The following is a 56,181-nucleotide window of genomic DNA, read 5'->3' as shown; positions in this document are numbered from 1 at the left end:
GGCGGTCGAACATCACCAGGTGCCCGGCCGGGGCCGTCGTACGGAAGTCGGCGCCGAGCAGCGCCGCGAGCTCCCGCTGCTCGGCCAGCCAGGTCTCGGTGCGGCGGGTCCGGCAGCCGTCGTCGGCGGCCAGCACGGTGACCGGCAGTTCCTCGGGCAGCGGCCTGGTGCGCCGCAGCTCGTCCAGCTCGGCCGCCACGTCGAGGTAGCGGGCGTTCTCCCGCAGCAGCGCGCGCAGGGCCCGGCCGGTGCGGTAGCAGTGCCAGACCAGCGGCGCCGGGGCGAGGTCCTCGCGGCGGACGGTAGACAGCCGGGCCGCCGTCCGCCGGGCGGCCGGGCCCAGCAGGTACGGCACCGCGAGGGCGGTGGCGGCGCCGGCCGCCGCCCGGACCGCCAGGTCGCGCGCGCCGGGCGCCGGGTACGGGCGGGCCGCCGGTTCCACGCTGCTGTCGACCAGGACCAGCCCGGCGGTCCGCTCGGGGTGCAGCCGGGCGAAGGCCTCGACGTGGAAGCCGGCCAGCGAGTGGCCGACGACGGTGCAGGGCTCGCGCAGCCCGAGGCCGTCCAGCACCGCCCGGATCCGCCCGGCCTCGCCGATCGCCGTCGGGGCGGGCCGCCCGGTGGCGGGCTCGGCGGCGCTCAGCCCGTAACCGGGCCGGTCGAAGCGGACCACGGTGCGGTAGGGGGCGAGGAAGGGGACGACGAGGTCCCAGTCGAACCAGCTGCTGCCGAGACCTCCGCTGAGCAGGCAGACCGGGCCGCTGCCCTCGGTGCGCACGTGCAACGGGACGCCGTCGATGCGCAGGAACTGCGCCCGGGTGCCGGGGTCGTCGGGGACGCGGGGGTCGTCGGGGGTACCGGGGGTGGTCATGCCCGCCTCCGCCCGGGGAGCGGCCCGGTCGGTGCCGGGTCCTCCGCCGCCGTCGACCCGTCCGGCCGGGCGGGCCTCGCGGACCGGGCGGACCGGGCGGACCGGGCGGACCGGGCGACGCTCACGGCCAGGACGGCCAGCCAGAGCGCGACCAGCAGCACCTGCAGCCGCTGTCCGGCCCCGAGCGCCCAGGTGCCGCGCCCGGCCTGGAAGGCGGCGATCGCGGCGAGGCTCCAGCCGGTGGCGAGCAGTTCGGCGCCCAGCTGCCAGGGCCCGAACCCGCGCACCGGCGGCCACCAGCCGTAACGGCGGGCGGCGACGGTGAGCGTGACCAGCGCGGTGAGCGCGCCGACCATCGCGAGGCTGCTGGTGACGGCGTGCGCGGCGTGGGTCGCGGGAACGAGCCCGGCGGTCTCCCGGGCGGCGCACATCTCGTCGCTGGTGGGGGTGCAGCTGAGCGGGAGCCGGGAGTCGGCGACGGTGGCGGCACCGAACAGGGACAGGGCGGACCAGCCGACGACCACCCGGCGGCAGCAGCGGGAGCCCCCTGCCCCGCCATCGGCCCGCCCGGCGGCGAGGCCGGTCGCGAGGGCGGTGCCCGCGGCGGCGAGCAGGCAGATCCCGGCGACCAGGTCGGTGGCCCGGAGGAGGCCCCCCAGCGGCTGGTCCTCGGCGGCGAGCTCGCTGATGTAGGCCTGCACCGGGTCGAGACCGGTGCTCAGCACGACCTCCAGCACCCAGGCGGTGTACGCCACGGCGCTGAGCAGCAGCAGGACGGCGACCGCCGTCCGCACGGTGCGGTGTCCTGGCTGGGGGCTGGGCACGGTTCCACCCTAACCAGCGGCGAACTCCGGCCCAACCGGAAGGAAAGAGGACGGATCGGGCGGGTATGCGGCCGGGATGGGACCGGGGCGGACCGGGGCGGTTCGAGGCACCCCTCGGGACCGTGTATTGTTTTCCAGGTCAGCAGGCGCCGCTAGCTCAGTTGGTTAGAGCAGCTGACTCTTAATCAGCGGGTCCGGGGTTCGAGTCCCTGGCGGCGCACAGACACTGGGGAGCCTCTCGCAGCAGCGAGGGGCTCCCCGATTTTTTGGCCCTCGAAGTCCGATTTGCGTGTGATGTCGGTCTCGATTGGCGATCCGGCGGAGCCATCAGGCCCGTCCCGCTCGTCCAGGGCAGTAGAACCGGAACCGGGACAAAGGTCCCCAACCCACCGATATTCCCGTCTGTGCAGGCTGCCCGGTGCGCCCGCAGGAAAGGCCGCGCTTTGTCCAGAAACGCCCAGAGCGGCCGTCGCACGCCGTCGATCAGCCTCCGGCCGGTCAAGCGGTTCAAGCGCTCCGCCGACGCGACCGGTCCGGCCGGTCTGTCCGTCGGGTCCGGTCTGTCCGTCGGGTCCGGCGGGTCCCGTGGCGGGAAGCCGCGCCGGCCGAAGCGCACCGGCTGGCGCCGGCTGATACCCACCTGGCGGATGACCCTGCTCGGCTTCACCTCGGCGCTGCTGCTCGGGGTCGGCCTGTTCGCGCTGGGGATCGCACTGGTGAAGGTCCCGGACGCGCACGCCGCCGCCACCGCGCAGAGCAACACCTGGCTCTACTCGGACGGTTCGGTGATCACCCGCACCGGCCAGACCAACCGGCAGAACGTCACCCTGGACAAGGTCTCCCCCGCCGCCCAGCACGCCGCGCTGGCCGCCGAGGACCGCAACTTCTACAACGAGGGCGCGGTCAACGTCCAGGGCCTGCTCCGGGCGGCCGTCAACACCGCCAAGGGCGAGGGCACCCAGGGCGGCTCCACGATCACCCAGCAGTACGTGAAGAACACGTACCTGAACCAGAAGCAGTCGATCACCCGCAAGGTGAAGGAACTCTTCATCGCCATCAAGGTGGACGCCACCGAGAGCAAGGACGACGTCCTCTCCGGCTACCTCAACACCTCCTACTACGGCCGCGGCGCCTACGGCATCCAGGCCGCCGCCCAGGCGTACTTCGGCGTCGACGCCTCGGCGCTCGACCCCGCGCAGGGCGCCTACCTGGCCACCCTGCTGAACGCGCCGAGCGCCTACGACGTGGCCACCGCGACCGCGGCGGGCAAGCAGAACGCCGTCAACCGCTGGAACTACGTGCTCGACGGCATGGTCAAGGAGGGCTGGCTCTCCGCCGAGGAGCGGGCCAGGACCACCTTCCCGGACGTCCGGGACCCGCAGCCCAACCCGGGCCTGTCCGGCCAGGCGGGCTACCTGGTGGACGCCGCCACCCAGTACCTGACCTCGACCGGGGTGATCGGCGAGACGGAGCTGGCCAAGGGCGGCTACACGATCAAGCTGAGCATCGACCCGGGCCGCCAGCAGGCCCTGCAGGACTCCGTCCAGGCGCAGCTGCGCGACACCCTGAACCCGGACAAGCGGAAGAAGGACGCGGCCGCCCAGGCCGGCGCCGTCTCGGTGGACCCGAAGACCGGTGCGATCGTCGCCCTGTACGGCGGCGTCGACTACGTGAAGCACTACGTGGACAACGCGACCCGGCGCGACTACCAGGCCGGTTCGACCTTCAAGGCGATCGCCCTGGCGGCCGCGCTCGAGAACGACGCCAAGACCCAGGACGGCCGCACCGTCACCCCGCGGACGATCTACGACGGCACCAGCGGCCGGAAGGTCCGCGGCGGCAAGGGCACCCCGTACGCGCCGCCGAACGAGGGTGACAAGAGCTACGGCCAGATCACCCTGCAGCAGGCCACCGACTGGTCGGTCAACTCGGCGTTCGCACAGCTGGCGCAGGACACCGGACTGCAGAAGGTCAAGGACACCGGCATCGCCCTCGGCCTGCCCGGCAACACCCCGGGCCTCGACCCGGTGCCCTCCATCCCGCTGGGCGCGGCCACCCCGAGCGTGCTCGACATGGCCGGCGTGTACGCCACGCTGGACAACGGCGGCAAGCAGATCACCCCGTGGCTGGTGCAGTCGGTGGACCGCGAGGGCGAGGCCGTGTCGCTGCCCGCGCACAAGACCACCCAGGCGATCAGCGCGGACACCGCCGACCGGGTCACCTCGATGCTCCAGGGCGTGGTGAGCGACCCGGGCGGCACCGGCTGGCGAGCGAAGGCGCTCGGCCGCCCGGTGGCGGGCAAGACCGGCACCACCGACGACCAGAAGTCGGTCTGGTTCGTCGGCTACACCCCCGAGCTGGTCACCTCCGTCGCCCTGTTCGGCCAGGACCCGGGCACCGGCGCCCAGGTCAGCCTGAGCGGCGTCGGCGGGATCGACGGCGCTGCGGGCGGCCAGTACCCGGCGCAGATCTGGACCGCCTACATGAAGGCCGCGCTCAAGGGCCAGCCGGTCAGCGACTTCCCGACCTCGGCCGACGGCGACTCCTCGGGCGCCGCCGACCTGCCGACCAGCCCGAGCACGCCGACCGGCACCCCCTCGACGGGCGCCCCCACCGGCGGTCCGACCGGCGGCGCCACCACGGCGCCGACCGACGGGTGGGGAGCCGGCCCGAACACCCCGTCGGGCAGCACCGGCGGCGCCACCACGGCGCCGACGGCACCTCCGACCGGACCGCCGACCGACCAGCCCACGACCAAGCCGACCGTGCGGCCCACCCCGAAGCCGACGCCGACCGCCCAGCCGACGACGGACCCGACCACGCAGCCGACCACCCAGCCCACGGGCGGGACGGACTCGCTGACGGGTGCGGGCGCCCGGGCGCAGTCCGGAGGCTGAGGCCGGGCTGATCGAGGGTGCGGTCCCGGGGGGGGTCATTGCGCCGCTGCGCACAGTTGCGTGCAGTACCAAATGACGAAATGGCGCCTTACATCGGCATCGGTATGACTGTCACAATGCGTCGGTGCACAGATCAACGGTCTCGCCCACCCTCCCTTCGGGCAGAACCCTCGGCCTCAGCCTCGCGCTGGTCTCCGCAATCGCCTTCGGTGGCTCCGGTACTGCGGCCAAGCCGCTGATCGAGGCCGGACTCTCCCCGCTGCACGTGGTGTGGCTGCGGGTCACCGGCGCCGCCGTCGCCCTCCTCCCGATCGCCTACCGGCACCGGGACGCCGTACTGCGCCGCCCCGGGCTGCTGCTCGGCTTCGGCCTGATCGCCGTGGCGGGCGTCCAGGCCTGCTACTTCGCGGCGATATCCCGCATCCCGGTCGGCGTCGCCCTGCTCATCGAGTACCTCGGGCCGCCGCTGCTGATCGGCTACGTCAGGTTCGTCCAGCGCAAGCCGGTCAGCCGGGGCGCGGCCATCGGCGCCGGCGTCGCGGTGGCCGGGCTGGCCTGCGTGGTCGAGGTCTGGAACGGCCTGAGCTTCGACGCCCTGGGCGTGCTGTTCGCCCTCGGCGCGGCCTGTTGCCAGGTCGGCTACTTCCTGCTCGCCGACGCCGCCCGCCGGGGCGAGCGCCCGGTCGACCCGCTGGCCGTCAGCGCGTACGGGCTGCTCATCGGCGCCGTCCTGCTCACCGCCTTCACCCGGCCCTGGCAGGCCGACTGGAGCCTGCTCGGCGGCGACGTGGTCATGAACGGGCACAGCCTGCCCGCGATCGTCCCGGCCGCGTGGATGGTCCTGATCGCGACCGTGCTCGCCTACCTGACCGGCGTGGTCGCCGTCGGGTACCTCTCGCCGCCGGTCGCCGGGGTGGTCGCCAACCTGGAGGCGGTCGTCGCCACCGTGCTGGCCTGGGTGCTGCTCGGCGAGCACCTGGGGCTGCCGCAGATCGCGGGCGGCCTGCTGGTGCTGACCGGTGCCTTCGCCGCGCAGGCGAGCAAGTCGGACCCGGGGGCCGGTGGGCCGGGCTCGGAGGTTCCCGCGGACGCGGCGGGGGTTCCCGCGGACGCGGCGGGGGCTCCCGCGGACGCGGCGGGGGTTCCTGCGGCGCCGTCGGATGCTCCCGCGGACGCGTCGGAGGCGCGCACGGGCGCGTCGGGGGTGCCCGCGGCGGCGTCGTAGGTGCCTGCGGCGGTGTACGTGCCCGCGGCGGTGTACGTGCCCGCAGCGGCATCGTAGGTGCCTGCGGCGGCCGTCGGCCCGGATCCGGTGGACCGGAGCGGCTTCCGGGAGCTGGTGGCGGCCGCCGAGCCCGGGGTCAGCGGCCGGTCCAGCCGAACCAGTCGAGGTGATTGAGCGGCCACACGACGGCCGACACCGGGCCGACCACGTTGCCCACCGGCACGGCGCCGCCCCCGGGGCCGCGCTGGTGGTAGCGGGAGTCCGCCGAGTCGCTGCGGTGGTCGCCCTCGACCCAGACGTAGCCCGCGGGCACCTTCACCGGACCGAAGTCCAGGCCCGCGCAGGAGTCGTCGCCCGGGTGCAGGTACGGCTCGTCCACCTTGCGCCCGTCGACGCTCAGGGTGCTGCCCTCGCACTGCACGGTCTGGCCGCCGGTCGCGATGACCCGCTTGACCAGGTAGTTGTCGTCCTTCGGCGGCACCAGCCCGACGAAGCCGAGCACCGAGCTCGCGGCGTTGGTGAACGGGTTCGAGTCGGTGGGCTGCGGCGGCAGCCAGCCCCCCGGGTCCTTGAACACCACCGGCTGCCCCGGCTCCGGCTCCCAGCCGGTCAGCGGCGCCAGCTTGTTCACGCCGACCCGGTCGCCGATCCGCAGGGTGTTCTCCATCGAGCCGGACGGGATGGAGAACACCTGGAACAGGCACGTCTTGATCAGCAGCGCGACCACCAGGCCGACCACGACCATCACCGGCAGCTCGATCCACCACGGCCGGGGCCGACGGCCCGAACGGGCCTTGCCGCCCGGGCGGGCGGGTCGGCGTCCGCGCGTGCCGCGGGCCCGTCGGCGGGCCTCGGCGCGACCGCCGGGCGCCGGGTGGGCGTGCGGGCCGTCCTGGACGGCGGAATCGCCGGGAGCTCCGCTCGGCGTTTCGGGCAGGTTCACCGCCATCGTCGCTGCTCCACCTCTCCGGCTGGGGAAACCTGCACGCTACGCCAACCGTGGAGCCTGACGAAATCGGGCATTTAGCCGCCGCCGACATCACCGGGGGTCTCCGCCGCGCCCCGCCGCGCTCCCCCCGTCGGTCGCGGCGGCGCCCCCTCCAGGCACTTTCGGGCCCTTCTGGCCCCTTCAGGTCCTTCAGGCGCGGGCGATGGCCTCGTGGTGGCGGATGACCTCGGCGATGATGAAGTTCAGGAACTTCTCAGCGAAGACGGGGTCCAGCTTCGCCCCGGCGGCCAGCTCCCGGAGCCGCTTGATCTGGTCCCGCTCGCGCGCCGGGTCGGCCGGCGGCAGCTTGTGCTCGGCCTTGAGGCGGCCGACCCGCTGGGTCGCCTTGAAGCGCTCGGCCAGCATGTGGACCACCGCGGCGTCGATGTTGTCGATGCTCTCGCGCAGGCTGGTCAGCTCGGCCCGTACGGTGGCGTCGATCCCCTCGGGCAGACCGGCGTCGGGGGTCGTGGAGTGGTCCGTCATCGGGGCGGCTCCCGGTGTCTGGGTGGGCGCCCGACCGTACGCCGGCCGGGCTCGGGCCCGGGCAAATCTAACAGGGCACCCGCTGCGGTCCCGCACTCGTGGACGGATCCGTCCACGATCCGGACAGTCATCCGGACGCCCGGCCCGCCCCCGGCACGCCCGCGCCACCGGGCCCGTCCGACGCAGCGTGACACGCCGGGCCGCAGGCGGGGCTGCCCGTACTCTGGTGCGTGCATGACCGGAAGTGACCGCTCAGCCGTCCCCCAGTAATGGAGGTACCGATCGTGGCAACCACCCGCACCGCCCGTACGGCCTGGGAGGGCGACCTCCTCCACGGGCAGGGCCAGACGACCCTCGTCTCGTCCGGAATCGGGACCTACCCGGTCTCCTGGCCGGCCCGTGCCGAGCAGGCCAACGGCAAGACCAGCCCGGAGGAGCTCATCGCGGCCGCCCATTCGGCCTGCTTCTCGATGGCCCTCTCGCACGGCCTGGCCGGCGCCGGCACCCCGCCCACCACGCTGGACACCCAGGCCGACGTCACCTTCCAGCCGGGCGAGGGCATCACCGGCATCCACCTGACCGTCACCGGCGACGTGCCCGGTCTGGACGAGGCGGGCTTCGTCAAGGCCGCCGAGGAGGCCAAGGCCAACTGCCCGGTCAGCCAGGCCCTGACCGGCACCACCATCACCCTCACGGCGAAGCTGGCCTGACGCCCTCCGGCCGCCTCTGCCGCGGCGCGTCTTCCTCCGCTCCCGCCCCGCCTCCGATCCCGCCCCGCCCCGGCGCGCAACCGGCGCCCAGGGGCGCGGCTTCGGCGCACGCGCCCCTGGCGCACATCATGTGATGTGCACCAGGGGCGTCCGCACGTACCGCCACCCATGATCACAAAGTGGGCGAATCACCCTCGCGGCGGTCACCGCGCGTTGTCGTCCCGGCCTATGATCGGCCGAAGCGCCCTGTTCTTCACGCGGGTCCCCGCGCGACAGCGCCCCACGGCGGGCGTCCCGCAGCGGACCGACTCCGAGGACCGCGACAGAGTGCGGAGCCGACCACCGGGTGCCGACTGGCCGGCCGGACCATCGCCAAGCGTCAGCAGCGGACGGGAGCATGCCGTGCCGGGCCAGAACGAGGGGGCCGACGCACACCACCCGGGCGTGCGGCACGAGGAGACACCACACCACCGCCACCTCACTGCGCCGGTCCTCGGCCCGGCCGCCGGTTCTGACGCCGCCTCCGGTCCTACCGCCGCCGGCGCCTGCGGGACGTTGGAGGAGCCCGAGGTGCTGCTCTGCCCCACCTGCTCGGCCCCGCTCACCGACGGCTCCCACCGGAGCGCCGCCGACGGGGCCGACCGGGCGGACGGCGGGGCCGACCGGCTGCTGGCCGCACTGCGGGCCAGCGAGTCCCGGTTCCGGGCGGCCTTCTGCGACGCGGTCATCGGCATGGCCCTGATCGACCCCGAGGACCGGATCATCGAGGTCAACCCGGCCTTCGCCAGCCTGATCGGACGGGGCGTCGGCGAACTCGTCCGCACCCACCTGCACGAGATCATCGACCCGGAGGGCATGCCGGACCGGCTGTTCTCCGAGCTCGTCCACGGGGAACGGGAACGGTTCCGCGTGGAGAAGCAGCTCAAGCACCGCGAGGGCCACGAGGTCTGGAGCAAGGTCACCGTTTCGCTGATCAGGGACGGCGCCGGACAGCCGCTCTACACCCTCGCGCTGGTGGAGGACATCACCGAGCAGCGCCGGCTCGGCGACCGCCTCGAGTTCCAGGCCCTGCACGACCCGCTGACCCGGCTGCCCAACCGGACCTACTTCTTCGAACGGCTCGACGCCGCCTGCCTCGCCGTGACCGAGGAGCCCGGTCCGAACCCGGCCGCCGCCGCGGGGCGCCGGGTCGGCGTCTGCTACCTGGACCTCGACGGCTTCGCGGCGATCAACGAGGCCCTCGGCCACCACATCGGCGACCAACTGCTGATCGCCGTCGCCGCCCGGCTGCGGCGCGGGTTCGACGGGCACGACACCCACCTGGTGGCCCGGATGGGCGGCGACGAGTTCGCCGTCCTGGTCACCGACAGCCTGGGCAGCGAGCAGCTGACCGAGCTGGCCGGTCGGATCCTGGAGGTGCTGGAACGTCCCTTCGACGTCGCCGGGCACCGACTGGTGGTCACCGCCAGCGTGGGCGTCGTCGAGCGCTCCGTGCACGAGACCACCCCGACCGACCTGGTCAAGGACGCCGACGCCACGCTCTACTGGTCCAAGGCCGACGGCCGCGCCCGCTGGACCCTCTACGACCCGGACCGCGGCGCCCACCAGCTCACCCGCCAGCTGCTCGCCACCGCGCTGCGGCCGGCCCTGGAGCGCGGCGAGTTCACCATCGAGTACCAGCCGCTGGTCGGCCTGGCCGACGGCGCCGTGCACGGGGCCGAGGCCCTGGTCCGTTGGCGCCACCCCCGCTACGGGACGCTCTCCCCGGACCGCTTCATCCCGCTCGCCGAGGAGTCCGGCGCGATCGTGCCGCTCGGGAAGTGGGTGCTGGAGGAGTCCTGCCGCCAGGCCCGGCAGTGGCTCACCGAGTTCCCCGGCAGCGAGACCTTCGTGAGCGTCAACCTGGCCGCCCGCCAGATCTGGGACTCCGACGTCGTCGCCGACGTCGCCCGGGCACTCGAACTCACCGGCCTGCCGGCCCGGCTGCTCCAACTGGAGATCACCGAGAGCGCCCTGCTCGGCCCCGGCGGGCGCCCGCTGCAGGCCCTGCAGGCACTCGCCGACATGGGCGTGCGGATCGCGATCGACGACTTCGGCACGGGCTACTCCAACCTGGCCTACCTCTCCCGGCTGCCGGTGCACGTGCTGAAGCTCGACGGCACCTTCATCGAGGGCTTCCGCGACCCGGCCCCCTCGGACCGCCCCGGCCGCCCCGAGCTCGGTGCCCGCCGCAGCGACGCCGACGAGCAGATCGTCGGCGCGATGGTGCAGCTGGCCCACACCCTCGGTCTGACCGTCACCGCCGAGGGCATCGAGAGCGCCGCCCAGGCCGAACGGCTGCGACTGACCGGCTGCGACACCGCGCAGGGCTGGTACTTCGCCCGGCCGGGCGAGGCCGCGCTGGTCGCGGCCATACTCCGCGACGGCCGCCCCGCCCTGGACGGGCGGTAGCGGCGGGCGGTGGGGCGGGCGGGGCCGGCGCAGGCGGGGCCGGGCCGGAGCCGGCGGGGCTGGCGGGGCCGGGCGGGGTGGGCCCGGCTGGGCCGGGCGGGGCGGGGGCCGGCGGGGACGGGTTGCCTACGGGCCGTCAGCCGGTCGGCGTGCGTCGGTGGTCCGGCATCGGCGGTCAGACATCGGCCGTCAGGCGTCCGCGGTCAGGCCGTACGCCTCGGCGATCAGGCCGTAGGAGCGGAGACGGGCCTCGTGGCCGTGGATGTGCGAGGTGACCATCAGCTCGTCCACCCCGGTCCGCTTGCGCAGGGCCTCCAGTCCGTCGGCGACCCGGCCCGGGTCGCCGAGCACGACGTTGTCGAGCCAGCTGTCGACGAAGTCCGCCTCGACCGGGCTGTACGGGTACTGCTCGGCCTCCTCCGGGGTGGGGATCGGGCCGGGGTTGCCGCGCCGCAGCCGGAGCATGCCGAGGGCCGCGGAGCGGGCCAGGCGCCGGGCCGAGGACTCGTCGTCGGCCGCGACCGCGCTCACGCCGATCAGCGAGTACGGCTCGGCGAGCACGGCGGACGGCCGGAAGGAGGACCGGTAGAGGTCCAGGGCCGGGAGGGTGTTGGTGCTGCTGAAGTGGTGGGCGAAGGCGAACGGGAGGCCCAGCCGGCCCGCGAGCCGGGCACTGAAGCCGGAGGAGCCGAGCAGCCAGACCGGCGGGCGGCCGTCGCCCTGGGGGACGGCGGTCAGCTGGGCGTACGGGTGGCCGGCGGGGAAGTCGCCGTCGAGGAAGTGGGTCAGCTCGGCAAGCTGCTGCGGGAAGTCGTCCGCACCGTCGGCGTGACCGCGGCGCAGTGCGCGGGCGGTGGCCTGGTCGGTGCCGGGGGCTCGGCCGAGTCCGAGGTCGATCCGGCCGGGGTGCAGGGCCTCCAGCAGGCCGAACTGCTCGGCGATGGCCAGCGGGGCGTGGTTGGGGAGCATCACGCCGCCCGAACCGAGCCGAAGCGTCGTGGTGCTGGCTCCGAGGTGGGCGAGCAGGACCGCCGGGGTCGAGCTGGCCACCCCGGGCATGCCGTGGTGCTCGGCCACCCAGAAGCGGTGGTAGCCCCACCGCTCGGCCTCGCGGGCCAGCGCGGTGGTGGCGGCGAGGGCCTCGGCGGGCGTGTAGCCGACGCCCACGGTGGCCAGGTCGAGGATCGAGAGCGGAGCGGGTGCCGTTCCTCGGGCGGTTCCCCGGATCGCCGCGCCGGCCGTCGGCTCGGTCCCGTGCTCCTGCTGGTCCTCGGTGGTCATGCCGTCCGCCCTCCTGGCTGTCCTTGAGCCGGCCCTCGTGTGGCGGCCGCACGGGTCTCGGGTGGCCCGGCGGTCGCAGCTGCCGACCGGGGTCAACCACGGCCGGGAGCTCGCTGTTCCCGCGCGCCGGGTGCCGGTCGGTCCCGGTCCGGGTGCGTTTCGGCCATTCCTCGCGGGGCGCCGACCGGCCGGTCGACTGACGGAGAGCCAGCACGCGGACACGGTTGGCGACTTCACGCCAGCGCCGGAAGTCGCCAGCGCCAGGGCTCGCGGCGGGGGGCGGCGTCCGGCAGTCTGGTGATCAGGAACGGATCGCCCAACGGGCTCCGCACTCCACCAGCAAGATCGTCGGGCTGGACCAGCTCCGGACGGTCACTGCGAGCCCTCGGCGCGGCACCCCGCCCCGGGGGCTCGTTCGATTTGGGGCAGCCCTCGCCCATGGAGGCGGCCCCTCTCCTTCGGTCCGCGCATGTGACCCGCCGCCTCGACGGGCGGCCGGAACCCGTGGTCGTGATCTGCGGCATACCGGGGTGCTTCATGGCATGAAAAGTCGAGGCGCTAGCGTTGACCCCTGCAGCCACCTGCTCGCTCGGGCGGCGTGGAGGGAGTAAGGGCCTTGGACTTCGTGGCGGCGATCGGATCCTCGTGGATCTGCGCCTTGGCAATCTTCGCCGTGCTCGGAGACGCCCTCCTCCCCTTCATCCCCAGCGGGACGCTGGTCATCCTGGCGGTGCTCAAGACGGCGCAGATCAACGGTGCCCCGCTGCTGCTCGGCCTGGGCGTGGCGATCGCCTCCTTCCTCGGCGACGTCCTGCTGCTCAACCTGGCACGGCGCGGCGCCCCGGTGCTGCACCGCCGGCTCGCCCGGCGCCCCAAGCTGGCAGCCAGCGTGATCCGGGTGCAGGAAGCCCTGATCGAACGCCCACACGGCGCGGCCGCGGCGATGGTGGTGATCGCGCGGTTCGTTCCGGCCGGGCGGACCGTCCTCGACCTGGCCATCGGCCACTCCCCCGCCCATCCGCACCGCTTCCTGCACTGGTCGGCGCTGGCGGCGATGGTCTGGGCCGCCTACATCGTGACGCTGGGCTGGCTGAACAGCCACTGGTTCAACACCGCCTGGCTGAGCCTCGTGGTCTCCTGCGCGGCGGCCACCGCGATCAGTACCGCGATCGCACGGATCGTGCGCCGCACCCGGCGGCTCGCCGCACTCTGACCGGCCCGCCCCGGGGCGAGCCACTCTCGCCGCCCCGGCGGCTCCTCACCCCCCTTCAGCGCTCCTGCTGCCCCTTTACTCGCCCTCGAGCCGCGTGTCCCATCGAGGGGCAAAAGTTTTCCCAAAAAGGCGATCAATCAGGCCGAACGCTGACGAACTCCCCCAGGATCCGGGCAGTCCGGCGGTACCGTACTGCCCGGGCCGCAGGGAGTGCGAAGCGTCACAGGACCGCAACAGACACCGGATCACTGCAGCCCAGCCGAGTACACCCGACGTGTTGAGAGTCGTGAGAGCCGGGCGGCCTTGGTGACCGTCACGGCAACATGACATGCTAACGGCGGAATAATCATCAATTGCCCGATTTGACCGGTGCGGTCGCGGACCGCCCTCACCACCGGCATCGGCACCCAGGGGAGACCATGACCAGCATCTCGCGCAGGACGGTGCTCAGTGCGACCGCTGCGACCGCGGCCCTCGGCGCGGTCACGGCCTGCTCCAGCGGCGGATCCGGTTCGGGCCAGAGCTCCACCTCTCCCGGCACCGGCGGCGCGAGTGGCACCCCGGGCGGCAGCACCGGCGATCCGACCCAGGCGGTGGCGCCCAAGGGCACCCCGATCGGCGACGGCTCCAACGCGGACACCGGCCCGCAGCCGAACCAGCCCAAGCCCGAGAAGCTCAAGCCGGGCGAGCGGCCGCCGCAGTTCGTGGTGTTCTCCTGGGACGGCGCGGGCGGCACCGAGGACGGCCAGTTCCCCCGCTTCCTGAAGCTGGCGGAGCAGTACAAGGCCACGATGACCTTCTTCCTCTCCGGGATATACGCCCTGCCCAAGGGCAAGGCCGACCTCTACCACCCGCCGAAGCACTCGGTCGGGGCCTCCGACATCCCGTACCTGTCGGACAACGCGGTCAAGAGCACGCTCAAGCTCGTCAGCCAGGCCTGGCTGGCCGGACACGAGATAGGCACCCACTTCAACGGGCACTTCTGCTCCAGCCGTCCGGACAAGAACGGGGTCAACATGTGGACCCCGGAGGACTGGCAGAGCGAGATAGACCAGGCCATCGGCTTCGTCACCCAGTGGCGGACCAACACCGGCTTCACCGACGTCGATCCGCTCCCCTTCGACTACAGGAAGGAGCTCATCGGCGGCCGCACCCCGTGTCTGGAGGGGCAGAAGGCGCTGCTGCCGACCATCGCCAAGCTCGGCTGGAAGTACGACGCCAGCTCCTCGGGCGGCCTTCAGATATGGCCGCAGAAGGTGCAGGACGGCAAGGTCTGGGACTTCCCGCTGCAGTCCATCCCGTTCCCCGGGCACACCTTCCAGGTCCTCTCGATGGACTACAACATCCTGGCCAACCAGTCCGGCGGCAGCACCAAGGGCGACCCCGCCAAGTACAACGACTGGCGCACCCAGGCCGCGGGCTCCTACCTGGCGGGCTTCGACCGCGCGTACAACAGCAACCGGGCGCCGTTCTTCGTCGGCAACCACTTCGAGCAGTGGAACGGCGGCATCTACATGGACGCCGTCGAGCAGACGCTCAAGGCCATCGCGGGCAAGCCCGACGTCCGACTGGTCTCCTTCAAGCAGCTGGTCGAATGGCTGGAGGTGCAGGACCAGTCCACCCTGCGGAAGCTGCGCTCGCTCAACGTCGGCCAGGCTCCGGCCGGCGGCTGGGAGACCTTCCTCGGCACCGCCGGCTGACCCGCCGGGGACCGGGGGAGCCGATCCCGGACCCGGGAGGGACGGGCCGGGACGGACTGGGCGGTTACCCCGCGGCGGGCGCGCCCGTGAGCAGGCTACGGACGATCCGGTCGGCCCCGGCCTCGCCCCAGAGGATCGAATAGTGGTTGGTGTCCGGCACCGGGGAGGTCGGAACCCGCTCCCGGTCCAGCCCGGCCCGCTCGATCCGCTGGTGGTCGTAGAGGCCCTGTGGCTCGTCGAGCAGACCGCGCTCCGCCCAGAGCAGTTCGGCAGGGCAGGGCAGCCGGTGCACGGCGGCGGCCGCCTCCTCGTCCAGCAGGACCTGGGTGCCGTCGGTCTGCACGGCCTCCAGGACGCAGGAGGAGCGCAGCTCGGGCGCCGCACCGACGAGGTCGCGCTGGGTGTAGGCGTCGATCCCCTCGGACCACGCGCTGCCGAAGGCCGGGTGGCGGCGCCAGAACTCCCGGTAGGCGTCGCGGTCCGGGAAGGTCATGGACAACCGGGCCAGCGCCGGGCCGAGCACCGCGGCCAGGGCGTCCTCCTCGCGGACGCCCTCCGGCAGCGGGAAGGTCACCGCACCGTCCACCAGCAGGACCCGGCGGACCAGTTCGGGGTGCCGGACGGCGGCCAGAGCGGTGACCCAGGCCCCCATCGAGTGGCCGACGACCACGGCGGGCCCCGCGTCGAGGGCGCTGATCAGCGCGGCCACGTCGTCGGCGTGCCGGGCCAGCCCGAACGGTCCGGCGACCGAGCGGCTGGCTCCGCGGCCCCGCAGGTCGGGTGCGAGCAGGGTGACCCGTCCGGCGAGGCGGCGGGCGACCTCGTACCAGGCGAGGCCGTTGGCGGTGATGCCGTGCACCGCCACGACCGTCGGCGCCCCCGGCTCCTCGGCGGGCCAGCGCAGGACGGCCAAGTCCCCGCCGGGCACGGGGACGGTCAACTCCTCGGGCTTCAACGACGACTGGCTCACGCGGGAGTACCTCCGGAGGGGCGGGCGGCCGGGACGCCGGTCGGCGTGCGGACCGCGCGGGCGGATCGGGCGGCGTGGATGCGGGCAGGCAGTCTAGCCAGGCCCCCGGGCAGCAGGTAGACCACGGCGACGAACAACGCGCCCAGCAGGAAAAGGGGTTGGGAGAGCGGCACACGCAGGGCGGCGGGCAGGTCGGCCACAGCCGTCGAGTTGGCGAGGTCGCCGAGCCGGTGGCTCGCCCAGGTGTACAGGACACCGCCAAGCAGCGGCCCCCAGCGGGTGCCGGATCCCCCGAGGACGACCATGACCAGGAACGCGAGGGTGGTGTCCGAGGAGACGGCCTGCGGGGTGGCGCCACCGGTCAGCAGCAGGTAGACCACCCCGCCCAGCCCGGCGAGCGCCCCGGCCAGCACGAAGGCGACCAACTTGTAGCCGTAGGGCCGCAGTCCGAGCACCTCGACCCGGCGCTCGTTCTCCTTGATGCCCTCCCAGACCCGGCCGATCGGCGAGTTGACGACCCAGTGGACCGCGGCGACCGTCAGCACCAGGTACCCGACGGCGATCCAGTAGAGGCTGGCGGTGTTCTCGATCCCGAGCAGGCCGGAGGGCAGCAGGTCGGCCGGGGCGGATCGGCCCTCCTCGCCGCCGGTGGCGCCACCGGGGTTGCGCTGCACGAGGATCGAGCCGGCCTGGGCGAAGGCGAGGGTGACCATGGTGAAGCCGATGCCGGTGACGCGCAGGCTCACCGAGCCGAGCAGCAGCGCCAGCAGCACGGTGCAGGCGACGCCGAACACCGCGGCGGCGGCGAAGGGCAGTTGCAGCTCCAGCATGCCGAGGTCGGTGGCGTAGAGGCCGGTCGCGAAGTAGAGCGCGTGGCCGAAGGAGAGCAGTCCGGTACGGCCGAGCAGGAGGTCGTAGCCGGTGGCGAGGGCCCCGTAGAGCAGGCACAGGGCGAGGAGTTGGAGACTTCCGGGGCTGCCGAGCGGGCCGTCGAGCAGTCCCGGGACGGGAAGCGCACTGTATGGGGCGACAAGGAGCGTGATCAGCAGGGCGATCGGCCACCAGCGTAGCGCTCTGTGCACCACTGTCCAGCGATTAGTGACTGAATCACCTGTTCGAGGGATGGCGCCGGACTCGCGAGTGTGTTCACAATGGGTCTCGGCAAGGCTGGTGTCAGTCCCCCTTGCCACAGTAACGGTGTCGACGGAGCTGGTGTCAGTCCCCTCCGGCGGCACGGCAGTCACGGCAGGGCTGGTGGAAGTCCCCCCTGCCGGGGCGGCGCTGCGGTCGGCCGCGGGGCCACCGGTGCTCGTGATCGGAGTTTCGGCGCTCACGCGAGCCTCCCGGTGAGTCCACGGGGTCGGACCAGAAGCAGCACGGCGAGCAGGACGACGACCGAGAGGTCCCCGAGCCCGGCGCCGGTGTAGTAGTTGGCGAACTGCTGGACGAGACCGACGCCCACCGAGGCGACGGCGGCTCCGGTCACGGAGCCCATGCCGCCCATCACCACGACGACGAAGGCGAAGACGAGCAGGCCGGTTCCCTGGCCGGGATTGACCGAACCGAAGTAGAGGCCGCCGAGGGCACCGCCGAGCGAGGCAGCGGCCCCGCCGATGGCGAAGACGAGGGTGAACGCCTTCCGGACGTCGATGCCGAGCGCCGTGACCATCGCCCGGTCCTCGACGCCGGCCCGGACGATCAGCCCGTAGCGGGTGCGGGCGAGGAACAACCGAAGAGTGAGCAACAGCAGTACGGCGGCTGCCACCAGCACGAAGCGGTTGACCGGGACGGTCGCACCGAGCACGTGCCAGGTGCCGGACAGCAGGGCCGGCTGGGGGAAGGGGCGGGCGTCCGCGCCCCAGATCCCCATGAGCAGGGCGGGTACGGCGAGCCCGACCCCGACGGTGGCGAGGATCTGGTCGCGCGGGCGGCTGTAGAGCGGCCGGATCAGGAAGTACTCCAGCAGGACGGCGGCGGCCGTCCCGACCAGGGTGCCGAACGGCACCGCGAGCCAGAAGGAGAGGCCTGCCTCGGCACCCGCCCACCAGGTGGCGTAGGCGCCGATGGAGAGCAGGGCGCCGTGCGCGAAGTTGAGCACGTCCATCAGACCGAAGATCAGCGACAGTCCGGAGGCGACCAGGAAGTACAGCGCACCGAGACCGAGTCCGGTACAGGAGAGGAGAACGACGGTGTCCATCAGGGCTTCACCTCCGCGGTGACGACAGGGGTGGCCGGGGAGGCGGCGGGCCGGGGTCCGCCGGCGAGCGGGTGACGGGAGCCGACGCCGAGCAGGCGGCGGGCGGCATCTTCGTCGGCCAACAGCTCGGCGGTGTCCCCGCGGTGGGCGGTGCGGCCGTCGGCCAGGACGGCGCAGGTGCCGGCCAGCCGACGCACCAGGGCGAGGTTCTGCTCGACGAGGAGGACGGGCACAGCCTGGGCCGCACGCGCCAGCACCTCGGCCACCTCGGAGACGATCTTCGGCGCCAGGCCCTTGGTGGGCTCGTCGGCGATGATCAACCGGTTGCGGTTGAGCAGCGTCCGGCCGATCGCCACCATCTGCTGCTGGCCGCCGGAGAGCGTCCCGGCCAACTGCCCGGCCCGCTGCTTCAGTTCGGGGAAGAGCTCGTGGACGAGCGCGTAGTCCGGCTCACCGGCACGCTCCCCGCTCCGGGCACCGCGCTCGGCGAGGTGGAGGTTCTCGGCGACCGTCAGGCCGGCGAAGATCCCCCGGTCCTCGGGTGCGTAACCGATGCCATGGCGAACGACCAGATGCGTGGGAAGGGAGGAGAGTTCAGCACCGGCGAGGAGGATGCTGCCGGTGCGCGGCACCAGGCCCATGACGGCCTTGACGGTGGTGGTCTTGCCCGCCCCGTTGCGGCCGAGGAGAGCGGTGACCCCGACGGGCGCCACGTCGAGGTCGACACCGTGCAGGATGTGCAGCCCGTCGATGACCACCCGCAGATCGCGGACGGAGAGGAGGGGTTCGACATCGGATACCGGAGAGGAGGCCGACGGCGAGGAGGACGACTGCGGCAAGGACGACTGCGGCGAGGAGTTCGGAGAGGAGGTCACAGCGCCTCGCCCAGGTAGGCCTGCTGCACCGTCGGATCGGCCATCACGGCCTCGGGGGTGTCCAGGGCGAGCAGGGTGCCGTGGTGCATCACCGCGAGCCGGTCGGCCAGGCCGAGCAGGACGTCCATGTGGTGCTCGACCATCAGGACGGTCCGGCCCAGGTCGCGGTGCACGGAGCGGATCAGCTCGGTGAGGGCGGGCACCTCCTCCGCGCTCACTCCGGCCATGGGCTCGTCCAGCAGGATCAGCCGCGGGTCGGAGACCAGCAGGACGGCCAGCTCCAGCTTGCGCTTCTCCCCGTGCGAGAGCGCGCCGGCCGGGGTGTCCGCCCGATGGGTGAGTTCGGTGCGGTGCAGGGTGTCCGCGAGCTGCTCCTCATACCGGTCGGCGCGCCGCCAGAGCCGGTACGAGGCACCCGGACCGGCCGCCGCCTGAGCAGCCAGGCGGACGTGGTCGGCGACCGTCATGCCCGGCCAGAGGGAGGAGGTCTGGAAGGTGCGGCCGAGCCCCCGGCGGGCCCTGGCGTGCACGGTCTCGCCGGTGATGTCGGCACCGTCGAGCCGGAGGCGGCCGTCGGTCGCCGGATAGATGCCGGAGATCAGGTTGAAGAGAGAGGTCTTGCCTGCGCCGTTGGGTCCGATGAAGGCGATGAACTCGCCTTCACTGACAGAGAAGGAGACGTCCTCGACGATCGGTACACCGCGGACGGACCAGCCGAGTCCGTCCAGGCTCAGCACCGGGGAGGAGGAACGCACGGCCGACGTGGAAGGAGTGGTGGCGGTACGGGCGGGCATCGTGGTCAGCCCGCCATCGGGGTGACCGGGGGCGCCACCTCGTCCGCGGTCAGGGTCTTCTCCACCGAGGGCTTGGCAGCAGCCGCGGTGCCGGTCAGCCGTACCTGGAACATCGGCTGGAGGAGGGCGTGGTCCTCGGCGCGGACCGAGGCCTTCCCCTTCACGCCGTCGAAGCTCCAGCCCTCCAGCGCCTTGACCAGGGCCGAAGTGTCGTCGGCGGAGCCGTGGTTGGCCTCGACGGCGTGCACGATCATCTGGGCGGCGGTGAAGCCGTCGGGGGTGAAGATGTCGCTCTTCCCGCCGGCGGCGGTGACGGCCTCGTCCATGGCCTTCTCGACCGGGGTGCTGGCGGCGCCGCCGAAGTAGTGGTTCAGGAAGGAGATCTTCTCGGCTGCCGGGCCGAACAGCGGGTAGGAGGCGGCCAGGTCGAGGCCGGTGACGACCTTGGTGTCGGCGAACACGTCCTGCTGGTTGAGCGCCGTCCACAGGGCCGAGGCGGTGTCGCCGGCCCAGGCGACGAACAGCAGGTCGGGCTTGGCGCTCTTGGCCTGGGTTGCGAAGGGGGTGAGGTCGGTGGCGCTCGGCGGGGCGAGCACCTGGTCGACCACAGCCCCCTCGGCGCCGAGCACGGCCTTGACGGCAGCCACGTTGGCTTGTCCGAAGGCGTTGTCCTGAGCGAGCACGGTGACCTTCTTGCCCTTGGCGTCACCGACGAACGAGGCCGCCGTCCTGATGTCCTGATAGGACTGGCGACCGGAACGGAAGGTGTACTTGTTCAGACCGGTGACCTTGTCGGCGGCGGCCGGACCGCTGATGAAGAGCACCTTGTTCTGGGCGGCGATCGGGCCGACCTGGAGGGCCACACCAGAGGCGGTCGAGCCGGCCAGGACCTTGTAGCCCTTGCCGATCAGGCCCTTGGCAGCCGACACCGCCTTGGCAGGGTCGCCCGCGTCGTCCTGCTCCTCGAACTCGATCTTGTGCCCGTCGACCACGCCGGTGCCCTTGGTCGCGTAGCTCAGGCCGGCCTTGAAGCCGTCCAGGTACTGCTTGCCGTAGGCGGCCAGCGGTCCGGTCTTGGAGTACACCAGGCCGACCTTGACCGGGCCGTTGCCGCCGCCGTCCGCCGCGCTCGTCCCGGCGGTGCCGACCTTGGCGCAGCCCGCGGCGAGCAGGACGCACGCCGCGAGGGCGGTGAGCTTCCGGGCCGGGCCGCCGGTCAGGGGCTCGCCCGAGCGGGCGCCGGAGGCGGTCCTGGTGGGGACTGTCGAGCTGCGCATGGTGACCGACTCCTGAGGTGCGGCTGGGTGGATGCCGGAACCGTAGGTGTGCGGTGGGAGCGGCGACATGTGACCGTACGACGCATCAGCCCGCCGGGATGTGGCGCCGGCCGACATACCACCGGTCCGGTGCCGGCTTCCGGGCACCCGGATGTGGCACACCGACACGGGTCCGCACCCACCCGTGGCGGCAGCCGCCATGGCTACGACAGCCCACGCCCGGCGACGGTGGAGGGGCGGGGCGCCGCTGCCGCGCCCGTCCCCTCCTCCCGCTCCCCTCCCCTCCCCTCCCCTCCCCTCCCCTCCCCTCCCCTCCCCTCCCCTCCCCTCCTCCCTCGCCCCTCCTCCCACTCCTCATGAGGTGACCCCTTGGACAAGGTCCTGGACTCCCCCGCCGACGCGGTCGGGGACATCCCCGACGGTGCGGTGCTGGCCGTCGGCGGCTTCGGCCTCTGCGGCATCCCGAGCACGCTGATCGGCGCCCTGGCGGACACCGGTACCACCTCGCTGCACGTGGTCTCGAACAACTGCGGGGTGGACGACTGGGGGCTGGGCCTGCTGCTGCGGGCGGGCCGGATCGCCCGCATGACCTCCTCGTACGTCGGGGAGAACAAGGAGTTCGCCCGGCAGTACCTCTCCGGCGAGCTGGAGGTGGAGCTGGCCCCGCAGGGCACGCTGGCCGAGCGGCTGCGGGCGGGCGGCGCCGGCATCCCGGCGTTCTTCACCCCGGCCGGGGTCGGCACCCAGGTCGAGGAGGGCGGGCTGCCCTGGCGCTACGCGGCGGACGGCTCGGTGCAGTCGGCCTCGCCGCCCAAGGAGGTCCGGGAGTTCGGCGGCCGCCGGTACCTGCTGGAGGAGGCGATCACGACGGACTTCGCGCTCGTCCGGGCCGAAGTAGCGGACCGTCACGGCAACTGCGTGTTCCACGCGGCCGCCCGGAACTTCAACCCGCTCTGCGCGGCGGCGGGCCGGATCACCCTGGTGGAGGCGGACCGGATCGTCGAGCCGGGCGAACTCCCGCCGGACGCCGTGCACCTGCCCGGGGTGTACGTCGACCGGGTGGTTGCCGCCGACCCCGAGGACCGCCGCATCGAGCGCCGGACCGTCCGCCCCGCACTCCAGGAGGCCTGAACCGATGACCACCCCGCGCACCACCGTCGCCCCGGCCGCCACCGCCACCGCCACCGCCACCGCCACCGCCACCGCCACCGCGAGCAGCACCCCCGCCCTCCACCTCGACCCGCGCAAGGCCCTGGCCGCCCGTGCCGCACGGGAGTTGCGCGACGGGCAGTACGTGAACCTGGGCATCGGCCTGCCCACCCTGATCCCCAACCACCTGCCGCCGGGCGTCGAGGTGGTGCTGCACTCGGAGAACGGCATCCTCGGCGTCGGGCCGTACCCGGAGGAGGGCGCCGAGCACGCCGATCTGATCAACGCCGGGAAGGAGACGGTGACGGTCGCCCCCGGCGCCTCGTACTTCGACTCCGCCTTCTCCTTCGGCATGATCAGGGCCGGCCGGATCGACGTCTCGGTGCTCGGCGCGATGCAGGTGTCGGCCGCCGGGGACCTCGCGAACTGGATGATCCCCGGGAAGATGGTCAAGGGCATGGGCGGCGCGATGGACCTGGTGCACGGCGCCCGTCGGCTGATCATCGTGATGGAGCACACCGCCCGGGACGGCTCGCCGAAGATCGTGCGCGAGCTGTCACTTCCCGCGACCGGACGCGGAGTTGTGGATCGGATCGTCACCGACCTCGCGGTGGTCGACGTGACCCCGGAGGGGCTGCGCGTGGTGGAGACGGCGCCGGGCGTGGAGTTCGCCGACGTCCAGGCAGCGACCGACGCCCCCCTGCTGCCCCCGATATGACCCCCGCCTAGGCCCCACCCCGACCCCCCTTGGGCCGCGCCGCGCGCCGTACAGTTCGGACACGTCGGGGGAATTCGCTTCGCTATCACCTCTGCGGGCGAGATTGGCCTGGAACCATGGGATCTTCATGCCTGAGTGGTGATCATTCGCCGGAACGGTTGCGATCTGCGTGACGCTCCGGGAGAGTTGAACACGTCGAGGATCCGAGCACCCGGAGGGGAAGCCGGGAAGTTCGCCGGGATCCCGCATTCGGAGTCACCGTGCAGGCGCATAACTGAACCACTCGCACACTTCATGTGCTGAACAGCCCGGTGAACTGCCTGAAAAGGCCGCAGTTCACCGGGCTGTGTTCTGCCTGGACGACGGCGCCGCGACGAAGCCGAGTAGCGCGAAGCAAGCCGAGCAAACGAAGCGAGGCGCGAAACTCCGGGGGGAGCAGCTATGACCACGCCGTTCGCACGGCGCAGGGGCGCCGGAACGGCCCGCGGGCGAGGTGCCGGCCGGCTCGACGAGGCCGCTCTGAGCGAGTTACCGATACCCGAAGCCCCCTACGACTACGGCCACTTCAGCCGTCTCGCCGGCCCGGCCCACGATCCGGACGAGGACGACGACCTCGGCGGCGGCGTCTACCGCCCCGAGCCCCGGGTCGGCCACCCCGGGCCCCGGGTCGGCCACCCCGGGCCCTGGGCCGACCGACCCTGCCATCCCGGGTCCCCCGCCGCCCAAGCCTCGCGCCCCGAGCCCCCGGCACCGCCCTACCGCGTCCGGTACCGCAGTCTGCTGCGTCGCGAGCCGCACCGGATCCGCGCCGCCCTCCTGCTGTCGGCCGCCCCCGTGGTGGAGTTGGTGCTGCTGGTCTGGCTGCTGCTGCCGGAGCACTGGCCGGAGCGGCTGGACGAGACGAACCCCCTGGTGCTGCTCGGCGACAAGGTGATGATCGGGATCATCGCCGCGGTCGAGGTGTTCCGCCTGGTCAACGTGGTCTCCAACACCCATGCCACGCTCGTCGCCCGCGATCCGATCCCGGTGACCCCGGAGCCGGGCACCCGGGTCGCCTTCCTCACCACCTGCGTGCCCGGCAAGGAGCCGCCGGAGATGGTCCGGGCGACGCTGGTGGCGGCCCGCGCCGTGCGGCACGAAGGACCGTACGACGTCTGGCTGTTGGACGAGGGAAACGATCCTGCAATGCGGGCACTCTGCGCCGAGCTGGGGGTCCGCCACTTCACCCGCGCCGGTCGGCCGCTCTGGAACCGGCCCAAGGGCAGGTTCCGTGCCAGGAGCAAGCACGGCAACTACAACGCCTGGCTCCAGGCGCACGGCGACGACTACGACTTCTGGGTGTCCGTCGACACCGACCACGTCCCGCTGCCCGACTTCTGCGAGCGCATGCTCGGCTACTTCCGCGACCCCGACGTGGCATTCGTGGTCGGACCCCAGGTGTACGGGAACTACCGCAGCTCGGGCTCGTCCGTCACCACATTCTCCGAGAGCCAGCAGTACCTCTTCCACGCCCTCATCCAGCGTGCTGGAAACCGTTACGGCGCGCCCATGTTCGTCGGCACCAACAACGCCGTCAGAATCCGCGCGCTCCAGTCGATCGGCGGGTTGTACGACTCCATCACCGAGGACATGGCGACCGGTCTGGAGTTCCACCGGAGCCGAAACCCGGAGACCGGAGAACGTTGGAAGTCCGTGTACACCCCGGACGTGCTCGCGGTAGGCGAAGGCCCGTCCTCCTGGACCGACTTCTTCTCCCAGCAACTGCGGTGGAGCCGGGGCACCTACGAAACCCTGCTCACCCGGTACTGGCGGGTGCTCTGGCAACTCTCGCCCGGGCGCCTGCTCAACTACTCGCTGATGGTGCTCTTCTACCCGATGGCCGCGCTCACCTGGCTGCTCGGCGGTCTGTCCAGCGTGCTCTACCTGGGCTTCGGCGCCTCGGGCGTCCACGTCTCCTCCGAGATCTGGATGATGCTGTACAGCGATGCCGCCGCGCTCCAACTCCTGCTCTACACCTGGAACCGCAAGCACAACGTGAGCCCGCACGAGCCAGCCGGTTCCTCCGGGGTCGCCGGCATGGTGATGTCGGCGCTCTGCGGGCCGATCTACGCGGCCGCGCTGCTGCAGGCGCTGGTGCGCCGCCGCAGCCGCTTCGAGGTGACCCCGAAGGGCCGCTCGGCCAGCACCGACCGCCTCGGCACCTTCCGCTTCCACCTGTTCTGGACGCTGGTGCTCGGCGGCGCGATCACCGCCTCCCACTTCACCGGCTACGACCACGCCGCGATGCGCACCTGGGCCTGGATCGCCCTGGGACTGACCCTCCTGCCGCTCCTCATCACGGCCGGTGACGCCGTGCGCCGCCGCCGTACCCGGCCCACCGCGACCCTCACCGTCACCGGCGGCCCGGCGGCGGCCCCGAAGGTCCTGCTGGAGAAGCGCCGCCCGCGCCACGCCCGCGACCCCCGGGCGGCCCAGCCCGTACAGCCCGCACAACACGGAGAGCCTGCACAACCCGCACGGCACGAAGAACACACCCAGCCCGCACCCGACCGGGCCGAGAGCGGCACCCCCATCCACTGAGGGAGCAACCACCGTGAGGATCCACAAGACCGGCCGCACCAGGCGCTTCGCCCTCGGCAGCACCGTCGCGCTGACGGTGGCCGGGATGAACGCGCCGGCCGTCCTCGGCTTCGCGACCCAGCAGTACCACCACTACGTGATCAACCAGCCCGAGTACAAGGCGCAGTACGGCCACTGGCAGACCCTGACGCTGCCCGCCGAGTTCCGGGTCAACGCCGTCCACGCCACCCTGCTGCGCACCGGCAAGGTCCTGATCGTGGCCGGCTCCGGCAACGACGAGAAGCAGTTCGACGCGGGCGCCTTCCGGAGCCTGCTCTGGGATCCGGTCGGGAACAGCTACAAGCTGATACCCACCCCGGCGGACATGTTCTGCGGCGGTCACGCCTCGCTGCCGGACGGCCGGGTCCTGGTGGCCGGTGGCACCCAGCGGTACGAGAAGCTGGCGGGCGCGGTGAAGAAGGCGGCCGGCGTCATGCGGGTGCGCAACGAGAGCCCGGAGCACGCCCGGACCTTCCCGAAGGGCACCGTCTTCGTCGGCCCGAACGGCCGCGAGTACGCCACCACCGTCCCGGTGACGGTCCCGGCGGCGACCAAGACCGGCTCCGGTAAGCAGACCGTCGTCACCGCCGGCGAGCAGCACGTGTTCGTGGAGGCGGTCGGAACCGGCCCCGACTACGTCGTCGGCTCCCCCGCCCAGTACCGGGTCAAGGGGCTGAGCGGCGCCGACGCCCACGACCTGTACGGGCAGAGCGACAAGCTGACCCTGGACAAGCAGGAGTACCAGGGCATCCGCTCCGCCTTCGAGTTCAACCCGGACACCGAGCTGTACGAGCCGGTCACCGACATGGCATACGCCCGCTGGTACCCCACGCTGACCGGGCTGGGCGACGGCCGGGTGGTCACCGTCTCCGGGCTGGACGACACCGGGGAGATCCTCAACGGCAACGACAACGAGATCTACGACCCGAAACTCAAGAACTGGTCCAAGGCGCCCGAGCGCTACTTCCCGACCTACCCGTCGATCTTCCTGACCGCCTCCGGGAAGCTCTTCTACTCCGGCTCCAACGCCGGTTACGGCCCCGCCGACAAGGGCCGCGAGCCCGGCCTGTGGGACCTGTCGAACAACAGCTTCCAGCCCGTCCCCGGCCTGCGCGACCCGGGCCTGACCGAGACCTCCTCCTCGGTGCTGCTGCCGCCCGCGCAGGCCCAGAAGGTGATGCTGCTCGGCGGCGGTGGAGTCGGCGAGTCGCCGCTGTCCACGGCGCGCACCGACATCGCCGACCTCACCGCCGCCAAGCCCGCCTACACCCCGGGCCCGGACCTGCCGGCCGGCGGCACCCGCTACCTCAACAGCGTGATCCTCCCGGACGACACCGTCTTCACCACCGGCGGCTCCAGCGGCTACCGCGGCCGGGGCGACAGCGACCTGCTCAAGGCGCAGGTGTACCACCCGGACTCCAACGGCTTCACCCCCGCCGCCGAGCCGTCCGTCGGCCGCGACTACCACTCGGAGGCGCTGCTGCTGCCCGACGGCCGGGTCGCCGTGTTCGGCTCCAACCCGCTCTTCGCGGACAAGGCCGAGACCCAGCCGGGTGGCTTCGAGCAGCGCATCGAGATCTACACCCCGCCCTACCTGTACCGCGGAGACCGCCCGCAGGTGGGCGCCGCCCCGCAGGCGGCGAAGCTCGGCGGCACCCTCAGCGTCGGCACCTCCCGGCCGGACGCGGTCGCCACCGCCAAGCTGATCCGGCCGAGTTCGGTCACCCACGCCACCGACGTCGAACAGCGCTCGGTGGCCCTGGACATCACCGGGCGGACGGCGGACAGCGTCTCGCTCACCCTCCCCGGCAACCCCAACCTGCTGCCGCCGGGCTGGTACATGCTGTTCCTGACGGACACCGCCGGCACTCCGTCGGCGGCCCGCTGGATCCAGGTCACCGGGTGAACACCCGGCGGGCCGGCGCGTCACCTCACCGCACCGCCTCAGCGCATCACCTCACCGCACCGCCTCAGCCCGTCATCTCACCGCACCGCCTGCGCCAGCCCGAGCGCGTACGGCAGCCAGAACTCGCCCGCCCGGGGCTCGCCGCGGCCGCAGTCGCCGTCAGACTCCCCCGGGTTCTTGATCCACAGGTAGGCGTCCACCCCGGGCCGGCCGGTGTCGGTGGTCGGCTCGTCGCCGAGCGCGCGCCCGGGCGGGTTGCACCAGGAGGTGCCGCCCAGCGCGCCGTTGCCGCTGCGGCTGGTGTCGATCACGAAGTGCTTCCCGCCCAGTGCGGCGGAGAGCCGGGCGCCGTACGCCGCGTTCCGGTCGGTGTCGTAGAAGTTGGCGACGTTCACGGCGAAGCCGTCCGCCGCGGCGATGCCCGCCTTGCGCAGGGCGGCGGCCAGCTCCTCCGGCTCCTGCGCCCAACCGGGGTTGCCCGCGTCCAGGTAGACCCGGACGTTCGGACGCTTCTTCAACTCCTGGACGGCGAAGGCCAGCAGACCGTACCGCTCGGCCGCCAGGTCGCCCTTGATGCCGCAGTTGTCCAGGGTGTGCGCGACGGCGTCCGGCTCCAGCACCACCCAGGCCCTCCGGTCACCCAGGGCCTGCGCGACGCCGGTGATCCAGGCCCGGTAGGCGGCGGCGTCGGACGCACCGCCGGCCGAGTACTGACCGCAGTCGCGGTGCGGGATGTCGTACGCGACGAAGACCGCCGTCCGGCCCGCCTCGGCGGCCCGGCTGCTCACCTGCTCGGCGATCTCCCGAGCACCCTGCTCACCGAGCCACTGCGAGGAGGGCTGGGAGGCGATCCGCTGCAGCACGTCGGCCTCCGCCGTGCGGCCCTGGCCGCGCAGCGCGGTCATCTGCCGGGCGGCGTTGGTCTGGTCGGAGACGTAGAAGGCCTGTCCGGGCAGCTGGGCGAGGCCCCCGGGGGCGGTGGCCGGACCCGCGCCGGTGGTGCCGCCGGGTGCTGCGGAGGTCGCAGAGGCGGACGCGGGACCGGGCTTGCCGCCGTCGGTACCGCTACAGCCCGACACGGTCACCAGCGCCCCGGCCAGAGCCGCCCCCACGGCCCAGCGCGAAGCCCTCGCCCACCGAAACGTCCCCGCCCGCCCCAGCCCGTGCACGCGCTGCCCCTCCCAGGCCGGTCCGGCGACCGGTCGGCACCAGCTAAGCACACCCGGAACCGGCCCACGGCCACCCGCGGTGAACGACAAGTGGCCGTGGGCGCACGGGAGATCGAACCCGTCCGGACCTCGCTCAGCCCTGCTTCAGGTTGGGCACCTGCCAGTCGATCGCCTCACCGCCGAAGCCGTCCAGCGCGGCATTGATCTGCGAGAACGGACGGCTACCGAAGAACAGCTTGGCCGACAGCGGCGACGGGTGCGCACCCTGCACCACCACGTGCTTCTCGGTGTCGATCAGCGGCAGCTTCTTCTTCGCATAGTTGCCCCACAGCACGAAGACCACCGGCTCCTCGCGCTCGCTCACCGCCTTGATCACCGCGTCGGTGAACTTCTCCCAGCCCTTCGCCTTGTGCGAGTTCGCCTCGTGCGCGCGGACCGTGAGCACCGCGTTGAGCAGCAGCACGCCCTGCTCGGCCCAGTGCATCAGGTAGCCGTTGTCCGGGGCCGGGATGCCCAGGTCGGCGTCCAGCTCCTTGAAGATGTTGCGCAGCGACGGCGGCGTCTTGGTGCCGGGCAGCACCGAGAAGCTCATGCCGTGGGCCTGGCCGTTGTCGTGGTACGGGTCCTGCCCGAGCACTAGCACCCGGACCTTGTCGTACGGGGTCGCCTCCAGCGCCGCGAACTCCTGGCCGCTCGGCGGGAACACCTCGTGCTCCGCGCGCTGAGCCGCCACGAAGGCCGCCAGCTCGGCGAAGTACGGCTTCTCCGTCTCGGCGCCCAGCACCCCGCGCCAGGACTCGGGCAGCTCCAGCCCGCCACCCCCGCCGGCCTCGACCACGCCCGCCTCGACCGTGTCCGTCACGACATCTACCTCCCACACCGCGGCTGCTGCGCCGCACGCCCTCTTTCACCCCGAACGCTACACAGGCCCACCGACAACTCACTCCACAGGAGCGGAGGAGGGGGGAGCGGTGGGGCCTGCGGCCGCTGGGGGAACAGGCGCGGAAGCCGGAGCTGCACCGGCAGCCCGCGAGGCGCGTTCCACCCGGAGGTGCTCCAGCACGTTGAGCGCCACCAGCAGGACCGCCAGCGTCGCCAGCACCACGAGTGCCGGCAGCCGCACCATCGCGGGGACCAGCGCCAGCACCACCGCCGCTGCGGCGATCCGGGTCGTCGCGACCTGCCGGAACATCATCCAACGCGTGTACCCGAAGGTCAGCAGGTACAGCCCGCATCCGCCGTACAGCAGCGTCACCGACCCCGGGCCGAGTGCCTGCCTCGGGTCCGCGACCGTCTCGCCGAAGCCGACCGCCACCCCGATCACCCCGGCGACCAGCGCCAGGTGCCCGTACTGGAAGACCCGCCGGACCACGTCCCGGCGCGAGTCGGCGATCACCACGGCGTGCCGCATGGCGTCGGCCGCGTACACGAAGTACTGCCACCACAGGCCCGCCGAGATGGTGAACGCGACCGCCACGGCGGCGAGCTCGGCCGCGTCCAGGCGGGCGGAGGCCGCCGTGCCGCCGATCCCGACGATCGACTCGCCGAGCGCCACCAGCAGGAACAGCGCGAACCGCTCCGGCATGTGCGCCGGGTGGTAGGTGACCTTCGCGAGCCGCCGCCGGAACACCAGCGGCGCGGCCAGGTCGCAGAGCGCGGCTGCCGCCCACAGCGCGAGGCGCGGCCCGTCCGGGAGCAGCCCGCCCGCCACCAGCAGCGGTCCGCTGACCAGCACGCCCACCCCGTACGGGCCGCGCCAGACGCCCGGGATGCGGACCAGCAGGAGCAGCAGCACCACCCGGGCCAGCCAGTAGGCGGCGCCGAGCAGTACGCCCCGCCCGCCGTACGCGCCGGGGATCGCGAGCGCCATGAACAGGCCGGTCAGGCCGACCAGCAGGATGCCCAGGCGGTCCCGCAGGTTGTCCACGTCCCGGATGTTGGCCTGCACGGTGGTGCCCACCCAGCACCAGTACACCGGCACGAACACCACCAGCGCCCGGACCAGGCCGGCCGGGTCGTGGTGGTGGTGCAGCAGGCCGGAGACCTGGGTGATCGCGAAGACGAAGACCAGGTCGAAGTAGAGCTCCGCCCAGGTGACCCGCTTCTCCTCCCCCTCCCCCGGCCCCGCCGGCCCCGTCGGTTCCAGCCCCGGTGATTCCCCCGTCGTGCTCATCCGCGTCTTGCCTCCCCGCAAGCCGAAACGTACGAAGCGGGCCCCGTCCGGCGAACGGCCGGACGGGGCCCACGACAGCACCGCAGAGGCTAGACCAGCTCGACCAGGTCCGCGATGGACTTGACCACCCGGGTCGGCCGGTACGGGAAGCGCTCCACGTCGGCGGCGGAGGTCAGACCGGTGAGCACCAGGATGGTCTCCATGCCGGCCTCCATGCCCGCGACGATGTCGGTGTCCATCCGGTCGCCGATCATCACGGCGGTCTCGGAGTGGGCGCCGGCGGTGTTCAGCGCCTCGCGCATCATCAGCGGGTTGGGCTTGCCGACGAAGTACGGGTCGACGCCGGTCGCCTTGGTGATCAGGGCCGCGACCGAGCCGGTGGCCGGCAGCACGCCCTCGGGGGAGGGGCCGGTCTCGTCCGGGTTGGTGCAGATGAACCGGGCGCCTTGGTTGATCAGGCGGATCGCCTTGGTGAGCGCCTCGAAGGAGTAGGTGCGGGTCTCGCCGAGGACCACGTAGTCGGGGTTGTTGTCGGTCAGGACGTACCCGGCCTGGTACAGCGCGGTGGTGAGCCCCGCCTCGCCGATCACGTAGGCGGTGCCGTTCGGGCGCTGGCTCTTGAGGAACTTCGCGGTCGCCAGGGCGGAGGTCCAGATGCACTCCTCCGGCACCTCCAGGCCCATCCCGGCCAGGCGGGCGCTGAGGTCCCGCGGGGTGTAGATCGAGTTGTTGGTGAGGACGAGGAAGGGCTTGCCGGACTCCCGCAGCCTGCGCAGGAACTCCTCCGCCCCGGGGATGGGCGTGCCCTCGTGGATGAGGACCCCGTCCATGTCGGTCAGCCAGGACTCAATGGGCTTGCGGTCTGCCACGTGCGTGTCTCCCGAAGTGTTGCAACGTCGTGCGTCGTGTTGCGTCGTGCGAGGGCCCTGACGCGGCACAGCCTAATCCGCACACCTGGCCGACGGCAGTACGTCCCGCCCACCGGAACGGACCGGTGCACCCTCCCGCCGCGGCCGGTCGTCCTGCGCGATCCGAGGTGGCGGACACCAAACCGGGAGCAACCGGTCGCCTCGTGATTGAGTAGGCCGCATGAACCCGCAGACTGCCCGCCCCCTGCCCGACCGGCCGCTGCGCGTCGGATTGATCGGCTACGGCCTGGCCGGCTCCGCCTTCCACGCGCCGCTGATCGCCACCACGCCGGGGCTGCGGCTGGACGCCGTGGTCACCGCCAACCCCGAGCGCCGCGAGCAGCTGGCCCGCGAACACCCCGGTGCCCGCGCCGTAGACACCCCCGAGCAGCTGCTCGCCGACCCGGACGCGCTCGACCTGGTCGTCATCGCCTCGCCCAACCGCACCCACGCCCCGCTCGCCCGGGCCGCCCTGCGGGCCGGCCTGGCCACCGTGGTGGACAAGCCGCTGGCCGGCACCGCCGCCGAGGCGGAGGAGCTGTGCCGGCTCGCCGAGGAGCGGGGCGTCCTGCTCTCCGTCTTCCAGAACCGGCGCTGGGACGGCGACTTCCTCACCGCCGGCCGTCTGGTACGCGGTGGCGCGCTGGGCCGGGTGCACCGCTTCGAGTCCCGCTTCGAGCGCTTCCGCCCCAAGCCGAAGCCGGGCTGGCGCGAGCTGGCCGATCCGGCCGAGGTCGGCGGCACGCTGTACGACCTGGGCAGCCACCTGGTCGACCAGGCGCTCACGCTGTTCGGCCCGGTCGAGACGGTGTACGCGGAGATCGACGTGCGGCGCGACGGCGCGGTCGTGGACGACGACGCCTTCCTGGCCCTCACCCACGCCTCCGGCACCCGCTCGCACCTGTGGACCAGCGCCGTCACCCCGCTGATCGGCCCCCGGCTGCGGGTGCTCGGCGACACCGCCGGCTACGTGAAGCCCGGCATGGACCCGCAGGAGGCCGACCTGCGGGCGGGCCTGCGCCCCGACGGCACCCGCCCCTGGGGCGCCGACCAGCCCGCGAACTACGGCACCCTCGGCACCGACGAGTCCGTGGTCTCCCTCCCGACCGACCCGGGCGACTACCCCGCCTACTACGCGGGCATCGCCGCCGCCCTGGCCGACCCGGGCACCCCGCCCCCGGTCGACCCGCGCGACGCGGTGGCCACCCTCACCGTCCTGGAGGCCGCCCGCACCTCCGCCGCGACCGGTACGACGGTCCGCCTGGACTGAGGAACTCCTCCCCGGGACCTGCCGCCGCCACGGACTCGACTCCTACGATGACCGACCGGGTCGAACGGGACGGAACCGCCGCCCTCACACCCCGATGACCTCCACCGCCGAGCCCAGCCCCCGGAAGTCCGCCACGTTGCGGGTGTACAGCGGCAGCCCGTGCGCGGAGGCGACGGCGGCGATCATCAGGTCGATCCGCCGCGGCCGCGGCTGTCGTCCGGCGGCGATGGTCAGGGTGACCAGCGTCCCGTAGCGGGCGGCGGCGGCCGCGTCGAAGGGCAGCGGGTCGAAGTCGGCCATCGCCGCGCCCAGCACCTCCAGCCTGGCCGCCCGGCTGACCGGGTCGCGGGCCATGGACACGCCCTGCTGCAGCTCCGCGAAGGTGATCGCGGTCAGCTCCGGCACGGCCGGCAGGTCCGCCGGGTTGAGCAGCGCCAGGTCGATGTACACACAGGTGTCCAGCACCCCGGCGGGCCGCCGCCGGGACGCCCTCCGGCGCTCAGCCACGCCGCCGCTCGAACGGGTCGTCGCCCTCGTCCCCCACCAGCTCCTCGGGCCCGAAGTCCTCCTCGGCCTCCTTGCGCATCTGCTGGTAGTCCACCCGCGGCAGCTTCACGTGCCGCGCCACCAGCTCCTCCGCCGTGAGCCGCCGCCGCCCGGACACCGGTCGCAGCTCGGCGACCTCGACCCCGTTCCTGGTGATGTGGAAGGTCTCCCCCGCCTCCACCGCATCCATCACCGCGGCGGAGTTGTTCCGGAACTCCCGCTGGGTAATCGTCCTCATGCCTTCCAAGGTAGCCCCGCGTAGCACCGATGGCTACACCCCTGCACGTCCGGCAGAACGCCCGCCTCGCGGGGCTCCGGATCCGTGGGTTCCGGGGCCGTTGCGGGTGCGGGTGTGCGCGGGGGATCCACCGTGACGGATGCCGCGACGGGAAGGGAACCCGCGAGGTCGTAGGATCGTCCTGCTTGTACGACCGGAACCGGCGAGACACCGAGGGGAGCGGAACCATGGCTGTCGTTGCGATGCTGCTGGGGCTGCTCCGGGTGGTGACCGGGGACCTGGCGGGCAGCAGCGGGACGTTGGCGTCCGTCGCGGCCGTCGCGGCCGTGGTGCTGGTGGCCGGGGCGGTTGCCGGGACGCTGGCGGGGGCTCGGCTCCTGGGGGCGCGGGCGCCGGCGGCGGTGCGCAGCGGGGTGCTGCGGCGTCGGGCGTTCCGTACCGCGTTCCTTCCGCAGCGTGATCCGGATGCCCGGGGCAGGCGACGCCCCAGGGCGCCGGGGGCGGCCCCGGCGGCCGCGTAAGCCCTTGCAGTTCCGTTGATCCGTACGTGATTCCGCGACTCCGAGATTCCGCGATTCGGTGACTCGGCAATTCGGTGATTCCGTACGTCGATCCGCATTCTTCGCGGCCGTCCTCCGTCGACCACTCGTGTTCCGAGACCCCGGAGGGCTCGCTCCACCATGTCCGTTCTCGCTGTTCTCGACCCGGCTGTCGCCGTCGCGCACGCCGTCGTCGCCACCATCGCCCACGTCCTGCCGACCGCGCTGGCGATCGTCCTGTTCACCGTTGCCGTTCGGCTCGCGCTGCACCCGCTGGCGCGGGCGGCGGCGCGTGGGGAGAAGGCCCGGACCGTGCTCGCGCCGAAGGTCGCGGCGCTGCGGAAGAAGTACGAGAAGCGCCCGGAGAAGTTGCAGGAGGCGCTGGCCGAGATGTACCGGAAGGAGCAGGTGTCGCCGTTCGCGGGGTGTCTGCCGCTGCTGGTGCAGATTCCGTTCTTCTCGGTGATGTACCGGCTGTTCACCACCCCGAACGACCTGCTCGGCGACACCCTGTTCGGGGTGCCACTGGGTCTGCACGTCGGCGGTGCGCAGGGCGTCGGGCAGGTGGCGGTGTTCGTGGTGCTGTACGCGGGGCTGGCGGCGGTCGGCTTCGTCAACTTCCGCCGGGCGCGGCGTGCGGCGGCGACGGCTGCGGCGCAGCCCGCCCCTCAGCCGGGGGCGGGGCTGCTGCCGTACCTGTCGTTCGGGTCGGTGCTGTTCGCGCTGCTGGTGCCGGTGGCGGCCGCGCTGTACCTGCTGACGACGAGTGCGTGGTCGGCCGCCGAGCGGGCCTGGCTGTACCGGGACGGGACACCGGTGCCGGCGGCCGCGCTCGTCGGCTAGGCGCCGTACCGCCGGCCGCCGGTCAGAAGTGGCGCAGCAGCTCGGGGAAGGCTCCGAGCTGCAGCGTCGCCGCGTCGGGGGCGAGTTCCTCGTGCTCCAGCACCCAGGTGTGCTCGTGCGGGATGTAGACGGTGCGCAGGCCGGCCCGGCGGGCAGGGGCGATGTCGGACTTGGGCGAGTTGCCGATCATCCAGGTCCGGTCCGGGTCGAGGCCGAGGTCGGCGGTCAGCTGCCGGTAGGTGTCGACCGACTTCTCGGCCACGATGTGGATGCCCCGGAAGTGGTGGTCGATGGTGGACGCCGTCACCTTGCCCTGCTGCTCGTCCTGGTCGCCCTTGGTGAGCAGCAGCAGGTGGTGGCGGTCGGCGAGGGCGCTGAGGGTGTCGGCGACGCCGGGGATCAGCTCGACCTGCCGGCTGGTCAGCGGGGTGAGCAGGTCGTCGATCCGGGCGTGCTCCGCCGCGGCGGGCGTACGGCCGGTGAGCTGCTGCAGGCAGTCGGCGAGGCTCTGCCGGAAGACGGCGGCGCCGTAGCCGAGGGTGGCGGAGTTGGCGGCTTCGATGCCGTCCAGGAGGGACCGGGTGCGGTCCCGCTCGGCCGGGGTGGCGACCCAGTCCAGGAAGCCGTCGATGACCCGCTCGAAGAGGACGTTGTTCTCCCAGAGGGTGTCGTCGGCGTCGAAGATGAGGATCTGGTCGGTGTGCATCCGGTGGTCTCCAGGGCAGGGCGCGTCAAAGGCGGGCGGGTGCGGCGGGCGGCCGCGGCGTCAGGCGGGCAGGGGCGTCAGGCGGGCGGGAGCAGCCGGGCGGCGCGGTCGAGGGTCTCGCGGAGGTTGTCCTCGGTGGTCCGCCGCTTGGCCTCCTCGACGGTGAGCCACTCCAGCGGGGAGGCCGGGTTCTCCGGCCGGGCCCGGTCCGGGGTGTCGGTCGCCAGGAGGAAGCGCAGGTCGGCGTGGTCGTGGGCGGGTTCGACGGGCGAGGCCGGGACGGGGACCACGACGAGGTGGACCAGGGCTGCGTCGGGCCACGGGGCGAGGTCGGTCAGACCGGTCTCCTCGCGGCCCTCGCGCAGGGCGATGTCGAGCGGCCGGGTCTCCCCCGGGTCGCCGTGGCCGCCGACCTGCAGCCAGGCCTGCTGGCGGACGTGCCAGCGCAGCAGGACGCGGCGGGTCGGCGGGTGGACGATCAGCGCGGAGGCGGTGAAGTGGAGCGGGAGGGTGCCGCGGTTCCAGGGGTCGGCGGCGGCGCCGAGGAGGCGGCGGGCCCGCTCGTGGTCGGCGGTCTCCACCGGGCCGTGCGGGCGGTGGTCGTCCAGCAGTCGGGCCAGGTCGGGGCCGTGGGGCGCGGCGCCTTTGGTCACCATGGATCTGTACTCCTCGTTCTGCTCCGGGACCGATCCGGGGGCGTTCCCGACCCGCCTCGGACCACCTCGGACCGCCGACGACGGCGTCTGACGCATCGGACGGCACATCGGAGGACGCGTCGGGTCGCTGTCAACCGGCTTGCGGGGAACGGCTGGTCGGGCCCGGGGCTTCCGGTTCCGGCGAACCCGCGCAGCCTAGCCCGGGGGTGGTCGGACGGCCCACCGGTTTTCGCCCTGCCCCACCGGCGGTGCCGCTGCGCCGCAGGGGCCGTACCGGCTGATCGGGGCGTCCCCCGGAGGCCGTAGCCTGTGCTGATCGTTACGGGACAGGTGGAGGGATGTCGACATGGTGGCTGCTCCGGCGCTCGCCGAGCTGCGCGAGGTGTGCCAGCCGCAGGCCAAGCTGCAGAGCCGCAACGGTGAGCACTGGGCGGGTCGGATGTACATGCGGGCGATCTCGCTGCGGACCACCCGGCAGCTGGTCCGCACCTCGGTGTCGCCGAACACCCTGACCTGGGCGATGGTGGTATGCGGGGTCGGCGGCGGGGCGGCCCTGCTGATCCCGGGCCTGACCGGCGCGGTGCTGGCGGCCGTACTGTTCCAGCTGTTCCTGCTGTTCGACTGCGTGGACGGCGAAGTGGCGCGCTGGAAGCGCCAGTTCAGCATGGCCGGGGTGTACGTGGACCGGCTCGGCGCCTATCTGGCGGACGCCGCGCTGATGATCGGCGCCGGTGTCCGGGCGGCGCGCGGCGGCTCGGAGCTGTGGGTGTCGGCGGGTCTCGCGGCGGCGCTGGGTGTGGTGCTGCTCAAGGCCTCGACGGACCTGGTGGACGTGGCCCGCGCCCGCAGCGGGCAGCCGCCGGCGGACGAGGAGTCGACGCAGCCGCGGTCGCAGGGCATCGCGACGGCCCGTCGGCTCGCCTCGGTGTTCAAGATCCACCGGGTGACCAACGGCATCGAGGCCTCGCTGGTGCTGCTGGCGGCGGCCGCGGTCGACGCCGGGCTCGGCAACCTGGACGCGACCCGGGCGGCGCTGGCGGGGATCACGGTGATCACCTGGGGCATGGTGGTCGCGCACCTGGCGTCGATCCTGTCCTCCTCGCGCCTGCGCTGAGCGCACCCGGCGACTCGCTCCCGGCGAACCGCGCCCGGCGAACGGCGCCCGGCAAACCGCCTGGCGGCTCGCTCCCGGCAAGGGGTGACGCGGCCCTCCCCCGCCCGGGGGAGGGTCTCCGGCGAAGCCCGCCGCCGGGCTGACGCGACCGGCCGGGGCCGCGCGCGAGGGTAGGGGCATGACGATGACCCAGCCCGCTTCCCGCACCGCGCACACCACCGGAACCGGCACCGACGCCGCGCGGTCCACCGCCGTCGCGACTGCCGTGCCCGCCCCGCCGCGGTGGGCCGTGCGCGCCGCCCACGTCGCGGCCGTCACCGCGCTGCCGGCCGGCCTGTGGCGGCTCGGGCTGGTCGCGGGCTGGCACGGCGGGTACACCGACGCGGGCTACCAGGCGATGGGCTTCGGCGGGTGGGGTGCGGTGTGGCCGGTCTTCCTGAGCCTGTTCACCGAGGCGCTGGCCCTGCTCACCCTCGGGCTGGTCCGCCCCTGGGGCACGGTGCCGCCGCGCTGGGTACCGTTCGTCGGCGGGCGCCCGGTCAATCCCCGTGCGGTGGTCCGCGTGGCCTCGCTCGGCGCCGCCGGCCTGGCGCTGCTCTGGACGCCCTTCGCCGCGTGGTGGGCGATGCCGGGCACGGGCATGACCCCGCTGGGCCACTTCCTGGTCGGTTTCCTCTACCTGCCCACCGTCGCCTGGGCCCCGCTGCTCGCCGCCGTCACCGTGTCGTACCACCGCCGCCACCGGACGGCAGCGGCGGCTGCGGCGGCGCTCACGGACACGGGCACGGGCGCCGCAGCGATGTGACGCGGAGCGACTGCAGCGCGACCTGGACCGGTTCGGGATCCGCGCCCGCGTCTACCCCTCGGAGGCCGTGCGGACGTAGGCGGCGAGGATGGTGTCGAGGAGGCCGGGGAAGCGCTGCTCCAGGTCGACCGTCCGCAGGGCGGAGAAGCGGCGGTTGGCCTCCTCGCGCTGGCTGATCAGGCCGGACTCGCGCAGCACCTTGAAGTGGTGACTGAGGGTGGAGGGCGCGACGTCCACCGGGAAGGTGCCGCAGGCCCGTTCGGGTTCGGATCGCAGAACGCGGACGATGGTCATCCGGGTGGGGTCGGAGAGCGCGTGCAGGACGTCGAGGAGGTCGATCTCCTCGGTCGCGGGGTGCGCGGGCGCCGGTCGGCGACGGGTACTGCGGGGCACGGTCAGACCTCCCTGATCTGCGATGTTCGACATCCATGGAAATTGCGTGGTACCACTGTCCCACCGAACCAATTTCGTAGTTCGTCGAACATCGTAGCCGAGGGGGCCCGACATGCGCGCACTGGTGATGACCGCACCCGGTGGAGCCGAGAACTCGCAGGTCCGGGAGGTCGAGGCGCCGCGCCCCGGCCCCGGGCAGGTGGCGATCGACGTCGCCTACGCCGGACTGAACTTTGTCGACGTGATGACCCGCCGCGGCGACGCCGCCTACGCCGCCGACTGGCCGTACCGGCCCGGCAAGGAGGTCGCCGGAACGGTCCGGGAGGTCGGCGAGGGCGTCACCGGACCGGCCGTCGGCGACCGGGTGGTCGCCGCACCGGTCGGCGCGGGGCTCGCGGAGGTGGTCGTCGCGGAGGCGGCGCTCACCGTGCCGCTGCCCGACGGGGTGGCGTTGCGCGAGGCCGCCGCCGTCCCGCTGGGCCTGGCCACCTCGGTGCTGCTGCTGACCGACGCCGGCCGCTTCGACGCCGGGGACACCGTCCTGGTGCACTCGGCGGGCGGCGGGATCGGCAACGCCGTCGCCCAGCTCGTCCCGCTGCTCGGCGGCGGCCGGCTGATCGGCACCGTCGGCCGCCCCGAGAAGGCCGCCGCCGCGATCGCCTCCGGCTACGACCACGCCTTCGCCCGGGACGAGGCGCTGCCCGAGGCGATCCGGGCCGCCACCGACGGCCGGGGCGTCGACCTGGTGCTCGACCCGCTGGGCACCGAGGCCCTGGAGCTCGATCTCGCCGTGGCCGCACCCGGCGCCCGGATCGTCCTGTTCGGCAACGCGGGCGGCGGCGCCGTCGCCGACCTGCCCCCGCTCAGCCGCCTGATGGCGGGCAATCTGGCCGTCACCGGCTTCAGCCACCGCGGCCTGGCCGCCACCGCCCCCGACCGCCTGGCCCGGGCCATCCGCCGGGTCCTCGACCTCCTCGCCGGGGGCGGCCTGAAGCTGCCCGTCACCGAACTGCCCGACCTGGCCGCCGTCCCGGCCGCCCACGACGCGATGGAGGAGGGGCGGGCGACGGGGAAGTACGTGGTGCGGGTGGGCGGTTGAACCCCGGCGGCTGTTCGGCCGGCAGAGGCGGACCGGGGCACCCGGGGTGCCCGGCCCCCTACGGTCCGACGGTCAGCACCGCCTTGCCGTGCAGCCGCCCGCCCAGCAGGGCGTCGACCGCCTCCGCCGCGCTGTCCCAGCCGCCGCGCCAGGTGATGCCCGGGTCCAGCTCGCCGGCGGCCACGCGGTGGGCGAGCCAGCCGAGGTCGCGCCCGAGGCCGGTGCAGGCGGGGCGGTGGTGCCCGCGACCGGGATGGTGGCGAGCGCACCCGGGTCGGCACCGGCGGGCGCCACGCCGATCAACTCGGTGTCCACGGCTCGCAGTTCAGACCAGGCGCCATCGGGCATCAGGGTGACCACCGGGGTTCCGGCGGCGGGGCCGGTGCCGTCGGCCGCGGCACGCTCCACCACCCCGGCGGCGTCCCAGCCGAGCACCGGCCACCGCGACCAGGGCGCCTCCCCCGAACGCGTCGAGGCGGCGCTCCACCACCTCGCCCACCGCCTCCTGGGCGACTGAGCCCGGGTCAACTCCCCGCCGGCACCTCCAGCGAGTCGAGCCAGCGCAGCAGGCGGGCCCCTTCGCGGGTCACGACCTCCGGGTCGCGCAGGGCACTGGCCAGCAGCGACATGCCCTGGTAGCCGGAGAGCAGGGCGAGCGCCAGGCCGTCCGGGTCGGGCAGGCCCAGCTCGCGGAACTGCCGTCCGATCCAGTCGAGCAGCCGCCGGATCACCGCGCCGACCTCCTCGTCCAGGACCCCGTCGGCGCGCTTGTCGAGCTCGACGGCCAGCGTGCCGGTCGGGCAGCCGAACCGGGCGGCGGTGTCGCGCTGCTCGACCCAGGCCTCGACCAGCGCCTTGAGGCGCTCCCGCGGGCCGCCCGACTGCTCGAGCGCGTCGGTGAGGTCGTCCAGGTGCGCACTGTGCTCGGACAGTGCGGCACGGACCAGCTCGTCCTTGGTCTTGAAGTAGTAGTAGACGTTCCCGACCGGGACGTCCGCCTCGCGGGCGATGTCGGCGAGGGTCGTGCGCTCGACGCCCTGCTCATGGAGGACCCGGGCCGCGGCCGCCGCGAGCCGTCGGCGCTTCTGCGACGCCCGTACGCGTCGATTCACTGAGTCAGTCACCCAACTGACTATAGACAGCCGCCGGTGGGCGCGTGCTACGGTCGTTCTAAGTCAGCCAACTGACTCACAACGGGAGGGGATCGCGATGATCACAGTGACGGGTGCCACCGGCAACATCGGACGGACGCTGGTGGAGCTGCTGGCGGAGGCGGGCGAGGACGTGGTGGCCGTGTCCCGGCAGCCGCAGCCGACGCACCGTTCGACCGGCGTCCGCTGGACGCAGGCCGACGTCGGCGACGCCACGAGCCTGCGGCCCGCCCTCGAAGGGTCCCGGGCGCTCTTCCTCCTGCTGGGCGGTGAACTCAACAGCCGGGGCGAGAGCCCGGAGGCCCTGACGGCCGCCGCGGTGGATGCCGGCGTCGAGCGGATCGTCCTGGTCTCCTCGCAGATCGGCGCCACCCGGCCGGACGCGCCGTCGCACGCCCGCCTGCGGGAGTTCGAGGCCGCCGTGCGCGCGTCCGGACTCGACTCCACCGTCCTGCGCCCCGGCAGCTTCGCCTCCAACGCCTTCGCCTGGGCCGAGACGATCCGCACCAGGCGCACGGTCTTCGCCCCGTTCGGCGACGTGGCACTGCCCGTCGTCGACCCGGCGGACATCGCGGCGGTCGCGGCGGCCGCCCTGCGCGAGGACGGGCACGCGGGCCGCACCTACGAGCTGACCGGCCCGGAGCCGATCAGCCCGCGCGGGCAGGCCGCGGCGCTCTCCGCGGCCCTGGGCGAGGAGATCGCCTTCGTCGAGCTGTCCCGCGAACAGGCCCGCGCCCACCTGGCGCAGTTCATGCCGGAGCAACTCGTCGACGGCACCCTGGACGTCCTCGGCGTCCCGCTCCCGGCCGAACTGGCGATCAGCCCCGACGTGGCGACGGTCCTGGGCCGCCCGGCCGCACCCTTCCGGGAGTGGGCCGCGCGCAACCTGCCCGCGTTCCGGTAGCGGCGGTCCACGACAGGACCCGCCCGCCCGGTTCTCCCCGGGCGGGCGGGTCCTGTCCCGCGACCGCTACTCGGCAGGCGACGGCACGACCGGGACGAGGATCAGGCGACTGATCGCGTTCACGGCCCCGGCCATCGCGGTCAATCGAACGGACTGAGCCGGATCTCGATGAGCGATTCCGCCCGGTCGAGGATGCCCCGGCACTCCTCGGGGGTCTCACCGGTGACGATGACGGCGAGCACCCGGGGTTCGACGCCGCGCGGGGGGAGGCGGAGCGCAGTGGGCGGTTCGATCAGGTGCACCACTTCCACGACGCCTTCGAGCTTCTCGGCTGCGGCGGTGTCCACGGACCGGACGACCCCGTCCTCGGCCGGGAACAGGAACCGGACCTCGGCGCACCGGTCACGCTGTGGCGCGACGTTCGGCTCGTGGCCCAGCGCTATCGACATCGCAGCGGCCGTGAGGTCGATGCCGGTGGCGAGGAAACCCAGGTGGGGAATGAAGTCACCGCCGAGTCGACCGTTCAGCTCGATCAGCTTGGGTCCCGATGGCGTCAGACGGATCTCCGCATGCGTCACGCCCTCGGTGACATCGAGGTCACGATGGATCCGGGTGAGCATGCGGATCACCTCGTCCGCCCACACCTCGTCACGCCACGGCGCGACGAGGTGCCCCACCTCCTGGCAGTACGGTTCGAATCCCAGCCGCTTGTGCGCCACGTTCACCGGTCGCACCTCGCCCCGGAAGACGACGGAGTCCACGCTGATCTCCGGACCGTCGGCGTACTCCTCGAGGATCGAACCGTGGAGGGGCGCAAGACCGGGGAAGGCGCTCGATGCGGTCATGGCGAAGTGCTCGACGAGCTCTTCCCTGTTCTCCGCCCGTGCCACGCCCACACTGCCCGCGAGGGAGCGCGGTTTGATGACGACCGGGTAGCCGTAGGCCTCGGCGGCATCGAGGGCTTCCTCTTCGCTGGTGACGTGCGCGAACCCGACGAGGCCGGTGGTCTGCCGGCGCCGCGTCGACAGCTTGTCGCGGCAGTTCGCAGCGGCCCCGGGCGACATGTGGCTCATGCCCAGCCGCTCCGCTGCCGCTGCGGTGTGCTCCAGGAGCACCTCGTCCCACGTCATGACTCCGACGTTGCCTTCGTGCGCCGCGGACAGGTCACCGATCGCCGCCACCAGCGAATCCACCGTGGTGTCCGCCACCCGGCGGTGAGCCGTGAGGTATTCGTGCTCCCAGGTGGCCTCCTCCGTGCCGACGAGAGCCACCCGGGCGACGCCGGACGCCGCCTGGAACGCGTACTCGCGGTAGGCGCGCTCACCGGAGCCGACGATGACGACCAGTTCCGGGCCGGCCGGGTCGACCGACCGGCAGCGGAAGTCGAATTCGGCGACGGTCCGCTCCACCTTCGCCAGCACCTCGGCACTGGACCGTCCGCGGAACCGGAAACGCGCACCGGAGTTCTCGTACCCGTGCTCATAGCCGGGAGTGTGGACCAGGGTCTGCCCCCTGACCGGGCGCACAGAGGTGTACGGGCCGTCGTGCGGCGCGAGGGCGAGCTCGGAGGAGACGACTCGGCACGGCTTGGCGGCAGGTGTCGAAACCAGCAGCCACCCGACGCGCTCGCTCTCCTCGACGGGCGGGAGCGACCGCGCCTCGGCGGGAACCGGATCTCCGACCTGCAGCGCGAAGGTGACCTTCATGAGGTCGATCCCGTGTATCTCGCGCCAGAGGAAGGGGATCTCCGCCCCGCCCGGGCGGGCGCCGATCTCCAGGAACTGGACCTCCGGCGCATCCTCCGGACCGGAGACGAACAGCTCCAGGTGGAACACGACCGGATCCGCGGTGAGCGCCGCGATGGTCCGCGCGGCGAACTCCTCGACGCGCGCGAGGAGCGCGGGGTCATCCGTCTCGACCGATCCCAAGGGCTTTCCCTGGGTGTACTCGAAGCAGGTGTTGACGTACCTCGACGCCCGCCAGGCGCCGAGCCCGTCCCCCAGAGCGACTCCGTCGACGTGGATGATCTCGTGCGGGAGGTAGGGCTGGACCAGCAGGGATTCCTCGGGCGGGAAGACGAAGGAGGCGAGATCGCCGTCCGAGTCGAGGCGCGTGACCCCGATGCTGGAGGTGCCGCGTGCGGGCTTGAGCAGGACGGGCCAGCCGTGCTTGTCGGCGAACGACTGCACGGCCTGGTGGTCGACCGCGGGTGCGGTTGCGGGCACGGCGACGCCGGCTTCGGTCAGGCGTTCCGCCATGACCAGCTTGTCGCGGAACGGGGCGAGATCGGACGGGGTCTGACCGGGAACGCCGAGTTCCGCTCGGAGAACGGCGGCGAGGTCCAGATCCGATTCGTTGAGCGCGACGATGCGATGCGGCACGCCGTACTCGGCGATGAGCTCCTCGACGGCACCCCTGAGCAGCGGCTCGTCCTCCGTACTGGCGACGGTTTTCACCGCGGCCGCCGCGTCGGGGATCGAACCGAGCGACCACGGCGCGGCGATGTACGTCACGGTATTGGCGGCATGGTCGATGTACGACTCGTACTCGGCGAACCGGTCGGTCCACTGATGCAGGATCAAGACGTGCTTCGACACCATTCCTCCAGGACAGTGCAGTAGGCGGATTGTGCAGCCGGTGGTTCGGCCAGGCGATCTACTGGTGATCTACTGCGGCTGTGAAGCCACTTCCCGAGCTGCGGAGAGAAGGATCTCTTCGATCGTGCGGAGAATTCCGGTGATTCGCTCGTAGCCGGTGGCCGAGGAATTCTCCTGCAGGGTGGAGACGATGGCTTCGCTTTCCTGCACCTGGAGGTACAGCGGTGCACCGATGTTGCGGCCGGTCGTGCCGGTCTCCAGGCCTTCCGGGACGGAGACCTGGTCCTTCTGGTACTCGCCCATGTAGTTGAAGAAGTAGGTGAAGAGCCCGCTCACCGATTCGTCGAAGCAACCGTTCACCGTGCCCGTGAAACCGTGTTCGGCCGCGACTTCGAGCAGGTCGTCGACATTGTGCTCACCGTGTCGGTAGGACGTGAACAGCCCCCAGTGGACCTTGGTGGCGAAGTCCTCGAACGGCTCGTCCGGGTCGACGGGGACGACCAGGGGAATGATCTGGTCCTGGGTCGTGACCAGCTTGTCCCAGCGGGGGTCACTGCGGTTGTTGGTGAAGACCGCGACCATCATCTCCGCCAGGCCGTCGTGCTGCGCGGCGGCACGGCAATAGGCAGCGAGCACGACCGAGGGGCGCGAGATCCGGTAAGCCCGGGCGAGACGGCCGACGGCCGCGGTCAGCTCGCCAGTCCCGTAACGGCCCCAGCGGCCGTTGACCGAATGGGGCGCCTCATCGCGGACCATGGGCGGGGCACTGCCGAAGACCTTCTGCCAGTGCCGACGGGCCGACTTCCGGCGCTTCTCGCCGGCCTCGGACCACTGCTCCTCCGCCAGCGACCTGCACGTCGGGACCTCCTCGTCGGGGAGTTCACCCAGGGAGAGGAAGGTGAGGAATTCGCGCTGCAGTTGATTGACGGACCAGCCGTCCGTGGCAATGTGGTGAAAACAGATGGCGAGCCAGCGGAGTTCACCGTTCTCGGCCACCAGCGCGGAGCGCCAGGGGAGTTCGGCGGTGAGGTCGAAGGGCTCGGCGCCGAGGGAATCCGCGGCCACTGCCGGTTCGGATTCCCGGGGAGGTTCGGCGATGGTGACCGATTGTGGCGCGAGGACGATCTGTGTGGGGTTTGTGCCGTCGAGGTCGGCATAGCACGTCCGCAGGGCTTCGTGCCGTGATTGCAGGGCGGTCAGCGCTGCTTCGACCTGCCGGGCGGTGGTGCCTGCGGGCAACTCCCACACCTGCGGCAGATTGGCCGCCAGCGGGTCGATGTTGCGGATGGAACGCAAGAGGGACAGTTGCCCTAAGGTAATGGGAGACCTGGCAACTTCGTTTTCGCGCATGTGAAATACCTAATCGCATCGCCCGGCGTCGTGGGGGTTTCGGCGGTCGAAAGATCGGCCTCCTCACCGCGACCCTCCGAACGGGTCGCAGCGGTATCGAGAACGGACGGCCCCGGAAACGCCACGAATCATCTTCATTTCAACCTGGCGTATCGGTAACCCAACTTAGCCGCCATATCAGGCACCCGCAATAGGTTTTGATCGACTTCCTCGAATGTCGGGCTTGCGGGGCAATGCGCCGAGAACCCGGAGAGAGCCGCATTCGCCCGGGTTCGTCAGCGGCGGGTGACCTGCGGTTCGCTCAGCCGGCCGTCGGCATCGACGGTGTAGACCCTGGTCTCGAGCCGCGAGGTCACCGTGATGCGGTCCGGGCCTGACCACTCGGCCTTGTGGAAGCCGTCGCCCTCGTTCCAGGTGCCCAGGTCCCAGTGACGGGCCGTCCAGCCGGTACCGGTCAGAAGTTCGACCCGGTAGATCGGGTCGATGGAGAAGGCGATGTCGGTGACGGTGAGGACGTGGTCGGGGTGGCTCGGGTCGGGCTCACGCTCGACCAGCCGGCCGTCGCCGCCGAAGAAGAACACCAGGGCCCCGATCCCCACCCCGATCACGATCAGCGGCGACAGGATGGCGGCACAGCCGATCTGCGCCCACTTGGTGCGGAACTCGAACTCGACCACCATCGAGACCACCAGCAGCACCACCGCCGCCCCGAGCAGCAGCACCGGGTGGTTCAGCCAGCGCTCGACCTCCACCAGGCCGCCCGATCGGGAGGCCTGATAGCCCGGCAGGTACACCAGGACCGCGAGCAGCGCCGCGCCCCTGAACCACCACTCGATCCGTCTGTGCCACGCAGCCGCCGCCATGTACTCCCCCCGGGTGAAGCCTTTGCCCGGACTTTACTACGGGAACATCCGCGCGGCCCGGGTGGCGGAAGGTCCGTCGCCCCGGGCCGCGTTCGCCGGCCGCACCCCCGTCACCGCCGGTGGAAGACGCTCCGCGACCAGAAGTAGCCGAGCAGCGTCAGTCCGGTGCACCAGGCGAGGGCGCTCCACCCGCTGGTGCCGATCTCGGTGCCCGTCAACAGCCCGCGCAGGGTCTCGATGATCGGCGTGAAGGGCTGGTACTCGGCGAACCAGCGGAGCACCGTCGGCATGGAGTCGGGCGGGACGATGGCACTGCCGATGAAGGGCAGGAAGGTCAGCGGCAGCGGCGTGTTGCTGGCACTCTCCGGGGTCTTGGAAACCAGCCCGATGCCCGCCGATATCCAGGTCAGCGCCAGCGTCACGAACAGCAGCAGGCCTGCGGCCGCGAGCCACTCCAGCGGACCGGCGCTCGACCGGAAGCCCATCGCGAACGCCGCGCCCGTCACCAGCACCAGGGCGATCACGGTCTGGATCACGCTGCCGACCACGTGCCCGGCGAGGAACGCCGACCGCGATATCGCCATCGTCCGGAAGCGGTTGACGATCCCTTCGGTCATGTCGACGCAGACGCCGACCGCCGTGGCGACCGAGCCCGCCGTCGCCGTCATCAGCACGATGCCCGGCGTCACGTAGTCGATGTAGCTGCCGCCGCCGATCCCCGCTCCCAGCGCGCCGCCGAAGGCGTAGTTGAAGAGCGCCAGCATCATCACCGGCATCACCACGACCGAGAAGGTCATCGCCGGGTACCGCTGCGCGCGCCTGAGGTTGCGCCGCAGCATGGTCAGCGAGTCGCTGACCGCGTAGCTCGTCGTCGCGCTCATCGCGCACCCTCCCCGGTCAGCGCGAGGAACACGTCGTCCAGGTCGGCCGTCTCCACGACCAGCGACTCCGCCTGGACCCCCGCATTGTCGAGCGCGTCCAGCACGGCCTTCACGGTGAGGACGGAGTTGTCCCCCGGGATGTCCAGCCGCAGCGCCTCGGTGTCGACGGCCGCGTAGTCGAACAGCGAGGCGGCGGCGCCGAGTCGGTCGGCATCGGCGAACCGGAGCCGGATCAGCCCGCCGGGGACGATCCGCTTCAGCTCCTCGGCCGTGCCCTCGGCGACGATCCGGCCACCGTCCAGGACGGCTATCCGGTCGGCGAGTTGGTCCGCCTCCTCCAGGTACTGGGTGGTGAGGAAGATCGTCACCCCGTGGTCGGCGACCAGTCCGCGGATGATCTCCCACATGGTGCGCCGGCTGCGCGGGTCCAGCCCGGTGGTCGGCTCGTCCAGGAAGATCACCTTCGGGTCGCCGACCAGCGTCATCGCCAGGTCGAGCTTGCGCCGCATGCCGCCGGAGAAGGTGGCGACGGGTTTGCGCGCGGCCCCCGTGAGGTCGAAACGGTGCAGCAGTTCCTCCGCCCGCCTCCGCCCCTCCCGACGGCGGAGGTGGTGGAGGTCTGCCATCAGCAGCAGGTTCTCCTCGGCGGTGAGGAGGTTGTCCACCGCCGAGAACTGGCCGGTGACCCCGATCGCCTTCCGCACCTCCTGGGCCTGCCGGCCGACGTCGTGCCCGGCCACCCGGGCCGTGCCGCCGTCCGCCGGGATGAGGGTGGAGAGGATCTGCACGGTGGTGGTCTTGCCGGCGCCGTTCGGCCCGAGCAGGGCGAACACGCTGCCGGCCGGGATCTGCAGGTCGATGCCGTTCAGCACCGCCTTGTCCCCGTAGGACTTGGTGAGCCCGATCGTCGAGATCGCGGCCATCAGGCCCTCCGGATGGTGACGCTGCCGACCTGGGTCTGCCCGCGGACCTCGACCGTCTCCCGGGCGTCGCCCGGCCCCTCGGCCGCGCCGAGGGTGTTGTGGACGGAGCCGAACTTGCTGTGCACGTCGAGCCAGGCCGCCGTGCCCTCCGCGATGCCGATCTCCATGTCCCCGACGCCGGTCTGCAGGGCGACCTTGCCCCGGACCACCCGGCCGAGCCGAATGTGTCCGTTGGCCGTCTTGGCGTCCACGCCCGCCCCGGCGAGGCCGACGTGGATCCGCCCGTTGGAGGCGCTGGCCTTCAGCTCGCCGTGCACCTCGTCGATCTCGGTGTCGCCGTTGCTGTTCTTGACCGTCAGCCCGCCCTCGACGGTGCCGATCTCGATCCGGCCGGCGCCGAACGCCTCGGCGTCCCCGGAGGCCGCGCCGAGCCGGATGTCCCCGTGGTCGGTCTTCAGCCGTACGTTCTCGGCCCGGTCGATCTGGATCCGGCCCATGGAGGCCTTCAGCCGGCAGTCGCCGAGCGGGCCCTCGGTGACGAAGTCCGCCATCGGGGAGTCGGCGTGCACCTCGGAGCCGGCCGGCAGCTCGACCAGGACCTCGATCGAGCCCTTCTTGTTGGAGAAGACGGTGCGCTGCTTGGGGCCCTTGACGGTGAGCCGACCGCCGGAGAAGTCGACCTGGGTCAGCTCGGCGGCCTTGACGTCCGCCTCCCTGGCCGCGTTGGCGGGGCGGACCTCGACCACGGTGTCGGTGCGCTTGCTCGCCCGGATCCACACCGAGCCGATCTCGAATTCCAGGGTCGCGGAGATCGGTCCGTCGGTCTCGTACGTAGGCATGGCTGTCCCGTCCTCTTGACTGGTGTGGGTGTTCCCGCTGGTCGGAGCGGGGGTGACGTTGAAGGTGCAGGGGTGGCGTCGAAGCTTCGGGTGGTGCGGGTGCTGCGGAGGCGTCAGTGGACCCAGCCGGTGAAGCCCTGTCCGCCGACGCTGCGCGGGGCGCGGGTACCGGGATCGACGGCCGGGCGGGCGCCCGGCTGACCGCCCTCCAGCGCGCCGGCGACGGCCCGGACCAGCCAGGCGTTGAGGGAGAGGCCCTCCTGTCCGGCCGCCTCCTCCGCCCGCGCCTTGAGATGGGCGGGCAGTCGCAGGTTGATCCGGGCGGTACCCGACTCATCCGACTCCGACAGCACCGGCGGCACCACGGGCGGCACCAGTGGTGGCACCATCGGCGGCACCACGGGCGGCACCACCGGAGCCGCAGGCGGCGCCCCGAGCGGCACGTCGCCGTGGAAGCTGTCGGAGCCGGGCGGTGCCGTCACCACGAACTCCGGGTCGAGCCCGCGCAGACGCACGTCCACCGAGCCCGGAGCGAGATCGCGGGTGACCTCGCCCATGGCGGCCGAGAGCGCGTTGAGCAGGGTGAGCCGCACGGCCGACTCCAGCGGGAGCGTCAGCCGGTCGGCCAGCGCGCGGGCTTCGTCGCCACCGGCGGCAGCGGCCACCGCGAGCTCGTTCCGGAGGTTTTCGACGTACGGCGTGAGGTCCATGGCTCAAGCATGGCACAGCAGTGGTGCCATGTCGAGCCATTTGTGGCGCCACTTTGGCACCACATCGCGGAACGGGCACCGCCGGAACGCGGACCGCCCCGCCGACCGGAGTCGACGGGGCGGTTCACCAGGGAGAACGCCGGCCCGGCGGGACGTCGGCCCCGCCGGGCCGGCCCGGCGGGAACGTCAGCGCTGCCAGCCCGCCAGGTAGGCGTCGATCTCGCCGACCAGCCGCCTCTTGCCCGCCGGGTCCAGGAAGGAGGCCTCGACCGCGTTGCGGGCCAGCGCCGCCACGCCGCTCTCGTCCAGACCCAGCAGCCGCGCCGCCACCGCGTACTCGGTGTTGAGGTCGGTGCCGAACATCGGCGGGTCGTCGCTGTTGACCGTCACCAGCAGGCCCGAGTCCACCATCTGCTTGATCGGGTGGTCCTCGATCCGCTCCACGGCCCGGGTCGCGATGTTGGAGGTGGGGCAGACCTCCAGCGGAATCCGGTGCTCGCCCAGGTAGTCGACCAGCGCCGGGTCCTTGACCGCCTGGGTGCCGTGCCCGATGCGCTCGGCGCCGAGCACCCGGATCGCGTCCCAGACCGTCTCCGGACCGGTGGTCTCGCCCGCGTGCGGGACGCTGCGCAGGCCGACCGCCCGCGCCCGGTCGAAGTACGGCTTGAACTGCGGGCGCGGCACGCCGATCTCCGGGCCGCCCAGGCCGAAGCTGACCAGGCCCTCGGGGGCCAGCTCGGTGGCCAGCCGGGCGGTGACCTCGGCCGACTCCAGACCGGCCTCGCCCGGGATGTCGAAGCACCAGCGCAGGACGACGCCGAGCTCCTTCTCGGCCCGCAGCCGGGCGTCCTCGATCGCCTCCATGAAGGCGACGTCGGGGATGCCCCGCCTGACCGAGGAGTACGGGGTGATGGTCAGCTCGGCGTAGCGGATGTTCTGGCGCGCCATGTCCTCGGCCACCCCGTAGGTGAGCGCCCGGACGTCCTCGGCGTCCCGGACCAGGTCCACGACGCTCAGGTAGACCTCGATGAAGTGCGCGAAGTCGGTGAAGGTGAAGTACTCGGCGAGCGCCGCCGGGTCGATCGGCACCTTGGACTGTCCGGCGTGGCGGGCGGCCAGTTCGGCGACGACGCGCGGCGAGGCCGAGCCGACGTGGTGGACGTGCAGTTCCGCCTTCGGCATCCCGGCGATGAACGCCTCGATGCCCGTGCTGCCTCCTGCGCTCCCGGCGCTACCGGTGCTCCCGGTGGGGTTTCCGATCCGACTTCCGTCCGGCTGGACCACGGCGGTGCCCTTCTTCCTTCTCCGCGCCTTCTACGCGCGTTCCGACAGTGCTGGCAAGCATAGGCCGAGGCCCTGCTCATCCCCCGAGCGCGACCGTCAGGGTGTGGATCAGCAGTCCGGCCAGGGCGCCGACCACGGTGCCGTTGATCCGGATGAACTGCAGGTCGCGGCCGACGTTGGCCTCGATCTTGCGGGAGGCCTCGTCGGCGTCCCAGCCCGCCACCGTCTCGGAGATCAGCGAGGTGAGCTCGGTCCGGTAGGTGTCGACCAGGTACTGCGCGGCGTCCTGCAGCCAGCCGTCCACCTTGGCCTGCAGCTTGGGGTCGGTGGCCAGGCGCTCGCCGAAGCCGCGTACGCCCTCGCGGATGCGCCGGCGCAGTTCGCTGTCCTCGTCCTCGGCCGCACCCATGACCAGGGTGCGCACGGCCGACCAGGTGGAGTTGATGAGCTCCTGCACCTCGGGGCGGGCCAGCAGCTCGCCCTTGGCCCGCTCGACCCGGGCGATGGTCTCCGGGTCGGTCTGCAGCTCGGCGGCGAAGTCGACCAGGAAGTTGTCGATGGCGCCGCGGGCCGGGTGGTCGGGGTCGTCCCGGATGTCGGTGACGAAGCGCAGCAGCTCCCTGTAGACCCGCTCGCCGACCTGGTGGTCGATGAACCTGGGCGTCCAGCCCGGGGTCTTCTGGGTGACCTTCTGCACCACCTCCTCGTGGTTGGCGGTCAGCCAGCCGTGCGCCCGGACGGCGACCAGGTCCACCACGCCGTGGTGCCCTCCGTCGGCGACCACCTTGCCGAGCATCCGGCCCATCGGCTCGGCCACCGAGGTGGCGGCGGCGCGGCGGGTCACCGCCTCGGCGACGACCGCCCGCACGTCGTCGTCGCGCAGCACCGCGAGCAGGCCGCGCAGCGCCGCCGAGGCCTCCTTGGTGACCCGCTCGGCACTGCCCGGCGCGGCCAGCCACTCCCCCAGCCGGCGGCCGATGCCGAGCGCCCCGAGGCGGCCTCGTACCACGTGGCCGGAGAGGAAGTTCTCGCCGACGAAGTCGCCGAGCGAGCGGCCGAAGGCGTCCTTCTTGGTCGGGATGATCGCGGTGTGCGGGATGGGTAGGCCGAAGGGGCGGCGGAACAGTGCGGTCACCGCGAACCAGTCGGCCAGCGCGCCGACCATGCCCGCCTCGGCGGCGGCCGCCACGTACCCGGCCCAGGCTCCGGCACCGGACGCATCGGCCCAGGTGGCGAGGGCGAAGACCACGCTCGCGAAGGCCAGCAGGCCGGTCGCGATGGTCTTCATCCGGCGGACGCCGCGTCTCTTCTGCTCGTCGGCCGCGGTGAACCGGACCCCGGGGCCGGTCCCGCTGAAGGCTTCGTCACTCACCCCGCCAGTCTGCCCGTTGACCGGCGCGAACGGGGGCGCGCCCCACGATCACCCGCCCCGGAGGCCCTTGCTCACCCCGCGCAGCACCAGGTGCGGCATGGTGTCGTAGGCCGCGACCACCACGGTCACGTCGGGTACGGCCATCGGGCGGCGGGCCTCCGGTTCACGGTGCGGGGCGGGTGACGCACGGTCAACCCGTCCACCCGCCGGGGAGTCACGTGCCCTCCCCGGACGGGTGACGCCACCTGAACGCGCAGCCGGTCGGGCGCCCGACCGGCCCGGCCCATCGGCCCGGCCCATCGGCTCGGCCCGTCGGCCCGGTCCTCCGACCCGGCCCGCCGCTCAGCCGATCGCGACCTCGGCGTACATCCGGGCGATCACGTCCTCGATGGCGGGCTCGCGCACCGACAGGTCCACCAGCGGGTACCGCTCCGCGACCGCCGCCACGATCGGTGCGGCGCTCTGCTGCGCCGGGAAGGCCAGCCATTGGCGCGGCCCCTCGACCTTGACCACCCGGGCCCCAGCCACCTCGATCGCGGGCCGGGCCTCGGCGAGGTCCACCACCAGGGTCCGCTCGCTGCGCCCGGTGGTGTGCAGGCCTTCCAGCCCGCCGTCGTACACCACCCGGCCGTGGTCGATCACCATGACCCGGTCGCAGAGCTGCTCGATGTCGGTCAGGTCGTGGGTGGTGAGCAGCACCGTGGTGCCGCGGTCGCGGTTGACCTCGCGCAGGAACTCACGGACCTTGCCCTTGCTCACCACGTCCAGGCCGATGGTCGGCTCGTCCAGGTAGAGCACCTGCGGGTCGTGCAGCAGCGCGGCGGCGAGGTCGCCGCGCATCCGCTGGCCGAGCGAGAGCTGGCGCACCGGGGTGTCCAACAGGCCGCCGAGGTCGAGCAGTTCGACGCAGCGGCCAAGGTTCTCGCGGTACCGCCGGTCGGGGATGCGGTAGATCCGGCGGGCGAGTTCGAAGGAGTCGCGCAGCGGGAGGTCCCACCAGAGGGTGGTGCGCTGGCCGAAGACGACGCCGATCCGGCGGGCCAGCGCGACGCGTTCGCGGGCCGGGTCGACCCCGGCGACGCGCAGCCGCCCCGAGCTGGGGACGAGGATGCCGGTGAGCATCTTGATGGTGGTGGACTTGCCGGCGCCGTTGGGCCCGATGTAGCCGACGCACTCGCCGGCGTCGACGGTGAAGCTGAGCCCGTCCACCGCGCGCACCTCGCGCTTGGTGCGGGTGAACCGGCCCGCGCGGGCCCGTACGGTGAAGTTGCGGCGGACGTCCTGCAGTTCGATCAGTGCCATGGAACCTGGAACCTCCTTGAGAATGTGGTGAGTTCAGCTGCCGGTGCCGCGGTAGGCACGCAGTCCGGCGCGCCAGGCGAGCCCGGCGGCGGCCAGGCAGAGGGCGGCGGCGACCGGCGAGGCGTACTGGAAGGCGGTGGGCAGGCCGAGCGGGTCCGGCCGGTCGAGGATGCGCAGCGCGGGCAGCCAGTTGACGAAGGCCAGCGGGACGCCGAAGACCACCCCGGCGACGAGCTCCTTGGCGAAGATGGTCGGCGGGTAGTGCAGCAGGGTCGCGCCGCCGTAGGTGAAGGAGTTCTGGATCTCCTTGGACTCGCCCCACCAGAACTGGACGGTGGCGCCGCCGATGTAGATCGCGCCGAAGATGACGCTGCCGCAGGCCAGCAGGACGGGCACCAGCAGCACCCGGTCCCAGGTCCAGTGCACGTCCAGGGCGGCCAGCGACCAGACGAGCACCGCCGCGGCCTGGAGCGGACGGCCCAGCCGGCGCAGCGAGAAGCGTTCGGCGCACAGCTGGGAGAGCGCGGGCGCGGGGCGGATCAGCATGGTGTCCAGCGAGCCGTTGACGATCCGCGCGCCGAGGCTGTCGGCCGAGCCGACCAACAGGTTGGCGATGCCGAGGGAGAAGGTCGCGGTGGCGTACAGGAAGGCGATCTCCGGCAGGGTCCAGCCGCCCAGCCGGTCGGTGTGCCGGAACATGATGACCAGCACGACGAAGTCGAGGGAGTGGGTGACCAGGGCGGCCATCAGGTTCAGCGCGAAGGAGGCCCGGTAGGCCATCATCGAGCGCATCCACATCCGGGCGCAGAGCCACCAGGAGCGGACCGCCCAGGCGGCACGGGGGACGAAGCGCTCCCGCACGAGCCGCTGTCCCACGAACTGCTCCCCCACGAGCTGCTCCTCGGCGGACCGTTCCCCGACGGGCCGTTCCCCGACGGGCCGCTCCCCCACGGGCCGCTCCCCCACGGACTGCTCCCCCACGAACTGCTCCCCGGCGAACTGCTCCCCGGCGAGCTGCTCAGCCACCCTGCACCACCACCCGGCGGGTCGCCAGCCACTGCGCGCCCCGTCCGGCGGCGAGCAGGACGGCGGCCCAGGCGATCTGGAAGCCGAATGCCCCGAGCAGGGCGCTGCCGCCCGCGCGCTCCAGGAAGACGTCCGTCGGCACCTTGACCAGCGCGGCCCAGGGCAGCACCCGGCCGAGGTCGCCGAGCCAACCGGGGAAGAGCGCGATCGGCAGCAGCATCCCGGAGAAGAACATCGAGACCACCAGCATGACCGAGCGCACGCCCTCCGAGTCGTGCAGCCAGAAGCCGGTGATCGAGACCAGGAAGCGCAGCCCGAAGCTGACCACCACCGCGAGCAGCACCGAGAGCAGGAAGAACGCCCAGGTCAGCGGCTGCTCAGGCATCCGGGCGCGGAACACCAGGGCGCCCACCAGCAGCGGTACGGTGCCGCGGACGAGCAGCTGGAAGGCGGCCCGGCCGAGGTCGGTGGCCAGCCACCAGCCCTGGAAGTCGACCGGGCGGTAGAGGTCGACGGCGATGTCGCCGCTGCGGAAGCGGTCCTGGACGTCGTCCTGGAAGCCGCCGCCCCACACCGCGACGGTGACCAGCAGGCCCTGGCTGACCCAGATGTAGGTGACGGCCTGGCTCTGGTCGTAGCCGCCGAGGTTGGGGCGGGCCTGCCAGAGGGCGAGGAAGGAGGAGGCGAGGATGACGCCGAAGACGGTGTTGGTGAAGGTGCCGGCCAGGGTGGCGGCCCGGTAGGTGGAGTAGCGGCGGAAGGCGCCTCGGGCGACGGCCAGGTAGAGCCCGGGGGCGGAGCCGGCGGTACTGGGGGGCTTCGCCTCCGAGGTGTCCACATTCTGCATATTGTCTCCTTGTCGACAAATGCGGGCAGACGGCTGCCCGCCCGTGCATCGGCGCACGACCCAGCGGCTCCGACCGGCCGGACCCAGGGGTGCCGGGGCCGGACTGGCGGAGCTGCCGAAGTGAGTGCGCTATGTGGTTTGCACCTTTCACCGTACCTCCGGGCCTCGTGACCCGCACCCGTATTTCGGGCGCACCCCGGGGCGTACGCACCGTCCGATGCAACCTCGCAGTTCAGAGCCACTGCCACCACTGAGCGGACGTCAAATAGCACATAATCGCGGCATGACCTTGAGCACCCGACGCCAGGCCAGACGGGCCGCCCGCCGTGAGGCCCGCCGCGCCCTCCCGCTCTGGCGCCGGCTCCTGCCCACCTGGCGGATCACCCTCGGCACCCTCGGCTCGCTGTTCCTGCTCGCCGTCGGCGCCTTCGCCGTGCTCTACGTCATCGTCCCGGTGCCCGACCCCAACGCCCACGCCGTCGCCCAGAACAACATCTACCTCTACGCCGACGGCACCACCGA

53 protein-coding genes and 1 tRNA gene (2 of these 54 running past the window's edge) are annotated in these 56,181 nt (G+C 72.5%); 20 read left to right on the top strand and 34 right to left on the bottom strand.

Annotated features, from left to right (window positions below):
* Positions 1 to 871: the 5' portion of an alpha/beta fold hydrolase gene (locus tag ACZ3TI_RS20935; RefSeq protein WP_465728230.1), read on the bottom strand. It extends 38 nt beyond the left edge of the window; the window shows 871 of its 909 coding nt (coding positions 1-871); the start codon lies at positions 869 to 871; its stop codon lies beyond the left edge, outside the window.
* A complete protein-coding gene (locus ACZ3TI_RS20930) occupies positions 868 to 1,695 on the bottom strand; it encodes a DUF998 domain-containing protein (RefSeq protein WP_465728228.1) in 828 nt (275 codons plus the stop codon). Before ACZ3TI_RS20930 ends, ACZ3TI_RS20935 begins: the two co-directional genes overlap by 4 nt.
* 146 nt (positions 1,696 to 1,841) lie before the next feature.
* On the opposite strand from ACZ3TI_RS20930, the gene ACZ3TI_RS20925 reads away from it, so the two are divergent.
* The 3 genes from ACZ3TI_RS20925 to ACZ3TI_RS20915 all read left to right on the top strand — a co-directional run bounded on the left by ACZ3TI_RS20925 (position 1,842) and on the right by ACZ3TI_RS20915 (position 5,817).
* Positions 1,842 to 1,915: transfer RNA gene (locus ACZ3TI_RS20925), tRNA-Lys, on the top strand.
* 223 nt (positions 1,916 to 2,138) lie between these two features.
* On the top strand, positions 2,139 to 4,592 hold the full coding sequence (locus ACZ3TI_RS20920; protein WP_465728226.1) for a transglycosylase domain-containing protein: 2,454 nt from the start codon (positions 2,139 to 2,141) through the stop codon (positions 4,590 to 4,592).
* Positions 4,593 to 4,716: 124 nt separating this feature from the next.
* Positions 4,717 to 5,817: an EamA family transporter gene (locus ACZ3TI_RS20915; RefSeq protein WP_465728224.1), complete on the top strand. Its 1,101-nt coding sequence runs from the start codon at positions 4,717 to 4,719 to the stop codon at positions 5,815 to 5,817.
* Positions 5,818 to 5,953: 136 nt separating this feature from the next.
* Here ACZ3TI_RS20915 and lepB read toward each other — a convergent pair whose 3' ends face one another.
* Both lepB and ACZ3TI_RS20905 read right to left on the bottom strand, forming a co-directional pair.
* Positions 5,954 to 6,766 carry a signal peptidase I gene (lepB, locus tag ACZ3TI_RS20910; RefSeq protein WP_465728222.1) on the bottom strand — a complete coding sequence of 271 codons (813 nt, stop codon included), beginning with the start codon at positions 6,764 to 6,766 and terminating at the stop codon, positions 5,954 to 5,956.
* Positions 6,767 to 6,955: 189 nt separating this feature from the next.
* Positions 6,956 to 7,291: a chorismate mutase gene (locus tag ACZ3TI_RS20905; RefSeq protein WP_465728220.1), complete on the bottom strand. Its 336-nt coding sequence runs from the start codon at positions 7,289 to 7,291 to the stop codon at positions 6,956 to 6,958.
* A gap of 284 nt (positions 7,292 to 7,575) precedes the next feature.
* Here ACZ3TI_RS20905 and ACZ3TI_RS20900 point away from each other — a divergent pair, with 284 nt between their 5' ends.
* Together ACZ3TI_RS20900 and ACZ3TI_RS20895 are read left to right on the top strand one after the other, a co-directional pair.
* On the top strand, positions 7,576 to 8,001 hold the full coding sequence (locus ACZ3TI_RS20900; protein ID WP_465728218.1) for an OsmC family protein: 426 nt from the start codon (positions 7,576 to 7,578) through the stop codon (positions 7,999 to 8,001).
* A 402-nt stretch (positions 8,002 to 8,403) separates the two neighbouring features.
* Complete coding sequence (locus tag ACZ3TI_RS20895) at positions 8,404 to 10,452, top strand: putative bifunctional diguanylate cyclase/phosphodiesterase (RefSeq protein WP_465728216.1); 2,049 nt, start codon at positions 8,404 to 8,406, stop codon at positions 10,450 to 10,452.
* A 189-nt stretch (positions 10,453 to 10,641) separates the two neighbouring features.
* On the opposite strand, the gene ACZ3TI_RS20890 is transcribed toward ACZ3TI_RS20895, so the two are convergent.
* Positions 10,642 to 11,733 (bottom strand): LLM class flavin-dependent oxidoreductase, encoded by a 1,092-nt coding sequence (locus ACZ3TI_RS20890; protein WP_465728214.1) that lies wholly within the window; start codon positions 11,731 to 11,733, stop codon positions 10,642 to 10,644.
* Positions 11,734 to 12,391: 658 nt separating this feature from the next.
* On the opposite strand from ACZ3TI_RS20890, the gene ACZ3TI_RS20885 reads away from it, so the two are divergent.
* On the top strand, positions 12,392 to 12,946 hold the full coding sequence (locus ACZ3TI_RS20885; RefSeq protein ID WP_465728212.1) for a DedA family protein: 555 nt from the start codon (positions 12,392 to 12,394) through the stop codon (positions 12,944 to 12,946).
* Positions 12,947 to 13,365: 419 nt separating this feature from the next.
* Entirely contained in the window at positions 13,366 to 14,646 is a 1,281-nt protein-coding gene (locus tag ACZ3TI_RS20880) for a polysaccharide deacetylase family protein (RefSeq protein WP_465728210.1), read from the top strand.
* Between the two features lie 64 nt (positions 14,647 to 14,710).
* On the opposite strand, the gene ACZ3TI_RS20875 is transcribed toward ACZ3TI_RS20880, so the two are convergent.
* The 6 genes from ACZ3TI_RS20875 to ACZ3TI_RS20850 all read right to left on the bottom strand — a co-directional run bounded on the left by ACZ3TI_RS20875 (position 14,711) and on the right by ACZ3TI_RS20850 (position 20,759).
* Complete coding sequence (locus ACZ3TI_RS20875; protein WP_465728208.1) at positions 14,711 to 15,616, bottom strand: alpha/beta fold hydrolase; 906 nt, start codon at positions 15,614 to 15,616, stop codon at positions 14,711 to 14,713.
* Positions 15,613 to 16,698: a branched-chain amino acid ABC transporter permease gene (locus ACZ3TI_RS20870; RefSeq protein ID WP_465728206.1), complete on the bottom strand. Its 1,086-nt coding sequence runs from the start codon at positions 16,696 to 16,698 to the stop codon at positions 15,613 to 15,615. The genes ACZ3TI_RS20875 and ACZ3TI_RS20870 overlap by 4 nt, the downstream gene beginning before the upstream one ends.
* A gap of 248 nt (positions 16,699 to 16,946) precedes the next feature.
* Positions 16,947 to 17,813, bottom strand: a complete 867-nt coding sequence (locus ACZ3TI_RS20865; RefSeq protein ID WP_465728204.1) for a branched-chain amino acid ABC transporter permease — start codon at positions 17,811 to 17,813, stop codon at positions 16,947 to 16,949.
* On the bottom strand, positions 17,813 to 18,571 hold the full coding sequence (locus tag ACZ3TI_RS20860) for an ABC transporter ATP-binding protein (RefSeq protein WP_465728202.1): 759 nt from the start codon (positions 18,569 to 18,571) through the stop codon (positions 17,813 to 17,815). Before ACZ3TI_RS20860 ends, ACZ3TI_RS20865 begins: the two co-directional genes overlap by 1 nt.
* A 113-nt stretch (positions 18,572 to 18,684) precedes the next feature.
* The gene (locus ACZ3TI_RS20855) at positions 18,685 to 19,482 is read right to left on the bottom strand and encodes an ABC transporter ATP-binding protein (RefSeq protein ID WP_465728200.1); all 798 of its coding nucleotides are present in this window, start codon (positions 19,480 to 19,482) and stop codon (positions 18,685 to 18,687) included.
* A gap of 5 nt (positions 19,483 to 19,487) precedes the next feature.
* Entirely contained in the window at positions 19,488 to 20,759 is a 1,272-nt protein-coding gene (locus ACZ3TI_RS20850) for a substrate-binding domain-containing protein (RefSeq protein WP_465728198.1), read from the bottom strand.
* A gap of 369 nt (positions 20,760 to 21,128) precedes the next feature.
* Between ACZ3TI_RS20850 and ACZ3TI_RS20845 the strand changes: the two genes are divergently transcribed.
* The 4 genes from ACZ3TI_RS20845 to glxA all read left to right on the top strand — a co-directional run bounded on the left by ACZ3TI_RS20845 (position 21,129) and on the right by glxA (position 27,151).
* Positions 21,129 to 21,890, top strand: a complete 762-nt coding sequence (locus ACZ3TI_RS20845) for a CoA transferase subunit A (protein WP_465728196.1) — start codon at positions 21,129 to 21,131, stop codon at positions 21,888 to 21,890.
* A 4-nt stretch (positions 21,891 to 21,894) separates the two neighbouring features.
* Positions 21,895 to 22,626 carry a 3-oxoacid CoA-transferase subunit B gene (locus tag ACZ3TI_RS20840; RefSeq protein WP_465728194.1) on the top strand — a complete coding sequence of 244 codons (732 nt, stop codon included), beginning with the start codon at positions 21,895 to 21,897 and terminating at the stop codon, positions 22,624 to 22,626.
* A gap of 441 nt (positions 22,627 to 23,067) precedes the next feature.
* Positions 23,068 to 25,206, top strand: a complete 2,139-nt coding sequence (locus ACZ3TI_RS20835; RefSeq protein WP_465728192.1) for a glycosyltransferase family 2 protein — start codon at positions 23,068 to 23,070, stop codon at positions 25,204 to 25,206.
* 13 nt (positions 25,207 to 25,219) lie between these two features.
* A complete protein-coding gene (gene glxA, locus ACZ3TI_RS20830; protein WP_465728190.1) occupies positions 25,220 to 27,151 on the top strand; it encodes a radical copper oxidase GlxA in 1,932 nt (643 codons plus the stop codon).
* Positions 27,152 to 27,228: 77 nt separating this feature from the next.
* Here the strand turns inward: glxA and ACZ3TI_RS20825 are convergent, their stop codons facing one another.
* From ACZ3TI_RS20825 to ACZ3TI_RS20810, 4 genes are all read right to left on the bottom strand, one after another.
* Positions 27,229 to 28,263, bottom strand: coding sequence for a glycoside hydrolase family 6 protein (locus ACZ3TI_RS20825; protein ID WP_465728188.1), 1,035 nt, complete (start codon positions 28,261 to 28,263; stop codon positions 27,229 to 27,231).
* A 190-nt stretch (positions 28,264 to 28,453) separates the two neighbouring features.
* Positions 28,454 to 29,182 carry a uracil-DNA glycosylase gene (locus ACZ3TI_RS20820; protein ID WP_465728186.1) on the bottom strand — a complete coding sequence of 243 codons (729 nt, stop codon included), beginning with the start codon at positions 29,180 to 29,182 and terminating at the stop codon, positions 28,454 to 28,456.
* Positions 29,183 to 29,260: 78 nt separating this feature from the next.
* Positions 29,261 to 30,493, bottom strand: a complete 1,233-nt coding sequence (locus ACZ3TI_RS20815; protein WP_465728184.1) for a low temperature requirement protein A — start codon at positions 30,491 to 30,493, stop codon at positions 29,261 to 29,263.
* Positions 30,494 to 30,582: 89 nt separating this feature from the next.
* Positions 30,583 to 31,362, bottom strand: a complete 780-nt coding sequence (locus ACZ3TI_RS20810) for an HAD-IIA family hydrolase (RefSeq protein WP_355671925.1) — start codon at positions 31,360 to 31,362, stop codon at positions 30,583 to 30,585.
* Positions 31,363 to 31,582: 220 nt separating this feature from the next.
* Here ACZ3TI_RS20810 and ACZ3TI_RS20805 point away from each other — a divergent pair, with 220 nt between their 5' ends.
* On the top strand, positions 31,583 to 32,671 hold the full coding sequence (locus ACZ3TI_RS20805) for a Gfo/Idh/MocA family oxidoreductase (protein ID WP_465728181.1): 1,089 nt from the start codon (positions 31,583 to 31,585) through the stop codon (positions 32,669 to 32,671).
* An 84-nt stretch (positions 32,672 to 32,755) separates the two neighbouring features.
* Here ACZ3TI_RS20805 and ACZ3TI_RS20800 read toward each other — a convergent pair whose 3' ends face one another.
* Together ACZ3TI_RS20800 and ACZ3TI_RS20795 are read right to left on the bottom strand one after the other, a co-directional pair.
* On the bottom strand, positions 32,756 to 33,178 hold the full coding sequence (locus tag ACZ3TI_RS20800) for a type II toxin-antitoxin system VapC family toxin (protein WP_380611408.1): 423 nt from the start codon (positions 33,176 to 33,178) through the stop codon (positions 32,756 to 32,758).
* A complete protein-coding gene (locus tag ACZ3TI_RS20795; RefSeq protein WP_097237775.1) occupies positions 33,171 to 33,455 on the bottom strand; it encodes a type II toxin-antitoxin system Phd/YefM family antitoxin in 285 nt (94 codons plus the stop codon). Before ACZ3TI_RS20795 ends, ACZ3TI_RS20800 begins: the two co-directional genes overlap by 8 nt.
* A gap of 227 nt (positions 33,456 to 33,682) precedes the next feature.
* Between ACZ3TI_RS20795 and ACZ3TI_RS20790 the strand changes: the two genes are divergently transcribed.
* Together ACZ3TI_RS20790 and ACZ3TI_RS20785 are read left to right on the top strand one after the other, a co-directional pair.
* Complete coding sequence (locus ACZ3TI_RS20790) at positions 33,683 to 33,976, top strand: DUF6412 domain-containing protein (protein WP_465728178.1); 294 nt, start codon at positions 33,683 to 33,685, stop codon at positions 33,974 to 33,976.
* A gap of 159 nt (positions 33,977 to 34,135) precedes the next feature.
* Positions 34,136 to 34,837 (top strand): YidC/Oxa1 family membrane protein insertase, encoded by a 702-nt coding sequence (locus ACZ3TI_RS20785; RefSeq protein ID WP_465728176.1) that lies wholly within the window; start codon positions 34,136 to 34,138, stop codon positions 34,835 to 34,837.
* 22 nt (positions 34,838 to 34,859) lie between these two features.
* On the opposite strand, the gene ACZ3TI_RS20780 is transcribed toward ACZ3TI_RS20785, so the two are convergent.
* Both ACZ3TI_RS20780 and ACZ3TI_RS20775 read right to left on the bottom strand, forming a co-directional pair.
* Positions 34,860 to 35,543: an HAD family hydrolase gene (locus ACZ3TI_RS20780; protein WP_465728174.1), complete on the bottom strand. Its 684-nt coding sequence runs from the start codon at positions 35,541 to 35,543 to the stop codon at positions 34,860 to 34,862.
* A gap of 77 nt (positions 35,544 to 35,620) precedes the next feature.
* Positions 35,621 to 36,199, bottom strand: coding sequence for an NUDIX domain-containing protein (locus tag ACZ3TI_RS20775; RefSeq protein WP_465728172.1), 579 nt, complete (start codon positions 36,197 to 36,199; stop codon positions 35,621 to 35,623).
* A 346-nt stretch (positions 36,200 to 36,545) separates the two neighbouring features.
* Here ACZ3TI_RS20775 and ACZ3TI_RS20770 point away from each other — a divergent pair, with 346 nt between their 5' ends.
* Both ACZ3TI_RS20770 and ACZ3TI_RS20765 read left to right on the top strand, forming a co-directional pair.
* A complete protein-coding gene (locus tag ACZ3TI_RS20770; RefSeq protein WP_465728170.1) occupies positions 36,546 to 37,313 on the top strand; it encodes a CDP-alcohol phosphatidyltransferase family protein in 768 nt (255 codons plus the stop codon).
* Between the two features lie 178 nt (positions 37,314 to 37,491).
* Positions 37,492 to 38,118, top strand: coding sequence for a hypothetical protein (locus ACZ3TI_RS20765; RefSeq protein ID WP_465728168.1), 627 nt, complete (start codon positions 37,492 to 37,494; stop codon positions 38,116 to 38,118).
* A gap of 51 nt (positions 38,119 to 38,169) precedes the next feature.
* On the opposite strand, the gene ACZ3TI_RS20760 is transcribed toward ACZ3TI_RS20765, so the two are convergent.
* A complete protein-coding gene (locus ACZ3TI_RS20760; protein ID WP_465728166.1) occupies positions 38,170 to 38,511 on the bottom strand; it encodes an ArsR/SmtB family transcription factor in 342 nt (113 codons plus the stop codon).
* Positions 38,512 to 38,623: 112 nt separating this feature from the next.
* On the opposite strand from ACZ3TI_RS20760, the gene ACZ3TI_RS20755 reads away from it, so the two are divergent.
* Positions 38,624 to 39,610, top strand: coding sequence for a quinone oxidoreductase family protein (locus ACZ3TI_RS20755; RefSeq protein ID WP_465728164.1), 987 nt, complete (start codon positions 38,624 to 38,626; stop codon positions 39,608 to 39,610).
* A 58-nt stretch (positions 39,611 to 39,668) separates the two neighbouring features.
* Here the strand turns inward: ACZ3TI_RS20755 and ACZ3TI_RS20750 are convergent, their stop codons facing one another.
* On the bottom strand, positions 39,669 to 39,794 hold the full coding sequence (locus ACZ3TI_RS20750) for a hypothetical protein (protein WP_465728162.1): 126 nt from the start codon (positions 39,792 to 39,794) through the stop codon (positions 39,669 to 39,671).
* 168 nt (positions 39,795 to 39,962) lie between these two features.
* Between ACZ3TI_RS20750 and ACZ3TI_RS20745 the strand changes: the two genes are divergently transcribed.
* On the top strand, positions 39,963 to 40,127 hold the full coding sequence (locus tag ACZ3TI_RS20745; RefSeq protein WP_465728160.1) for a hypothetical protein: 165 nt from the start codon (positions 39,963 to 39,965) through the stop codon (positions 40,125 to 40,127).
* Between the two features lie 7 nt (positions 40,128 to 40,134).
* Here ACZ3TI_RS20745 and ACZ3TI_RS20740 read toward each other — a convergent pair whose 3' ends face one another.
* Positions 40,135 to 40,734, bottom strand: coding sequence for a TetR/AcrR family transcriptional regulator (locus ACZ3TI_RS20740; RefSeq protein ID WP_465728158.1), 600 nt, complete (start codon positions 40,732 to 40,734; stop codon positions 40,135 to 40,137).
* 85 nt (positions 40,735 to 40,819) lie between these two features.
* Here ACZ3TI_RS20740 and ACZ3TI_RS20735 point away from each other — a divergent pair, with 85 nt between their 5' ends.
* Positions 40,820 to 41,665: an SDR family oxidoreductase gene (locus ACZ3TI_RS20735; RefSeq protein ID WP_465728156.1), complete on the top strand. Its 846-nt coding sequence runs from the start codon at positions 40,820 to 40,822 to the stop codon at positions 41,663 to 41,665.
* A 140-nt stretch (positions 41,666 to 41,805) separates the two neighbouring features.
* Here the strand turns inward: ACZ3TI_RS20735 and ACZ3TI_RS20730 are convergent, their stop codons facing one another.
* The 12 genes from ACZ3TI_RS20730 to ACZ3TI_RS20675 form a co-directional block, all read right to left on the bottom strand.
* On the bottom strand, positions 41,806 to 44,247 hold the full coding sequence (locus ACZ3TI_RS20730) for an ATP-grasp domain-containing protein (protein ID WP_465728154.1): 2,442 nt from the start codon (positions 44,245 to 44,247) through the stop codon (positions 41,806 to 41,808).
* Between the two features lie 84 nt (positions 44,248 to 44,331).
* Entirely contained in the window at positions 44,332 to 45,612 is a 1,281-nt protein-coding gene (locus ACZ3TI_RS20725; protein WP_465728152.1) for a condensation domain-containing protein, read from the bottom strand.
* 275 nt (positions 45,613 to 45,887) lie between these two features.
* Positions 45,888 to 46,475, bottom strand: coding sequence for a hypothetical protein (locus tag ACZ3TI_RS20720; protein WP_465728150.1), 588 nt, complete (start codon positions 46,473 to 46,475; stop codon positions 45,888 to 45,890).
* Between the two features lie 110 nt (positions 46,476 to 46,585).
* On the bottom strand, positions 46,586 to 47,356 hold the full coding sequence (locus ACZ3TI_RS20715) for an ABC transporter permease (protein WP_465728148.1): 771 nt from the start codon (positions 47,354 to 47,356) through the stop codon (positions 46,586 to 46,588).
* On the bottom strand, positions 47,353 to 48,279 hold the full coding sequence (locus ACZ3TI_RS20710; RefSeq protein ID WP_465728146.1) for an ATP-binding cassette domain-containing protein: 927 nt from the start codon (positions 48,277 to 48,279) through the stop codon (positions 47,353 to 47,355). Before ACZ3TI_RS20710 ends, ACZ3TI_RS20715 begins: the two co-directional genes overlap by 4 nt.
* A complete protein-coding gene (locus ACZ3TI_RS20705; protein WP_465728144.1) occupies positions 48,279 to 49,118 on the bottom strand; it encodes a DUF4097 family beta strand repeat-containing protein in 840 nt (279 codons plus the stop codon). Before ACZ3TI_RS20705 ends, ACZ3TI_RS20710 begins: the two co-directional genes overlap by 1 nt.
* Positions 49,119 to 49,231: 113 nt before the next feature.
* A complete protein-coding gene (locus tag ACZ3TI_RS20700; protein WP_465728142.1) occupies positions 49,232 to 49,828 on the bottom strand; it encodes a toxin-antitoxin system HicB family antitoxin in 597 nt (198 codons plus the stop codon).
* Between the two features lie 186 nt (positions 49,829 to 50,014).
* The gene (locus ACZ3TI_RS20695; RefSeq protein WP_465728327.1) at positions 50,015 to 51,031 is read right to left on the bottom strand and encodes an adenosine deaminase; all 1,017 of its coding nucleotides are present in this window, start codon (positions 51,029 to 51,031) and stop codon (positions 50,015 to 50,017) included.
* Positions 51,032 to 51,188: 157 nt separating this feature from the next.
* Positions 51,189 to 52,484 carry a DUF445 domain-containing protein gene (locus ACZ3TI_RS20690; RefSeq protein WP_465728140.1) on the bottom strand — a complete coding sequence of 432 codons (1,296 nt, stop codon included), beginning with the start codon at positions 52,482 to 52,484 and terminating at the stop codon, positions 51,189 to 51,191.
* A gap of 342 nt (positions 52,485 to 52,826) precedes the next feature.
* Positions 52,827 to 53,786: an ABC transporter ATP-binding protein gene (locus tag ACZ3TI_RS20685; protein WP_465728138.1), complete on the bottom strand. Its 960-nt coding sequence runs from the start codon at positions 53,784 to 53,786 to the stop codon at positions 52,827 to 52,829.
* Positions 53,787 to 53,819: 33 nt separating this feature from the next.
* Positions 53,820 to 54,812: an ABC transporter permease gene (locus tag ACZ3TI_RS20680; protein WP_465728136.1), complete on the bottom strand. Its 993-nt coding sequence runs from the start codon at positions 54,810 to 54,812 to the stop codon at positions 53,820 to 53,822.
* On the bottom strand, positions 54,805 to 55,659 hold the full coding sequence (locus ACZ3TI_RS20675) for an ABC transporter permease (protein WP_465728134.1): 855 nt from the start codon (positions 55,657 to 55,659) through the stop codon (positions 54,805 to 54,807). The genes ACZ3TI_RS20680 and ACZ3TI_RS20675 overlap by 8 nt, the downstream gene beginning before the upstream one ends.
* Positions 55,660 to 55,942: 283 nt before the next feature.
* Here ACZ3TI_RS20675 and ACZ3TI_RS20670 point away from each other — a divergent pair, with 283 nt between their 5' ends.
* Positions 55,943 to 56,181: the 5' portion of a transglycosylase domain-containing protein gene (locus ACZ3TI_RS20670; protein ID WP_465728132.1), read on the top strand. It continues 2,089 nt past the right edge of the window; the window shows 239 of its 2,328 coding nt (coding positions 1-239); its start codon is at positions 55,943 to 55,945; the stop codon falls past the right edge of the window.

It is taken from the genome of Kitasatospora sp. NPDC023120 (assembly GCF_055560835.1).
The sequence above is the reverse complement of the archived record's forward strand: the minus strand, read 5'-3'. Positions and strand labels throughout refer to the sequence as shown.

Coding starts and splice junctions, on each gene's coding strand:
- ACZ3TI_RS20890 (WP_465728214.1), bottom strand. CDS start 11,733: ATGACCACCGAGGACCAGCAGGAGCACGGGACCGAGCCGACGGCCGGC.
- ACZ3TI_RS20785 (WP_465728176.1), top strand. CDS start 34,136: ATGTCCGTTCTCGCTGTTCTCGACCCGGCTGTCGCCGTCGCGCACGCC.
- ACZ3TI_RS20725 (WP_465728152.1), bottom strand. CDS start 45,612: ATGCGCGAAAACGAAGTTGCCAGGTCTCCCATTACCTTAGGGCAACTG.
- ACZ3TI_RS20755 (WP_465728164.1), top strand. CDS start 38,624: ATGCGCGCACTGGTGATGACCGCACCCGGTGGAGCCGAGAACTCGCAG.
- ACZ3TI_RS20700 (WP_465728142.1), bottom strand. CDS start 49,828: ATGGACCTCACGCCGTACGTCGAAAACCTCCGGAACGAGCTCGCGGTG.
- ACZ3TI_RS20710 (WP_465728146.1), bottom strand. CDS start 48,279: ATGGCCGCGATCTCGACGATCGGGCTCACCAAGTCCTACGGGGACAAG.
- ACZ3TI_RS20765 (WP_465728168.1), top strand. CDS start 37,492: ATGACGATGACCCAGCCCGCTTCCCGCACCGCGCACACCACCGGAACC.
- ACZ3TI_RS20815 (WP_465728184.1), bottom strand. CDS start 30,493: ATGAGCACGACGGGGGAATCACCGGGGCTGGAACCGACGGGGCCGGCG.
- ACZ3TI_RS20795 (WP_097237775.1), bottom strand. CDS start 33,455: ATGAGGACGATTACCCAGCGGGAGTTCCGGAACAACTCCGCCGCGGTG.
- ACZ3TI_RS20705 (WP_465728144.1), bottom strand. CDS start 49,118: ATGCCTACGTACGAGACCGACGGACCGATCTCCGCGACCCTGGAATTC.
- ACZ3TI_RS20905 (WP_465728220.1), bottom strand. CDS start 7,291: ATGACGGACCACTCCACGACCCCCGACGCCGGTCTGCCCGAGGGGATC.
- ACZ3TI_RS20840 (WP_465728194.1), top strand. CDS start 21,895: ATGACCACCCCGCGCACCACCGTCGCCCCGGCCGCCACCGCCACCGCC.
- ACZ3TI_RS20850 (WP_465728198.1), bottom strand. CDS start 20,759: ATGCGCAGCTCGACAGTCCCCACCAGGACCGCCTCCGGCGCCCGCTCG.
- ACZ3TI_RS20865 (WP_465728204.1), bottom strand. CDS start 17,813: ATGGACACCGTCGTTCTCCTCTCCTGTACCGGACTCGGTCTCGGTGCG.
- ACZ3TI_RS20880 (WP_465728210.1), top strand. CDS start 13,366: ATGACCAGCATCTCGCGCAGGACGGTGCTCAGTGCGACCGCTGCGACC.
- ACZ3TI_RS20835 (WP_465728192.1), top strand. CDS start 23,068: ATGACCACGCCGTTCGCACGGCGCAGGGGCGCCGGAACGGCCCGCGGG.
- ACZ3TI_RS20805 (WP_465728181.1), top strand. CDS start 31,583: ATGAACCCGCAGACTGCCCGCCCCCTGCCCGACCGGCCGCTGCGCGTC.
- ACZ3TI_RS20715 (WP_465728148.1), bottom strand. CDS start 47,356: ATGAGCGCGACGACGAGCTACGCGGTCAGCGACTCGCTGACCATGCTG.
- ACZ3TI_RS20720 (WP_465728150.1), bottom strand. CDS start 46,475: ATGGCGGCGGCTGCGTGGCACAGACGGATCGAGTGGTGGTTCAGGGGC.
- lepB (WP_465728222.1), bottom strand. CDS start 6,766: ATGGCGGTGAACCTGCCCGAAACGCCGAGCGGAGCTCCCGGCGATTCC.
- ACZ3TI_RS20735 (WP_465728156.1), top strand. CDS start 40,820: ATGATCACAGTGACGGGTGCCACCGGCAACATCGGACGGACGCTGGTG.
- ACZ3TI_RS20770 (WP_465728170.1), top strand. CDS start 36,546: ATGGTGGCTGCTCCGGCGCTCGCCGAGCTGCGCGAGGTGTGCCAGCCG.
- ACZ3TI_RS20685 (WP_465728138.1), bottom strand. CDS start 53,786: ATGGCACTGATCGAACTGCAGGACGTCCGCCGCAACTTCACCGTACGG.
- ACZ3TI_RS20780 (WP_465728174.1), bottom strand. CDS start 35,543: ATGCACACCGACCAGATCCTCATCTTCGACGCCGACGACACCCTCTGG.
- ACZ3TI_RS20855 (WP_465728200.1), bottom strand. CDS start 19,482: ATGCCCGCCCGTACCGCCACCACTCCTTCCACGTCGGCCGTGCGTTCC.
- ACZ3TI_RS20675 (WP_465728134.1), bottom strand. CDS start 55,659: ATGCAGAATGTGGACACCTCGGAGGCGAAGCCCCCCAGTACCGCCGGC.
- ACZ3TI_RS20775 (WP_465728172.1), bottom strand. CDS start 36,199: ATGGTGACCAAAGGCGCCGCGCCCCACGGCCCCGACCTGGCCCGACTG.
- ACZ3TI_RS20790 (WP_465728178.1), top strand. CDS start 33,683: ATGGCTGTCGTTGCGATGCTGCTGGGGCTGCTCCGGGTGGTGACCGGG.